A 57671-nucleotide genomic window follows, 5' to 3' on the forward strand; every position below is an offset into this window, starting at 1 on the left:
GCAGCAGGCGGCCTTCGGCGTCGTAACCGTAGTGCACTTCGCCGCGCAGCGCGTCGCTCACTCCGGCCAGCTCGCCGCGGCCGGTGTAGCGATAAGCGCGCCACAGCACGCCGTCTTCCGGCCGGGTCAGTTTGTCGTGGCCAAAGGCGCTGCTCTGCCAGCTGCGGCGGCCCATGGCGTCGTAACGCCGCTGCTGCTGCAGCGCGCCCTGGCTGCGGCCGGTTTCCCGGTGCAGGCGATCGCGGGTGAATTCGCTCACCACCTGCTGGTTGAATTTAATGGCGCTGGCGTGGCCGGAGCCGTAATACAGCCACTGCAGGCGATCGCCCTGCGGCAGCGTCAGCGCCTGCAGGTTGGCCAGCTCATCCCATTGGTATTGCAGCTCGCCGTTCACGCCCTGCTCGCCAAGCAGCCGCCCGGCGGCGTCATAGCGCATCTGCACGCTGTCCGGCTCGATGCCCAGCGCCGCGCCGCTCGCCGTCGGCAGGCGGTTCAGCTCGCGCAGCCGTCCCATGGCGTCGAAGCGGTAATGCCATTCCGCGCTGGCGTTGCCGCGCCAGACCAACTGCCCGGCCTCGTCGAAGCGGAAGCGCTGTTCGCGCTGCGTCAGCTCACCCGCGCTGCCCGGCAGGCCGACCTCGCGGTGCTCCTCCAGCAGCCCGGCTGCGCCGTAGCGATAATAGTGGCGGGTGTCGTCCGGGCGCTCTTCGGCCAGCACGCGGCCCACCGCATCATAGCTGAAGCGGTAGTCGCCGCCGTTACCGTTCTCCAGCCGCGTCAGCCAGCCCTGCGGGCTGTAGTGATAGCGTCGGGTGCGGTTAATGCGGTCGGTGATGCTGACCGGCAGCCCCAGGGCGTTGTACTGCCAGCGGGTCAGGCTGCCCAGCGCGTCCTGATGTTCTGCCAGCTGGCCGTGCGCATTCCAGTTAAAGCGCTCTTCGCCGCCGTCCGGGTGGATCAGGGTGTGCAGGCGCCCGCCGTTATCCCACCGGTAGCGCGTCTGGTGGCCTTCGGCATCGGTCTGCGCCGTCAGTTGCCCCAGCGCATCGTAGGTATAAGCCGTGACGCTGCCGGAACAGTCGGTGTAGCGCGTCAGCTGGCCGCGGGCGTCCCACTCCAGCTTCACCTCCCCGCCCAGCGCGTCGATCACACTAGCGGGCAGGCTCTCTTCGTCATCCGGATAGCGGTACAGCGTGGCATTGCCCAGGGCATCGACATAGCGCGTCGGGCGCCCCAGCGTGTCCCAATGCTGCGCCTCGCTGCTGCCGTCCGGGTACGCGACGGCGAACAACCGGCCGCTGTTGCGCGAATATTGATAGCGCGTCACGCGGCCGAGCGGATCGGTCTCCGACAGCAGGCGGCCGTAAGGATCCCATTCGCTCTGGCGCTGCGCGCCGCCGGGCAGCAGCACGCTGCACAGCTCGCCGCGTTGGTAGATAAAACCGTAGCGGCGCTGGTCGAAATCGGTGTACTGCGCCACGTTGTCGTCGTCGTCCAGCCGCCACTCCGCCCGCTTGCCGTCGCCGCGCACCGCGCTGCGGCGCCCGCCGGCGAAGTCATAGCCGAACTCAAGGGATTCCCCGGCGCTGTTGCGGTAGGCCGTCACGCGCGGCACGCCGTCGATCTCTTGCCATTGGTATTCGTTCAGCAACCCGGCGGCGTCCTGGTGGCTGATCATCAGGCCGTCGCGCCAGCCAAAACGGCGCGTTACCTCACCGGCGCGGTTGCTCACCGTCGTCAGTTGGCCCTGCTCATCGTAGCCGTAGCGCGCCAGCGTCCGTTCGCCTTCGGCGGTTTGCAGCGCCACTTCGCGCAGGCGGCCCTGCGCATAGCGGCACATCAGGCGCTGCCCGGCGCTGTCCACCAGTTCGCTCAGCAACCCCTCGTCGTCGTAAAACAGCGAGGTAGCGTTGCCGATGGCGTCGGTGATCATGCTGAGCCGGCTCGGCTGGTCGCCCGCCAGCGGCGGGTAGTGGAAAATCTGTTCGCCGACGTCAAACAGCTGCCAGCTGCCGTCGTCGTTGTGCATCAGCCAGCATTTTTCGGCTTCGCAGTAGGTTTTGTGGCCGCGCGGCACCCTGGGGAAAGCGACGAAGTCGCCGGAAGGGGCGCGCCACACCAGGCCGTCCTGATACGGCTGCAGGCTGCTCTCCCAGAACAGGTTCCAGCCGCGGCCCAGTACGCCGTCGCCGGGGTTGCCGCTGCGCCAATAGCGCTGCCAGGCGACCGGCAGGCGCGAAGGCAGCACGAAATCGAGATCGTCTTCGCCGTCGAGGAATTTCTGGCCGCTGACGATATCCACCGGCCGGGCGATAATGCCGACGGCGGCGGTGGCGGTCATCAGGGTGCCGGCGCGGCAGGCGATGCGCGCCAGCTTGTTGATGCCGGGCAGCTTGCCCAACAGTTTGCCGAGCGCCCCCAGCTTGCCGGCGGCGCCGCCCACGCCACCCACCAGGCCGGCGAACAGCAGCGTCAGGTCAGAGACCTTGTACAGCCAATCCGGCACTTCGGGCTTGATCGGCAAGGTGGTGACGGTGCCGCCGCCGATAAACACGTTGGGCGAGCCTTCCATTACCTGCGCGTCGCAGTTGGTTTTGTCCCCCACGCGCGAGGCGGGCTGGCCGTTGATGCTGACCTTGTCGGAACCCTGCGCCATCTGCATGCTCGGGCCGTCGTCGCTGCAGGCCACCTGGCTGTTGGTGGCGAGCGCGGCGGGTTTGCCGTTGATGAAGACGTTGGGGGAGCCAGTGACGATATTGCCTTTGGGGGTCAGGCTACCGGCACCGGCGTCGGCAATGCCGTCGCGCGCCGCGGTGGCCGCCTCCCCGGTGAGATACCCCACCGCCAGGCTGGCGCCGATGAGCAACACGCCAACGCCAATACAGGAAGCCGCCAGGCCGGCGACGAACAGCGCACCCGCCGCCACCGCGCCTGCGGCGGCGATCAGGCCGCCGACAAGGGTGCCGGCAATCATGCCGGCCAGGGCATGGGAATGCCCGATGGTATCGCCGACGCGGGCCGCTTCGGTCATCGTAAGGTCCTTTTACGTGAAGGGTTCATCGTTATGCCGCCCGGTAGCTGCTCAGCACCTGCAACAGCAGCGCATCGTCTTGCGGCGTCAGCTTGCGCGCCATCGCCAGGGTGAACACCAGCACCCGGCCCTCCGCCAGCGCGAACACCGCCTGGTTTTGCCAGATGCGCTTGCCGTCGCGCAGGTAGCTGGCGCGCACCCATTCACCGGCGGTTAATCCATCGCCCAGCGTCGCCGGCTCGCGGCTTTTGAACGCCCAGCCTTTCAGCCCCTGCGCCAGCGCATCGAGCTGGCGGGTGACGTAGCCTTCCAGGTTTTCCGCCGGCTGCAGCGCATCGCGGGAAATATTGATTGAGGGGGAAACATCATCGCCGGCCAACAGCACGTTGACGGTGCGATCGGCATAGCCTTCCGGCAAAGCGACGCTGCCTTCGCTGAAAGCGCAGCGGGATAAAGCGGACATGCGAGGATCCTTTTGCATAAATAATGCTTAAGCATCGCATAACTTAGCCTTGAAATAAAACCATCAGGCACCGCCAATGTTGCGCGGCGTGACCGCGTTCACTGTGTGCAAGGCCGTGGCCGGAACCTTGCCCGGGATCGGGCCGTAACATTACAGAATTATCTGAAACCATCGGCGCGCCGACGCCCTGATTATGGCTATACTCGGCTATCGTCCGTTTTTCAGGAGATCAGGATGCTGAGATTCACCCGTAGCGCGCTGCTGTGCGCCACGCTGGCCGCGTTCCCCGCCGCCGCCGAAACGCCGAAGTTCGGCCCGGAGCTGCAGGGTTTTCACTACCCTTATCCGTTGCAGCAGTTCAGTTTCACCTCGCAGGGGCAGGCGTTAAAAATGGGCTATATGGACGTGCCGCCGGAAGGCGCCGCCAACGGCCGCACCGCGCTGTTGCTGCACGGTAAAAACTTCTGCGCCGCCACCTGGCAGGACACCATCAAGGCGCTGAGCAAGGCCGGCTACCGCGTGATCGCGCCGGATCAAATCGGCTTTTGCTCCTCCACCAAACCTGCGCATTACCAGTACAGCTTCCAGCAGCTGGCGCAAAACACCCACGGCCTGCTGCAGAACCTGAAAATCAGCCGGGCCATCGTCATCGGCCACTCCACCGGCGGCATGCTGGCCACGCGCTACAGCCTGATGTATCCGCAGGCAGTGGAGCAATTGGTCATGGTCAACCCGATCGGCCTCGAGGACTGGAAGGCCAAAGGCGTGCCGTGGCGCAGCGTCGATCAATGGTTCGAGCGCGAGCTGAACACCACCGCCGAGGGCATCCGCAACTATGAGCAGCGCACCTACTACGGCGGCAACTGGAAGCCGGAGTACGATCGCTGGGTGGATATGCTGGCCGGGCTGAACAACGGGCCGGGCCATCGCCTGGTGGCGTGGAACTCGGCGCTGATCTACGACATGATCTTCACCCAGCCGGTGTACTACGAGTTCAAGGATCTGCAAACCCCCACTACGCTGATGATCGGCACCGCCGACACCACCGCCATCGGCAGCGATATCGCCGCGCCGGCGGTCAAGGCCAGGATCGGCCACTACGCGGAGCTGGGCAAACAGGCGGCGAAGCTGATCCCGCACGCCACGCTGATCGAGTTCGCCGGGCTGGGCCATGCGCCGCAAATGGAAGAACCGGAGCGTTTCCATCAGGCACTGCTCAAGGCGCTGCAGCCCTGAGCGGCCGGTTGGCGTAGCCGCCGCGCGGCGGCTAAACTTTCAGCTGGCACTCAACGGCAGGAGACAGCCATGCGACAGATTATTGCCAGCGCCTTCGTCAGCCTCGACGGCGTGATGCAGGCGCCGGGCGGGCAGGACGAAGATCGCAGCGGCGGCTTTCAATTCGGCGGCTGGACAGCCCCCTACTGGGATGACGCCATTGCGGAAACGATGGGCGATCTTTTCTCCGCGCCGTTCGATCTGCTGCTGGGGCGGCGCACCTACGACATTTTCGCCGGCTACTGGCCGCAGATCACCGACGAGGCCGATCCGTTTTCCGCCGATATCGCCCGCGTATTCAATCAGGCCACCAAATACGTCGCCACCCACCACGGCGAGACGCTGGCGTGGCAGAACAGCCAGTGGCTGGGGCGGGACATCATCGCCCGGCTGCGCGAGCTGAAGCGCACCCAGGGGCCGGTGCTGCTGGTGCAGGGCAGCAGCACGCTGATTCAACAGCTGCTGGCCAACGATCTGGTGGACGAACTGCGCCTGCTCACCTACCCGGTGCTGCTCGGCGGCGGCAAGCGGCTGTTTGATGATAACGCGGCGCCGGCGGCCTTCACGCTGGCCCAATCGGTGGTCTCGCCCGGCGGCGTGATCGTGGCCCACTACCGCCGCGCCGGCGCGGTGGCGACCGGCTCCTTCGTGGCGGAAAGCGCGGCGGCGGCCCAGCCGTAAAAAAAGGGCCGTTCGGCCCTTTTCTCTTTCCCCTTCATCGCCCTCAGGCAAACAGAATATCGCTCTGCTCCACCTGCCCGACCACATGGATCTTGAAGTCGGCGGCGTAGCTGTTGCTGTGGGTGTTCATCAGCAGATCGGTGGTGCCGTTGAAGGCGTCGAAGTTGAGCTGGATCTCGCCTTTCTGGCCGCTGAAGGCGCTGCCGCTGTCGATAAAGCGCAGCTCGCTCAGGCTGTTGTTGAAGCGCAGGCCGGAGAGATCGATCTTGTCGATGCCGTGCTCGAAGTCTTCAATCACGTCGAACGCCGCCACCGTGGACTCTTTGGCATTGAGATAGACGAAATAGTCGGTGAAGTTGTTGGCGTCTTTGCCGCCCCACAGATGATCCGCCCCCAGGCCGCCGTACAGGATGTCCGAACCGGCGTTGCCCGCCAGCAGGTTGTCCTGATCGTTGCCGATGATCACATCGCGCCCGCTGCCGCCGATGGCGTTCTCGATGATCGCCCCGCGCGCGATGGCGACGTTCTGCGTGCCGCCGCCGACGCTGGAGAACGCGCCGTCGTTCAGGTTGATCATCTGCTGCTGGCTGTAGCCGGAGAAGTCCAGCGTGTCGTTGCCGCCGGCGTCCCACACCGCGAAGTTGACCGGTTTGCCGTTGTCCGCCGTGGCGGTCAGGAAATCGCGCCCGGTGTTGGAGTTGAAGCCGTACACCGTGTCGCCGGTGCGGGTGCTCATGTTGGCGCCGTACAATTTTTGGATCGCGGAGATGTCATCCACCATCGGGCCATAGCCATACACCCCTTTGGTGTCGGCGCCAGTGTAACCGGCGTTGAAATAGCTCATGATCGAGTATTGCAACGAATCCTGGTAATAAGCCGCGTCGTTCTGGTAGCTCGGGTTGCCCAACGAGGCGTCATAAGATCCCGGGTGCGCCAGCCCCAGGGCATGCCCCAGCTCGTGGGTGAAGGTCTGGCTGCTGAAGTCGCCGCTAACCGGCGCCTGATGGGTGGCGAAGTTTTTGTTGAACCACACCGTGCCGGCAAAGGCGTTATCGCTGCCCGGCTTGGAGCTCGGCGGGTAATAGGCGTACGCGTTGATGGCATTCGGGCCGCTGCCGGCGGCGGTGCTGCCGTCGGCGCGCTGGGTGAAGTACGCGAAGGTGATGTCCGTGCGGTGGTTGATATCGGTGGACGCCGCCTCGGTAAAGGTCACATTCGCCACGTCGGCCCAGGCCTGCATCGATTTCAGCGCCTGTGTCTGCGCCGCCTGAGTCAGCGGTTGCAGCCCCTTGTCACCGTCACCGGTCTGGCCGATGCGGTTCAGCGCGCTCTGCGTCAGGAAGGAATAGGTCAGCGCCACCGGCTGGTGATAGACCTGATCGCCGTTGTGCGTCAGGCCCGACCGCGTCAGCTGATCGGCGGCGCGATCGAAGCTGAAGTTATCGCGGATTTTACCCAGGTTGTTGATGGCGGCTCCGCCGCGCTGGTTGCTGTACAGGTTGGCGTTGTCCAGCGTTAACAGCGCGCCGTAGCCTAACCCATCATAGAGGCTGCCGGGCTGGTGATAGTAAAATTGATAGTTATGATCGTTGGGGGATGTGGCGGACAGGCTGGTGAACTCATCGTCATCTTGCAAAATATCGTTGTGGCGACTGCTCATTGCATTCTCCTTTTACACAGTAGGAATCCACTCGCTTTGTAAGACTATTCATCAGTCGTTCTAATCTAAGCCAAGGCTTAGGATTGACCAGTATAGTAATTAACCCCGACGGCGCGACCCGACGCCGCCGTGCATCATCGCGCCGGGCGTTAAGACGGAAATAATCATAACGATTTGTATTAGCGAAGTATTAATGAGAAAGATAAGCGTATCGGCGGGCTAATGACTCGTCTTTATGGGCATGTTATCGCCGGTTAGATCAGAATTATCGAGGATTAAAAAAGCTAATCCTTACCTCATCATCCCGCAGGGAACGTGCTAAGGTGTGAACGGACAGCCGAAAGGAGTGACCCGATGCCAACCCATTTCCTTATGCGCGCCTTGCGCCGCGCCAGCCTGACAGGAGTCGTTATGAGCGTATTGTGCAGCAGTGCCCTGGGCAGTTCACTGCCGTTGCTGGAACCCGCCGCGCTGAAGGGCGACTGGCAGCTCGCCGCCATCGGAGACGGTAAAACCGTCTGCGAGGTGCAGCTGAGCGACGAGGTGGTGGCCAACACCAACGCCTTCCGCTTCAGCGCCTCCGCCCAGTGCCTGCAACCGCTGGCGCTGCAAACGTTGCCGGTCGCCTGGCGGCCGACGCCGGACGGCATGACGCTGACCGACGCCGAAGGCAGCATGGTGGCGTTTCTGGCCCTGACCGCGCCAAAGCGCTATGAGCTGATCGATCGCGGCGGCCCTTCGCGCTTTGTGCTGATCCCGCGCTAATCCCTCAGGCCAACAGCAACCCGAGCAGCGCGCCGCCCGCCAGCACCCACAGCGGATGGAGGCGCTTGCTCATGCTCAATCCCGTCGCCAGCGCCACGATCGCCGCCAGCCGCCAGCTGGGTGCGGAAGCCTCGGCGATCAAGATACCGCTGGCCGCCACCAGCCCCACGGTCAGCGGCACCAGCCCGGCCTGCACGATGCGGCGCCACGGGCGATCCTTAAAGCGCCGCCAGGCGCCCATCACCAGCAGCGTGACGATGGAAGACGGCCCGAACTTGGCGACCGAAGAAACCAACAGCCCCGCCCAGCCGGCCACATGCCAGCCGACCAGCGGCACGATCATCATGTTCGGCCCCGGTGCGGCCTGCGCCATGGCGAACAGCGCGCTGAACTCCTGGGCGCTCATCCATTGATGCACCTCCACCACCTGCCGCTGCATCTCCGGCAGAATGGTCATGCCGCCACCAAACGCCAATAAAGAAAGCTCGGTGAAGATCAGCGCCAGCGCAATCAACACCCCGCTCATGACGGCCACCGCCACATCAGCAGAATGCTCAACGGCGCCAGCACCAGCATGGTCGGCAGCAGCGGCAGGCGCAGCCAGGCGATGGCGATCAAGGCCAGCGCGACGATCGCCAGTGCCGGCCATTTACCGCGCAGCGGCAGCAGCATCTTGATCCCGGTCGAGAGCAGCAGCCCGGCGGCGGCGGCGGCCAGCCCGGCGAACACATGCTGCACATGCGGATCGTTTTGGAAGCGGGCGTAGACCACGCCCAGCCCCACCACGATCGCCGTCGGCGCGCTGATGAGGCCCAGCAAGGCGCACAGCGCGCCGCGCAGCCCGCGAAACTCCATGCCCACCGCCACCGACAGGTTGATCACGTTGCCGCCGGGCAGAAACTGGCACAGCCCGAGCAGCTCGGTAAACTGTTCGCCGCTCAGCCAGCGCCGGCGCTCCACCAACATACTGCGCGCCAGCGGCAGCACGCCGCCGAAGCCGATCAGCCCCAGCCACAGAAAGCCCACAAACAGCTCTGCGTTGCCCGGCGCTGCCGCCGGGTGCGGTTTTAACGTATTGATATCTGACATGACATTGCCATTCCACATCGCTTGTTTTGATGTCTGGTATCATGCGCGCCGCCGTGCCATGATGTCTAATGCATTCCAGAACAACCAAAGATACCTTTGAGGTATGGCAATGATCGAACTGCGTCGCCTGCGGGCGTTCGTCACCGTGGTGGAAGAAGGCAACATCACCCGCGCCGCCGAGCGGCTGTTTATCCAGCAGCCGCCGCTGACCCGCCTGCTACAGGGGCTGGAAGATGAACTGGGCGTCACCTTGTTGCAGCGCCTGCCGCGCGGCGTGCGCGTCACCGAAGCCGGCGGCGTGCTGTTCGAAGAGGCCCGCGCCCTGCTGGCGCGCGCCGAACGCCTGCGCGAAGCGGTGCAGCGCGCCGCTCGCGGCGAGCAGGGGCACATCGCCATCGGCTTCACCAGTTCCGCCGCGCTGCACCCGTTCGTGCCCAACCTGCTGCGCCGCTACCGCGACATCCTGCCGGGCATCACCACCCAGTTGGAAGAAGCCGGCAGCGGCGAACTGATGGAGGCGTTGCTGGAACAGCGCCTCGACGCCGCCTTCGTGCGCTCGCCGGCCAGCGGCATTCCCGGCCTGAGCGTGGAGCCGGTGCTCAGCGAACCGATGATCGTCGCCCTGCCGCTGGGCCACCGGCTGGCGCAAGAAACGCAGCAGCCGCTGCCGCTGGCCGAACTGGCCCACGAGGCGTTTATTCTCTATCGTCGCCCGGCCGGCCAGGGGCTGTACGACGCCATCCTGGCCGCCTGCCACCGTGCCGGCTTCAGCCCGCGCATCGTGCAGGAAGCTCCGCGCCTGCCGGCCACCCTCAGCCTGGTCGGCGCAGGCCTGGGGCTGTCAGTGGTGCCCGGCTCGATGCGGCGGCTGGGCGGCGACGGCATCGTCTACCGCACCCTCGCCGAAGAAGCGCAGCTCAGCGCCCCACTTTACCTGGCGCTGCGCCGCAGCCCGGCTTCGCCGATCGTCGAACGGTTTCGTCAGCTGGTGCTGGAGACCGTGGGGGAGTCATAAAAAGCCCGAACGGCCAATAAAAAATGCCGTTCGTTTATTATTTATTTAAACCGGTCGGCGACTAAAATTAATTCCAATTAATGACTATTCAACTTCCGAGTAATTAATCAAACCCGTTCTCACTTAGTAACAAACGCAAACAAATAAGCGCCTACCCAATAAATTCCAGCCGCTAGGATTTAAGGGTCACAGCCTGTTCCCGCCGATGACAAAAAATCATTTCAATGGCGCTCGCGCCTTCCCTGTCGCCTGCCTCTGCAGGCGCACGGTTTTATATTGGAGAAAATGCTATGCTATCGCGTCGTGATATATTGAAAGTGTCCGCCGTCAGCGCGGCCGCCGCCGGCATGATCGGCGGCATCGCTAAAAATGCCGCTGCCGACGACCACCGCAATATCGTGCCTCCCAGCAGCTACCAGCCGCCTGCTAATGCGCAGCATCTCTATAAGTACAAATTCACCGACAGCAAGAAACGCAGCCTGCCCAGCGGCTGGGCGCGCGAGGCCACCGTCGAGCAGTTTCCAATCTCCGAAGGCGTGGCGGGCGTAGACATGACGCTGGAGCCGGGCGGCGTGCGCGAGCTGCACTGGCACGCCATCGCCGCCGAATGGGCGTTTATGCTGGAAGGCCATGCGCGCATCACCATCCTCGATCCCGAGGGCAAATGCGAAGTGGCGGATTTCGGGCCCGGCGACGTGTGGTATTTCCCGAAAGGCTACGGCCATTCCATTCAGGCGCTGGCGGACGGCGCGCATTTTATTCTGGCGTTCGATAACGGCCATTTCTCCGAATTCGGCACCTTCAGCATCACCGATTGGGTGGCGCATATGCCGAAAGAGGTATTGGAAAAAAGCGTCAACATGCCGGCGGCGGTATTTTCCAAGGCCAAACAGGGTGAGGCCTATATTGTTGGCGGCGCCGTTCCGCCCACCTTGCCATTACCGAAAAACGACGGCGGATTAAATAACGCCCCGCTGACCCACCGCTATGAATTAATGAAGCAAAAGCCGTTCTTTGAAAATGACGCCGGCAGCGTGCATTTGGTGTCATCGAAAGAGTTTCCCATTTCCACCACCATGACCGGCATCATCGAGATCGTGAAACCCGGCGCGATCCGGGAATTGCACTGGCACCCCAATGCCAACGAATGGCAATACTATATTGCCGGTAAGGGCCGCATGACGGTGTTCAGCTCACACGGCCACGCGCAGACGGAAGAGTATGCCCCTTCGGACGTCGGTTACGTGCCGCAGGGCTTCGGCCATTACATCGAGAACATCGGCGATGAGGATTTGAAAGTGCTGATCGTGATGGACAACGGCATCTATCAGGATATTTCGTTGTCCGACTGGCTGGCGAAAACCCCGGCCTACCTGCTGGCGGATAACTTCAACAATCAGGCTGAGGACTGGCAGGATCGGCCGAAAGACAAACGGGTCATGTCACGGCGCAGCCGCTGACGCCACGGCGAGGGAGAAACTCCCTCGCCCTCCGTCACATCGGCCAAAGCGTCATATTTCATATTAAGAACAACACCTTGCTCTCAGTGAGTTAACCGAATTCCTTTTATAAAAAACAGATATTACAGTTGTTTGTTCAGATAGGAGCGTGTTATTTCATTGCCGCAATCCAACTCGCCAATCATTTGAAAACCCTGTTTCAGGTAGAAATTGGGCGCCTGAAAGCTAAACGTGTCCACGGAGACGCTGGCGCATCCCAACTGTCTGGCATGAGCCTCTGCAGCTTCCAGCAGACGGTGGCCTAAACGCCGGCCGCGCTGCGCTTCATCAATCCAAAGATAATGGATGTAAAAAACGGCCCCGTAAGACTCTGCATAAAGTCCCGCGATTATTTTCTCATCGCCGTCTTTATAATAAACACCATACTCGTGAGCATTTAACCCCATGAACTTTGAATTAAATCTATCGAGCTGGCCCTCCAGAAAGGAGCGTGCATCATTGTCATGATGCAACGTTAAATTTTCATTTCCCACAACATGTTCCGCATATATAAAATAAAAAAGGAAGATTGGTTAATACTTTATGGCCCGGATTAATTCGGCAAAACGCATCAATAATCAGACTGCACAGGGGAAACACTGTACTCAACATGCGCTAAACAAATACCAAACGCATCCATCGATTTGGATTCGCACTTCTGCGGATCGATAAATCCAGCCCGATCTCTTTCCCCCTTCTTCAGTGCTCATTCAGAGGCCTCCGGAAAGGCCTCTTATACACTCAGACGTTGTCGATAGAGACGAATTACGCCAACGACAACAGCTTCGCGAGCAGCAACTCCGACATATTAAGCTCGGTGCTTAATACCACATGGCAGTTGGCATCGGGCTGCGGCGGATAGTTCATATATCGTCCCCGCATATCGCACAGGGTTTGCCCGCGGCCTGGCCCGTCGGAATCATCGATCGTCACCTTCACGTTAGGCGCAAGGCAGGCGCCGATGCCCTGCACCGCCAACACCGCAGCCACCGGATCGTGCAGCGCGCAGGCTTTGCGGCCGTAGGTATTGATATAAAACTGGATATACCGCTCCAGCATTTGCCCTATCGCCTGCGCAAACCGGCTCTCGGCCGACAGCAGTTTGAGCCGATCCGCCTCTTCAAAGGTATGCGACATGGTGACATCAAGCGGCACCATCACGATATTCTTCATCGCTTTAAATACCATGGCCGCCGCCTCCGGATCGCAGGCAATATTCGCCTCCGCAACGGGCGTTCGGTTGCCGGGCGCCAGAGCCGCACCGCCCATGATCGTCAGCGTGCCGATAAGCTCTCCTAGCGCGGGCTCAAGCTGCAAGGCTTTGGCGATGTTGGTCAGCGGGCCGGTCGCCAAGATGTCCAGCTCCCCCGGGTGCGCTCTGGCCAGCTTAACCAATAGGTCGGGGGCCGGCAGCGGCGCCAGCTTGGCGTGTGAGGCTTCCAGCGCGATGTCGCCGATGCCGTTGTCACCGTGTATATGCTGCACATCGCAAAGATACGCCTGGCGCAGGTAGTCCCGTTCCCCCACGGCGACGGGGATCGCGGGAAAACCGGCCAGGCGGGCAAGCTCCAGCGTATTTCTGGCTCCGGCATCGGCGGCGACGTTGCCGCAAACCGTGCCGATCGCCAGAATATCCACCTTGTCGCTTTCTGCGAGCAAATAGCCCAGCGCCATCGCATCATCGATGCCGGTATCGCAGTCAAAATATAATTTTATTTTCTTCTCGCTCACCGCTTGTCTCCATTTTCTGTATTAAGAGAGGCAACCCAAAGATCCATTTTCTTCCGATACTCCGTTTTTGCCTCGTCGCCGGCGAAACTGGCGGCAAAAGCATTCAGGGCCACATCGACGATATCCTGGGTGGAAAATGCAAATTCGCTCTGACAGATCAGATATTCATCCACCAACGTGGTGTGCAATAAGACCGGGTCGTCGGTATTGATGGTCGCGATGACCCCGGCATCCCGCAGCCGGCGCAGCGGATGTTCCGCGTAGCCGGGATAGACGCCCAGTTTGATGTTCGAGGTCAGGCATACGCCGATGGGGATACGCCGTTCGGCCAACAGCGCCACGACGGCCGGGTCGTCTATCGCCCGAACGCCGTGATCGATGCGGTCGGCCCCCAGCAGCAAGATGGCGTCGCGCACGCCCTCTGCGCCGCTGGACTCCCCGGCATGCACGGTTCGCTTCAACCCGGCCTTGCCCGCCTGGGCGAAAGCCTGCGCAAAACGCGCACCGCTGCCTTTGGTGACGGCCTCATTGCCATCGACGGACAGCGCGACCACTCTGGGGTGCCGCAGCGCGGTTAAAAAATCCACCAGCTCACTCGCCTCGGCGGCGGTTTGCCGGCGGAGCAAACTGACGCACAGCCCAACGGACGCCAATCCATCTTCTTCGGCCGCGCGCAAACCGGCGTCAATCGCGTCGATCATGTCACCGAGCCTGCCGCGCCACGCTTTCCAATGGGTCGGGTTGAAAATCAGATCGGCGTACAGCCCGCCATCCCGCGACAGCCGTTGTGCATAGGAGTAGCTTAACTGCGCCAGGCGTTCGCGGCTGCTCACCAGGCTGCAGGACCAATCGAGGAAATCGAGAAAGTCGGCAAGCCCGTTAAAATTCAGCAGCTCGTCCTGCTTTCTGGGCATCGGTATCCCCGAGGATAACGCCCAGGCCGAGAGCTGTTCCGGCTCAAAGCAGCCCTCCAGATGCACGTGCACTTCCGCCTTCGGCAGGGAAACCATCTGCGCTCGAGAGAGCGTGGTTTGGTTTACATTCCATTCCATAAAATGGCTCCCAAGGGTTATTTATGCAGGCCAACGAGCACTTTTTCGCGCGACGGCATGGGTGCGAAAGACTCGTTGAAGAGGGAGTGAATGCGGTAAAAAACGCGGTGAAACGAGGAATGATCTAGGGTAAGCATCGCAATATGTTAATCCTGTAATGAGTCAGACGGCAGGCCATCCAAAAATTCATCAACAGGTCAGTAACCTATGCGTGCGGCAACCGGTGAAGGCGGACAGGCCTCTCATCACCGAAGCCGGCACGGCATCACCCCATCCTCACTGCAACGCCCGATTTCTATGGGCGCCGGCAATCATCGATGGGGCCGTTCTCTTACCTGAACCTATGTAAAACATGGCGTGTTAACGCAGAGTCGCCGGGCAGCCGCTGTTATGCGCGGCCATCGCCAGCCATCAGCGCCAAAACACGCCGCCAAGCTTATGAAAGCCAGGGGGGGTTGTAAAGCCCTTCCCCAACGCTGGGAACGTCAGGCCTTTCTCAGCAACAGCGCCCACAGCGCCAGCACGGCAAAGGCGATGTATATCGCCATAAAAAGGACAATGGCGGCGAACAAAGCGCTCACTACCCCTATTTTATCCGCCAGCCAACCTGCGGCCGGCGGCATGATATTGAACAAATAGACGATAAAGTAAAACTTCGACACCGCGTTCCACCCTGGCGCCGCTAGCGAGAGCTTATTGACCAGGATGGCACCGCCCACAAAAACCGCGCCGTACGAGAAGCCGGACAGCGCCAGACTCACCGCCGCGCTGGCCACAGAACCGCTTTCGAGCGCCATGGTCATCATCACCATGGAGAAAACCTGCGCAATCAGCCCTAGCACCAAAGAAAACTCAGGCTTCAGAAAACGCGGGATCGTGAACTGCACCACGCCGGCCACCAGTAAATAACCGGTGGCGATATAGCCAAAGCCCGCGGGTGACTGGAGCCCGAAGACCTGGATCGCGGCCGTCGGCCCCAACGACAGGATCAGCGCGGCGTATGACCAGGAGATAAACACGCACAGCGCAAGCAGATAGAACAGCGGTTGGCTAAAACCGGCGCCCTTTTCTGCCGTTTTCGTGTCCGCAACGCCGAGGGTAGGCAATCCTTTCTTCGGCCAAAGCAGGACGATGGCGATCGCAGAGAGGAAAACCAACGCGGCGATGGTCACCGCCGGCGAAGTGAGCGGGTAAAACGCCAGCTGGGCGTAAACGCTGCTGATCACCGGGCCCAGCGCCAGGCCGGTCACCAAAGCCAGGCTGCCCAACAGCGCGGCACGTTTGGCGCTGTCGCCGCGGCTGACGTTGATCAACAAGATGTTGATGATGGCCGTGGCCGTACCGGCCCCTAACCCGGAAATAAACCTGAACAGGCACAGCGCCTGCAAAGAGCGAGCAAAGGAAAAGCACAGCGTAGGCACCACCACCACCATCAGCGACACCACCACCAGCAGCCGGGCATTTTTATCGGTGATGGTGAGCCTGCGTGATAAAAACAAGGCCAGCAATACGCCAAACCCGTAGGAAGAGAAAATGAAGGTCAGGTCGATATTGCTCAGATCAAGGGTTTCTTGATAGAGGGGATATAACGGCGTAGGAGAGCCGCTGTTCAACAAGATAAAAAATAAAGCGATCGTCAACGCCGCCAATAGGCTCACCTGGCTGCGGTTTGTCTGGTCAGAAGTCATTATGCCACCATCATGGAAAATACCGATCGTAGCACCCGACCGGATCGCGAACTTTCGCGTTCGCACTTTTTTTCTTATCGTTCGGACAGGACGGCGGGATAGCCTGTACACCGGCTGGCGCCTCACCCATAATACGTTCACCTCGCCGCACTGCCGGGATCATGCATAACCCTGGCGCAATAGCGACTATGCTCAACAGTAAACGCATCAGACAAGCAGGTAATAATGGATCCGCTATCCGATATTGTTTCCAGGCTAAAAATCAGCAGCCAGAAAATTGTGACGTTTGACATGAGCGCTAATACCAAAGCGCTGTTTCCCGACTATTCCGGGATGAAAATTTATATCGCCAAGCGCGGATCCTTTTTCATTAAACTGGCGGGCGACGCCAACAGTTACCCGATTGAACAAGGCGATGTGCTGATCTTATCCAGCGGGCGCGAATTCAGCATTTTTGATAACCCTAACGCGCCGGCCATCGATATAACAAAAATTCACGTGATGAAAGACCGCTCATCCTGCTTCAGCAACGGCGGGTGCGATTTCTCCTTTGTGGGTTGCCGCTTCGTATTTCAGATCAACGATACCTTCCGCTTTATCACCAGCCTGCCCGAACCCATCGTGATCAAAACGCAGCGGGAGGAGAACGCCGGCATCAAGGATTTCCTGAGCCGCCTCTCGTCGGAGATAGAGAATCCCGGCCCGGGCAGTGAACTCATCACCGAGCATCTGCTGCAGATCATTTTGACGCAGGCGCTGCGCATGCTGCTCTCTTCCGGCGCGCTCGGCCGCGGCGAGGGCTGGTTTTACGCGATGGCGGACAAACATATTGGCCTCGCGCTGACCCGCATACACGACCAGCCGGGCAGAAAATGGCGCCTGGACGAGCTCGCCGGCGTGGCCGGCATGTCGCGCACCGCCTTCACCACCCGCTTCAGAAAGCTGGCCGGCTACAGCGTCAACGAATACATTCGCATCTGGCGTTTTAGCCTGGCCATCGAGCGAATGGTCGCCAATAAAGAAAAAATATCCCAGATCGCCTTTGACCTGGGATATGAATCGGAAAGCGCCTTCAGTACCGCGTTCAAGAAAAGCATGGGCGCGTCGCCAAGGAGTTATATCGGCAGCCATATTTCCTGAAGCAGCCAACGGCGGCACGTCCCTGTGCCGGTCTTATCCTTATTCTGCAAACCAGGCCGCGGGCAGATCCGTCTGCAGCGTGATGGTTTTTATTTGCGTGTAGGCATTGAGCGTTTCTTTGCAGAACTCGCGGCCGATCCCGCTGTTCTTGTAACCGCCGAACGCGGTGCCATCGGTAATGTTCGAGTAGCGGTTGATCCATACGGACCCGGCTTCCAGCCGGTCTGCGGTCGCCAGGGCGTTTTTCAGGCTGCGGGTGTAGATCCCCGACGCCAGCCCATATTCGCTGTCGTTAGCCTGGGCGATCATCTCGTCGTAGTCTGACCATTTGATCAGCGTCAGCACCGGCCCGAAAATTTCTTCCTGGCAAATGCGCATGCCATTTTCCGCAGCAAAGATCGTCGGCTCAATGAAGTAGCCATGCTCGCAGCCGGCGACGGCGCGGCGTTTGCCGCCGGTCAGCAGGGTGGCACCCTCCTCGAGGCCGGTCCGAATATAAGCCAGCACCCGCTCGCCCTGCTTCTCAGAAACCAGGCAGCTGACCCGGGATTGCTCGGCCAGCGGTGAACCGACGCGCACCCGTTCGAAAGCCGTCACCAGTTTGGCGCTGAAACGGTCGTAAATGTCCGCGTGAACGAACAGCCGGGTGCCCGCCAGACAGGACTGACCGTTATTGTGGATGGCGGCAAAGGTCACGTTGTCCACCACCGCGTCCAGGTCTTCGATGTCCGGGAACACAATATTGGGGCTCTTCCCGCCCAGCTCCAGCGTGACGGGCACCAGCCGCTCCGCGGCGGCCTTGGCCACCCGCTTGCCCACCTCCGTGCTGCCGGTGAACGAAAGCTTGCGCACTTTGCGGTTGCCGGTCAGCGCCGCCCCCGCCACGCTCCCGAGCCCGGTAATGATGTTGACGACGCCAGCAGGGAAAATGTTGGCGATCATCTTGCCCAGTTCCAGCGTGGAGAGCGAGGCGTTTTCATCGGCCTTCAGCACCACCGTGTTGCCGGTCACCAGCGCCGGTGCCAGCTTGAACGCCGCCATGATCGCCGGCGCATTCCAGGGGATAATCTGCCCGCAGACGCCGAGCGGCTCGCGTTTCGCCAGGCTGTAGCCGTCCGCGATGCTTCTGCCGCTGTCTTCGTGCCCCATGACAACCGCGGCGAAATAGCGATAGTGTCTGACCGCCGTTTGATAATCGCGGCGCACTTCGCTGATACAGCGGCCCACATCCCGCGCGTCGATTTGCGCCATTCTTTCCAGATCGCTTTCCAGCACATCCGCCAGCTGCGCCACCAGGCGGGCGCGGGCCTGCTGCCCTAATGCCTTCCAGACGGGGAAAGCCGCTTCCGCCGCCAACACGGCGCGCTCGACGTCCCGTTCGTTGCAGTAGTGCAAATCCGCCAGGCGCTCCCCGGTCGAGGGGGAAATCACGGGATGAATGTCCGTGCCATCCAGCTCGAATACGCCGTTAATCAGTGGCCCGTAGGCTTTATCTAATGTCATTTCTGTTCCATTCTTCGCTAAATTAATGCAAACCGCCGCCGACGATCAGGCTCTCGCCGGTCACCCAACCCGCCTCGTCCGAGGCGAGATAGGCCACGGCCGGGGCGATATCCTCCGGTGTGCCGATGCGCCCCAGCGGGGTGATGGATTCAATGTGCGTTTTGAAATCGGTATCGAAAAAGCCGCTGTCATGCACGCCTTCCGTGATGACCAAGCCAGGATTGACCGCATTGACCCGGATTTTGCGCCCGCCAAGCTCGTTGGCCAGCGTCTTGGTGATCGAATCGACCGCGGCTTTGGAAGCGGTATAAACCAGCGAATTGGCCGGCGTAAACGAGGTCACGCTGGAGCTGATATTGACGATGCTGCCGCCCGATTCAGGCATGGCGGCGACCGCCGCCTTGCAGCAATAAATCAGCCCTTTGACATTTAAATTGAAGTGCCTTTCATATTCCGCGTCGCTGAAGGCTTCCAGGCTATTGGTGGCATAAACCCCGGCGTTATTGACCAGCACGTCCAGGCGACCATACTGCTCGACAATGTTTTGCATCAGCCCGTTGACTTCGGCCTCAATGCCGACATTGGCCTGCAGCGGAAAAGCGACGCCGCCCTGCTCATTGATCTCTTTAACCAACCGGTTAGCATCTTCACGCCCGCGGGAATAGTTAATGAAAACCACGGCGCCTTCCGCCGCCAGGCGTTTAGCAATGGCGGCGCCAATGCCCTTTGAACTGCCCGTCACCAGGGCAACTTTATTTTCAAAGCGTTTCATTCGTCATTCTCCTCAGTGTCTGTGAAACTCGGGAGAAGATTACGGTAAATGCTCGCCGAGCAGCATAGCGGGGCGAACATAAAACCTTATCGAACGAACAACTTTGCCCAAAAGAGAAGTGGCATTTTTAGAGTAAACGCGCGGCCAAAATGGTGCAGGCTAATAACAGAATGACGCCACCGAAGCATTTATTGATATAAATCCCGATGACCGGACGCCGTTTTATACTCAGCGCGATCTTTCCCGCCAGAAATACCAGGGGAACTTCAATCAGAAACATGATGACGATGAGTTCAATGCCTAATATCAGCATCTGCATTCCCGGCCTGCCCGCGTCCACCCGAATAAACTGCGGAATAAACGCCAGCATGAAAATAATGGCCTTGGGGTTAAGCAGGTTGGTCAGCAATCCTTGCGAATAGAGCCTTTTGCGACTTTTGCGCTCGCCGTGGCTTTCCAGGCCAATCGCATTTGCCTGGGTAAAAATGCCCAACCCGACCCACATGATGTACAGCGCGCCGCCGATGACGAAAAGCTGATACAGCAGCGGCGAAGAGGCGATCAGTGCCGTGACGCCGGCAATCGCAAAACAGACGTGGCATATCACCCCGGTGACCGCCCCCAATACGGTAATCAGCCCCGCTTTCGTTCCCTGGCTGACGGCATTGGACAGTGCGCAAAGCATATCGGCGCCGGGAATAAGCGTTAAGACGGCGGCCGAAAGGGCAAATAAACCCAGCGTGGATAATTCGATGACCATGATTTTCTCGCGTCGTAAATAGGCGCATTGTCGGCCTCCGTAAGTCGGCGAGATAGAACGATATTGCTCACAGGCAGCGATCGCGATAGCCGCGCGGCGTCACGCCGTAACTCGACTTGAACGCCCTGCCCAGGTGCGACTGATCGGCGAACCCGCAGGCGACGGCGATTTCCGCGATGTCGCCACCCCGGGATAGCAAAGCCTTCGCCTGCTGCAGCCTAAGCTGCCGCTGATAGCGGCTCGGCGACAAGCCGAATGTTGCCGAGAACTGGCGGCAAAGGTGAAACCTGGACAGACCGGCGGCCTGCGCCAGACTCTCCAGACGCACTTCCCGCGCCGGGTTATCGTGCAGATACTCTTTCGCCCTGCGCAAGCCCGGTGCGATGCCGGCGTCTGCCAATGGCGCGCGCCGCGGGGAACACACCGCCAGCAGATCCGCCACACAGTGGCTCCAGGCCACCTCCCGGTCGAAACGGCTGGATTGCGCCGCGGTCAATACCGTCGCGGCCTCACACAGCCGGTTGGCGAAAGGCGCATGGTCGATATGCTTCCCCTTCACTGCCGCTGGCAGAGGCATCTCCATGTTTTCCGCCGCGTCCAGCAGCATCTCGTGGCTGGGGTAAAACATGAAATAATGGCATCCCTCTTCTCCCAGCACCGTCCCGGCATGCATCTGCCCCGGCGCGATGAGGCTGACTTGCCCACGGCTGACGATACCGTCGGCATCGCCTTTGGCGCTGTTGTTATTGGCGCCGCGCAGGACAACGCCAATCGACCAGGTATCATGCCAATGCACGTCAAACCGATGGTCTGAAAAGTCCGCGACGAGCAGTTCAAGCCCGCCCAATGCGTCAAAACGATGCATAAATGCCGAATTGCCCATCCTCTTTTACCCGATTACCGGTTATCCACAGCGGCCAAAATAACACACAACGTACGGCGTGAAAGCCCTGCGCTCTGCGCGGAAGCGGCTTTCTGAACGTCGGAAAAAAGGGGCCGCCTGGCCCCTTCACATTGTTCGTCTGCCTTCTTGCCTTGCTCTCATGCCGATTAATGTGGATTCATCGCGCCATAGTTCAACGGCTGCCAGTCGTAACCTTTCCCCTGTTTATTGATGTAACCAAGACCCGGGAAAGACAAATGCGCCCCTGCGACCAGCGCCCTTTGCTGCGCGAGGTCATCGAACAGCCGCTTGCGCTGCGCAACCGCGGCGGGGACGTCGATGTCATAGGCGATGGCGACATTCGGATCGGGAAACTGCACCGAGCCGACGTGGATCATATCCCCCAGAATCACCATCTTTTGCCCTTTGCTTTCGACGGCGAACACGCTGTGCCCTGGCGTGTGCCCACGCGTGTCGATAGCCGAAATGCCCGGGGTGAGCGCCTGATTGCCTTCAAACGTTTTGAGTTTCCCCGCCGTGACGTAAGGCTGCAATGAGGCGATGGCGGCATCGAAGAAACGTTTATCTTTCTCTTCCGCCTGCCGTTTTTTCTCTTCGCTCAGCCAAAAAGCGACTTCGTCTTTTTCCACCCAGACGGTGGCGTTCGGGAAGGCGAGACGCTTGTCCGCCATCAACCCGCCCACATGGTCGGGATGCAGGTGCGTTAAATAAATCTCATCCACCTGCTCCGCCTGATAGCCGGAAGCGTTTAGGTTTTTCATCATTTTGCCCAGCGCTTCGCCATGCAGCGCGCCGGTGCCGGCATCGACCAGAACCAGCTTGCTTCCGGTATTGATCAGGTAGGCGTTCACCGAGGTCGGTAACGGCAGCGACAGGTTGTTGGCCGCCATCGCCTTTTCAAGCTGCTGCGGCCGGGTGTTGATCAAGATTTTATCGGCGGGCATCGGGCTGATGCCGTCAGACAGGGCCGTCACTTCCACATCGCCCAGCATGATCCGGTAAAACCCGGGATTGTCTATTGTAGAAAAAGGCGCCGCGGCCATTGCAGCGGCAGAAAAAGCGGCGAAAAAGGCGCCAATAAGCAGATTGCGACGCATAGAAAACCTCATAACGATAAGAAAATACGGCTAAAAGCCCTGGGAATGCCCCCTGGCGATTTAAAACTCCTGCACGGTCGGCCTGATGACAATCTCACTCACGTCCACGTCCGAAGGCTGCTCGATCGCATAGGCGATGGCGCGCGCGATGGCATCGGCGGAAATTGCCTGGCTCTGGTAGAGTTCGCCGACGGCCTGCAAACTTTCCGCGTGCGAACTGCCCTGTTTCAGTTCGGTGTCGATCAGGCCGGGGGCGATCGTCGTGGTTCTGATCTTTCCGCCAACTTCGTGACGCAAACCTTCGGCGATCGCGCTGACCGCGAATTTAGTGCCGCTATAGACCGTGCCGCCGGGGCTGAACACCTTCTTGCCGGCAATGGAGGAAATGGTGATGTAATGACCGAATTGCTGCTTTTCGAACAGCGGCAAGGTTGCCGCGATGCCGTACAGCACGCCTTTCACATTGATATCGATCATCCGTTCCCATTCATCGACCTTCACGGCACTCAGCGGTGCGATCGCCATCAGCCCCGCGTTGTTGACCAGGACATCAATCTTGCCAAACTGCCTGACGGTCTGGGCGATCATCGCTTCGACCTCCTGACGCTTCGTCACATCCACCTGCAGCGCCAACGCGGTGCCGCCGTCGCCAACGATTTGCCGAACCAGCGCATCAAGACGATCTTTCCTGCGCGCCGCCACCACCACCGTCGCCCCTTGCGCGGCCAGATGTAATGCGGTCGCCTCGCCCAGCCCGCTGCTGGCGCCGGTAATCACCACCACTTTGCCTGAAATACGGTTCATCTCTCGTTCCTCTTGTTAGGGTCAGTGCGAATACTTTATCCGCCGTTTCCGCCCGGTAAATGGAAGTGTTATGCTTTGAGAATTCCATTTTTTGGAACAAAGAGGTCAACGTGCAAAACAGACAAGAAGCCTTGCGCATTTTCTGCGCCGCCGCCGAGGAGATGAACTTTAAACACACGGCGACCAGGCTCGGCATTTCCCCGCAAAAAGTCACCCGAGCCATCAAAGAGCTCGAGTCGGTGCTCGGTGAGCAGCTGTTCCACCGCAATACCCGCAGCGTGAGAATCACGGATTTCGGCCTCGGCTTTCTTGAGCAGGCCAAAACGGCGATGGATCAGTTGAACAGGCTGTTTCAGCCGCAGGGGAAAGCGGCGGAAGATCTCGGCGGCGTGGTGCGCCTTACGGCGCCGCATACCTATGGCAGCGAGGTCGTCATGCCGATACTGGCGGAATTCGCGCGCCAGTATCCTGCGATTACGATCGAGTTCCACCTGTCGAATATCCACAGCGATCTGGTCGAAGAAAGAATTGATATCGGCATTCGCATCGGCTTTCTGCACGACCAAACCTGTATCGTTCGCCAGCCCAGAACCATGCCTTTCCATCTGGTTGCCTCGCCGACGCTGCTCGATCGCCTGCCGCCGCCGGAGCAGGTAGACCAACTCGCCCATCTGCCGATTGTCGCGCTGGTGAACCGCAAGACCGGGCGCTACTGGCCCTGGGAATTTAGCCAAAAACGTTATCTCTACCCGAAGTCCGCCGCCTTCGTCACCGACACGCCCGATATAGAGCGTAAAGCGGTGCTCGCCGGTTTAGGCTTTGGCCAACTGGCCGGGTATTTGGTTGAAAAACACCTCGCCGCGGGTGAGCTGGTAGCCGTTCTGCCGGGCGACGCCCCGCCGCCCTGGCCGGTCAACCTCTATCATACGCATCAGCACGCCTGCCCGGCGCGCGTGCGCGTGGTCTTTAACTATCTTTTCAATCAATTAAGCCAGGGCTAACCCCGCCTTGCCCACCCAATATTGCGCACTGCCGCCGGTGGTCATCTGCTCAGCTTTAGCGACACGTGGCAGAGTGCCAAGAGTTAAGCCTGTAGAACCAGCCTGGTGCTCGAGTTTTGATAAGCTGGCCTCTGCCTTTCCTGACTGTTTTTCCATCTCCTCAAGAACAACAGATGCCCTACGGCTCCCGGTGATCATTTTTGCAGTGTCGATATCGACCTGATAGACGAGGCTGCCGCCGTCTTGTTCTGACATTTAGTGTTCTCCGGGCATAAAAAAACCCCGCCGAAGCGAGGTTATAAATAATTTTTTCGAGAGAGATTATTTCTCTAGGTGGTCAGCTAAGCCATTCTTGATATTTTTCAAGATGTCTAACTTTTCGTTTTCTCTTTTTTCCAAAAACTCAGCAATCACCCCAGTCATAGCAACTAAGGTGCCGATAATAGCCGTTGCACTACCTGCAATTGTGTAAATCTCTCGGTTTGCCATCAGCCCACTGTTGTAAACCTTATCAACGTAGCCAACAGTAACTTCCATGCCGATAGCGTAACCAACAGTAATTGCACCAACTAAAATCAGCAGCCCACCAATCAACTTAAGCATTTCGTCCTTTTCCATAGACAAGTAACAAGTCGTTACATGGTAGCAGAGAGCATGAAGTAGGCAACGAAAAGCGGTTTTCGCCCGCGATTTGTCGGGCTTCTCCCTGGAATCAAGTGTGGTCAGCGTGACAACATGGCTTCTGGCTAAATAGCTATGAGGTCACTATGCAAAAGAAAATGTTGATACTGGTCCTGGCGGCAGTCGTGCTCGCGATAGCTTTTAACCCTGAGTTCATAGCGAATTTTGGGAGTGATATACCATTAAAAAAACACTAATGCCAGAAAGCAAAAATCCCACTCAAATGGGCTTTTCTCTGTTAGTAGTTTCTCTCAGCACGCTTCATCAGTCTGTCTTGTGGTGATTGCGTTTTGGTAGACAGAGGAGCAACAAACTCCTTCCACTCTTTGCTGTCTTTCTGAGCAGACGATTGTTTGCTATTCAATTGATAATCATCGTTCTGGCCTGCACATCCTGATAGAACTATCACCCCCATGGCAACCAATAGTGACTTTTGCATCTCTACATCCTTATAGTAACAATCAACCAGGCAAATGATAACGAATCTCACTTGCTGGGTAAAGCACCCCCTAGAAAGCAAAAAACCCACCTCATCGGTGGGTTTGTTTACTGTTATCCTTCAGCATCAAAGACGGCCTGCAGCCCATAGTTAATGCTATCACGCAGATGGTTGGTATCGGCCGTAACGATGAAGAGTAATGCTGCTACAAGACAGGCCAGGTAGTTTTGATTGGTTAACAACGTTACGATTTTTATCACGGTCCCCCCTCTGATTTTTGATTGAGCGTCACACTGCCGCCGGCATGCCGGCAATAAAAAAAGCGGCAATATCCGCGATATCGCCGCCTTTAATCTGCACGCCGCCGTGGCGGCCGCGATGCGCTACTGCTTGCGCTGCTCCGCCACCTGTTTGGCGGTGACGTTGCCCTGCTTATCGCCGAAGTGGCCGACCACGAAGTTGGCGACCGCCGCCACTTCCTCGTCGGAATAGGCGCTGCCGAACGCCGGCATCATTTCATGCCGATCGCCGATGCTGATGCTCGTCCCCTTCAGAATGGCCTGCACCACGCTGCGCCCCTGCGGATCGTTCACCGCCGTGCTGCCCACCAGCGACGCGTACTCGCTCTGGCGGCCCGGCCCGTTCCACTGGTGGCAGCCGCTGCAGTCGTTGGCAAATACCCGGCGCCCGAGCGAACTGTCTTGCCCGCCCGGCAGGATCGGCGTGGAGGCCCCCGCGCCCTTCGGCTGCAGGTTCACCGCCGCCGCGCCGTCGCCGGCGATCGGTTCGATATCGCGCAGGTATTTCACCAGCGCCAGATTGTCTTCCGGCGTCAGGAACTGCAGGCTGTTTTCCACCGCTTCCGCCATCGGGCCGGCGGCGCTGCTGCGCCCCGGGGCATGGCCGGTGGCCAGATATTGCGACAGCTGCTGGTCGCTCCAGCCGCCGATGCCGGTCTGCTTATCCGGCGTGATGTTGGCGGCGAACCAGCCCTGCACCACTTCACCGCTCAGGTGCTTGCTCTGGTTGAGGCCGAACCCCAGATTGCGCGGCGTATGGCACTCGCCGCAGTGGCCGAGCGCCGTCGCCAGATAGGCGCCGCGGTTCCACTGCTCGTCCTTGTTGAGATCCGGCGCAAAGCGCTGCTCATGGAAGAACGCCAGGTTCCAGAATTTCATGCCCCAACGCTGGTTGAACGGGAACGACAAATCGTTTTGCGGGTTGGCCTGCTTCACCGGCGGCAGGCTGAACAGATAATCCTTGATCGCCAGCACGTCGTCGCGGCTCAGTTCGGTGTACGAGGTGTACGGCATCGCCGGATACAGGTTGCCCTGCGGGCCGATGCCCTCACGCACCGCGCGCACGAACTGATCGTCGCTCCAGTTGCCGATGCCGGTCTCCTTGTCGGCGGTGATGTTGGTGCCGTAAATGGTGCCGAACGGCAGTTTGAAGGCGAAGCCGCCCGCATACGGCGTGCCGCCCGGCGCGGTGTGGCACGCCACGCAGTCGGCGGCGCGCGCCAGGTACTCGCCGCGCGCCAGTTTATCGGTGATGCCGGCCGGCGCCCCGGCGATCGGCGCCGCAGGCTCCGCGCCGGTGGGCCGCAGCAGCGTGTACAGCGCGTATCCTCCCGCCAACACCACCACGGCGATAATCAGCCATAACAGCCCTTTCAAGGCATTGCTCATCGCATCTCTCCCTAACCCAACGCCTTGGCGGCCTGGTGGATGGCGGCGCGAATGCGCACATAGGTGGCGCAGCGGCAGACGTTGCCGCCCATCGCCGCGTCGATGTCCGCATCGCTCGGATCCTTGCTTTGCGCCAGCAGCGCGGTGGCGCTCATGATCTGGCCGGACTGGCAGTAGCCGCACTGCACCACATCCAGATCAAGCCAGGCTTCCTGCACCGCCTTGCCTTCCGGCGTGGCGCCCACGGCTTCGATGGTGGTGATTTTTTTGCCGACGGCGGCGGAGACCGGCGTCATGCACGATCGTACCGGCACACCGTCCAGATGCACGGTACAGGCGCCGCACATGGCGATGCCGCAGCCGAACTTGGTGCCGGTCAGGCCGGCTTCGTCACGCAAAAACCACAACAGCGGCATGTGCGGATCGCCCTCGAAGGTCAGCGGCTGCTCGTTTACGGTTAATTGAATCATCAGGTTCTCTCCTTGTCAGACGCCGGGTTCGCGGTAGGATTATGCAGCGGCAGGCTCAGCGAGGTGCGCGGCCGCCCGAGCAGCGCCAGCGCGTTGCCGACCGCCGGGGCGATGGTCGGCACCCCCAGCTCGCCCACGCCGGTCGGTTTCTCACTCGAGGGCACGATGATCACCTCGATCTCCGGCATCTCATCGATGCGCAGCGGACGGAAGTTATTGAAATTGGACTGTTCGACCACGCCGTCTTTCAGCGTGATGTTGCCGTACAGCGCCATGCTCAGGCCGTAGCCGATGCCGCCCTCGATCTGCGCGCGGATCACGTCGGGGTTCACCGCCACGCCGCAGTCCACCGCGCACCACACCTTGTGCACTTTCGGGATGCCGCCTTCGCCGATCGAGACCTCGGCCACCTGCGCCACATAGGTATCGAACGCCTTGGCGACGCCCACGCCGCGCGCGCGTCCGTCCACCACTTTCGCGCCCTGCCAGTCAGCGGCTTTCGCTACCGCGCGCAGCACGCCCGCCGCACGCGGCGCATCGCCCATCAGCGCCAACCGCCCTTCGACCGGATCCTGCCCGGTTTCCTGCAACAGCTGATCGATAAAGCTCTCCACCGCGTGGCCGGTGTGGGTGCTGGCCACCGACCGCAGCGAGGTGGTCGGCACCTTGCCCGGCACAATGTGCGCATCGCAGCGGAAGGCTTCGAAGGTGTATGAGACCTCGCTGGCGCCCTCGACCATCATCTGATCGAGGCCGTTGACCACCAGCGCATCCATCGCGCTGTGGCGCGTCCAGGAGTGGCCGACCACGGTATCGGTCCAGCCCACCACCTTGCCGCCGCGGATGGCCCCGCGCAGGCGGTGCAGGATCATCGGGCGATACCAGCCGTTGCGGATGTCGTCCTCGCGCGTCCATACCACCTTCACGCCGTGGCCGGGGCCGATGCCCTTGGCCGCCGCCGCCATGTCGGCCGCCAGATCCGGCCCCAGCGTCGGGTTGCCTAAATCGATGCGCCGGCCGAAGCTGCCGCCCGCCAGAATGGTTTCAATCTGCACCTTGTCCGGCGGCAACTCGAACAGATCGCACAGCTGCTTGTGATCGAGCGTTTGGATTTGGCAGCCGTAGCGAGCCTTGACGCTCTCACCGTCCCAGAACAGATAGCCGTCCAGCGGCTCCATCGGCGCGTGCGCGACGTACGGGAAGGTGTATTCGGCCTCGATCACCTTGTCGGCCTTGTCGAACACCTCGTCCGGCTTACCGAGACTCTTCGCCACCACGCCGGTTTTCTGCGCCACCTGGCGGAATTCGGCGTAGATCTCCTCGGTGTTGCGCCGTTCGGCCTGCGCGTCGTCCCACGTCACCTTCAGCCGCTCCCGCCCCTGGATCGCCGCCCAGGTGTTTTTGGCGTAAACCGCCACGCCGGTGGCGATTTGCTTCACCGCCACCACCCCCGGCACCGCCAGCGCCCGTTCGGCGTCGAAGGTCGCCACCTTGCCGCCGAAGCGCGGCGGCTTCTTGATGGTGACGGTCAACATGTCCGGCTCATGGATATCCTGCGAGAACTGCGCGCTGCCGTTGGTTTTCGCCAGCGAATCGACGCGGTGCAGGCCGCGCGTTTTGCCGATCAGGGTGAAATTGGCCGGATCCTTCAGCGTCAGGCTGGCGGGATCGGGCGGCAGCAGCGTGGCGGCCAGCGCGGCGAATTCGCCGAAGCCCGCCTCGCGCCCGCTGGCGGCATGGCGGATCTTGCCCGCCTGCACGGTAATTTCCTGCACCGAGGTTTTCCAACTCTGTGCGGCGGCCTGCACCAGCAGCGCACGCGCCATGGCGCCCATGCGCCGCATCTGCTCATAGGCATTGGCCACCGAGCTGGAACCGCCGGTGCCCTGGAATCCGAAGGTCAGGTTTTTGTAGATATTGGTGTCCACCGGCGCGGCGACGACCCGTACCTGCGCCCAATCGGCATCGAGCTCTTCGGCGACCAGCGTCGCCATGCCGGTATAGACCCCCTGGCCCACTTCGGTGTGTTTACTGATCACGGTGACGACGCCGTCGGCGCCGATCTGAACGAAGGCGTTGGCGTCAAACGCCGCCGCGCCGGAGGCGGCCGGGGCAGCCGAACGCGCCAGCGCGCCGGTGGACGGCAGATAGGCGCCGATCACCAACGCCCCGGCGCCGACGATAAACCGCCGCCGCGAAAGCGGAACTTGGGATATGCTCATTGCTCATGACTCCAAAAAAGCCGAAGGCGTCACTGCCTTCGGCGAAACAAATCTTGTTATGGAATGGCTTGTCGCACCCGTCAGGTGATATAGCGCAACAGAGCAATAATTAGCGTAGCCTATTATCCAGCAGGCTTAATATTGATAAGGGATTTTTCGTTGAGGAATCGTGCGCTGCGGGCCATCGGCGCCAGGCGGCCGCTGGGCGCGTCTTTAAATGCATTTGTGCTATAAATGAAACACTTCCAATCTCTATGAGCCTTACCGCTATGTCGGAACACAAGAAATTTCGTCTGTATCGGCCGCTGCAAGGGTTAAGCCATACCTTTGGCGATCAATGGTTTGCCCTGAAAGCCGAAGCGTTCGCCCGCTTCTTCGGCACGCCGACTTTTTTGGTGGGACAAACGGTGGTGGTCGGCGTGTGGATCTATCTCAACCTCGCCGGCTTCACCAAATTTGACCCTTACCCCTTCATTCTGCTGAATCTGGCGTTCAGTCTGCAGGCCGCCTACGCCGCGCCATTGATCCTGCTGGCGCAAACCCGCCAGGCCGAGCGCGACCAGGCGCATGCCTTGGCCGATGCCCGGCACCGGGAAGATCTGGATGAGGCGATGGCACAGCGGCAAACCCTAGCCGAACGGCAGTCCGAACAGCTGCTCGAGCTGCTGAAGCAAAATACGGAATTAACCGCCCTGACGAAGCAGATGGCCGAGCGCATTGAAAACCTCACCCTTCAGCTCGCCAACCGCGAGCGCCTGTAACGGCGTTATCCCTCAGTTCTGCGTCGTCGCCAGATAGGAGAAGACGCTGAGCAGGTTGATTTGCGCCGCCATGTTGTCGCTGTCGAAGGCCACGGTCAGCGCGTCCTGGCGCTGCACGCCGGGCACCAGGCTGAACAGATCCGCCAGCACCGGTTTGGCCGCCATCAACGTCAGCCGATAAGGCGGCATGAAGCGGCGTTCCACCGGCAGCTTCCCGCCCTGGCGCACCTGTTGCATCGCCCGTTCACGGATCTCGGCGCGCGCCCGCTGCGGGCTGAGCGATTCGGCGGCGGTTTGCGAGATGGCGCGCTTCACGCACACATAGCCGGACTGAGGATAACGTTCAGCAATCCAGCGTTGCAGCTCGTCGTCACCGCTCACCAGCCACAGCGGCACGTTCAATTCGGCCGCCGCCGCTGCATACAGATCGCTTTCGCCCACCGCTTCGCCGTTCAGGCTGACGCGGTAAAAGGCCCGGCCGTTGATGGTGTGCGCCAGCACGCCATGTTCACCGGCAGCGCTGTGGTAGCCGATAAACATCAGGCCGTCGTAGCGTTGGTGTTGCAGCCCTTCCACCATCGACAGCCCGCGCGGTTTGCCCTGCACCAGCCGCGCACGCCCATCGATGCGATCGGCGCGCAGGTTCTGCATCATGGCGTGGCTGTCGGCCACCGTCACCTCGGTAGCCCCGCCGGCGAAAGCGCCGTCGATGGCGGCGTTGACCTCCTGCTCCATCAGTTCACGCGCCGCCGCATAGTCGGCGTGGGCCGGGTTGCACTGCTCCGGCCGCATCACGCCGGCAATACCTTCGATATCCGCAGAGATAAAGACCTTCACATCACACTCCCGTTATTTAATTTGCCGCCGCCAGCCGGTCGAGCAGCGGGCCCAGCGCTGCGCGCGCATGCTGCTGGAAGCCGCTGACGCCTTCGGCGCTCAGCAACGCATCCAGCACCGCGTATTCGGTGGCGTCCGCCGCCGCTGCAAACAGCGGCTCCAGCCTTTCGTCCGGTAGCGTGGCTCCCAGCAACCGGGTGGAAAACGCCAGCGCGATATCGCCGGAGCCATGCCCCCAATGGCTACCCACCCGCCCCAGGCCCGCGCCCGCTCTGCGGGCGATGCGGTTCAGCTGGCGACTGTCCAGCGCCCGATCGCAGGCGATGATGATAATGACCGAGCCGGCGTCCACCTGCGGCGGCGGATCCGCCAACAGCTTGCCCAGCGCCGGGCCAACGCGCACGCCGCTCAGCGTCAACGAGTCGAGGGTGCCGAAGTTGGCCAGCACCAGCACGCCGAGCATGGTGCCTAACCCCGGGCAATAGCGCGAGGCTGTGCCGATACCGCCCTTCAGGCCGAAGCTGCTCATGCCGCGCCCGGCGCCGACGCTGCCGCGCGCAAAGCGGGTGGAATGGTTATCCAGCGCGCTGAAGACGTGCTCCTCACGCACCGCCATCGCCTGAATATCGTTGAGGTAGCCGTCGTTGCACTCCAGTACCAGCGGGTTGATAGTGGCACTGCCGCGGCCGATCTGCGGGTAGCGCAGGCAGCTGCGCCGCACCATGGCGTTGAACAGCGTGCCGACGGCGAAGGTGTTGCTCAGCAGAATAGGCGTCTGCAACTCCCCCAGCTCATTCAATTGCACCAATCCCAGCGGCTTGGCGAAGCCGTTGAGCACCGCGCTGCCGCACGGCAGCGGCTGGTTGAACAGATCGCCCGGCGGCACGATGGCGGTGACGCCGGTCTGGCATTCGCCGTCGGTCAGGGTGTGATGCCCAACGCTGACGCCCGGCACGTCGCACAGGCTGTCGGTCGGCCCGGCCGGATAGCGCGCGCCCGGCAGGCGGCGATGGCGCCGCCAATAGCTCAGCAGATTGTCGAGGCTTTGTTGTTCAAACACCTGGCTGTCTGTCATGGTTCCCTCATCTGCCGTTAGCCCATCAGAAAACCAGAATATCGCGCAATGCGCCGCGCCGTAAATTGAAAACCGGAGCGGGCAGAAAAAATAGCCTGGCCCCATCACCGTTCATTGCCTGCACCACTTTTTTGCCGCCTCTACGGCCAGGGCGACGCCGCTATCGAGTGAAACAACGGGTGTTGGAAGCGTGCAAGCGCTGCGACCTCACGCACGGCAAAGGCAGGGTCATCGCCCACGGCGGGTATGAAGAACGGGAGAGCAAAATCGGCGAAGGCCTCCTCTCCGGCATACAGGAGACCAGTTGGAGTGGGCCGCACGCCTGAGCCTTATTGGGGGGTTAGCGGGCAATCGTATAGTATAAAAAATTGAATGATTCAAAACTGGATTATGGCTCATCTGAATAAATAAACCATGACCATAGCAATGACAAAAATAGAACAGAGTAATAAATCACCGGAAAAGTTTCTCAATGAGTCCAAATAGTCATTGCTGTTCTTATTTAGTTTGTTAATGGCATCATTCTCGTTCTCAGCGTCTACTTCAACATGATGCTTTCTGAACCCCTTTTGCTTCATATCTTTAATTATTTCTCGTGTAACCACTTCCTTTCTCAGCACCCTTGACTCATCACTCTTTATAAAAACAACATATTTACTCATCATATCCCCCATAAAAGCACAGAATTTTACTTCTGTGCTAGGATTGCAGCGGTTAATTAGCGTTTGGTTCCGGATTCTCTGGCCTCTCTCGGTCCAGTGCCATTGCCGTCATACCCATTTCCTGTAGAGCTGCCATTCCCCCAGAAACCACTGGCTCCGTAACCGCTGCCACAAGGGCTGTTTTTTGACAAGAATGACTGAAAGTGTATTCTCAATGCTGGAAATAATCATATTAGAATAAAATACAGAATAATATACCTGACCTAATTACACATAAATGCTATCGATTTAATTAATTGAACGCCAAACAATCTCAATTCCCAAGATTAATAACCCGATAAAGAAAAGGCGGCGAAAAATCAGCGGGCTGCTGTGACGACGCACGATCCCGCCCAGCCACATGCCGCCCAGCGCCGGCAGCAGCGCCAGCAGCGAACCGCCGAGCAGCGCGCCGGGCAGCGCCTGATGCCAGGCTAATCCGGCGGCCAGCGCCAGCGTCGAGACGGTGAACGACAGCCCCAGCGCCTGCACCAGATCGTCACGCGCCAGGCCCAAGGCGTTCAGATAGGGCACCGCCGGTATGACGAATACGCCGGTGGCGCCGGTCAGCGCACCGGTCACCAGGCCGCACAGCGGCCCCAGCCAAGGCTCCGCCGTGGCGGAAACGCGCCAATCGAAACGGGTGAATCCCAACAGCGCATAGCCGATCAGGCAAACGCCCAGCGCCACCGGCGCCAGGCGGCCGTCGGTGGCGGTGAGCGCGCCGGCGCTCAGCAACGTGCCCAGCGTGACGCACAGCATCATCGGCCAGAGCCGGCGGCACAGCGCTCCCAGCCGCGGCCCGCACAGCAACTGCCACAGATTGGTGACCAGTGAAGGCAACAGCAGCAGCGCGGCGGCCTGCCCCGGCGGCATCATCAGGCTGAGCAGCCCCATCGACACCGTCGGCAACCCCAGGCCGATCGCCCCCTTGACCGTGCCGGCCAGCGTAAAAATGCCCGTCAGGGCGATAATCTCGAGTAACGTCAGCGACATGCGTCTATCCTTATGGCAATCAACGGCCCGATTGTGGCCGGCGGCGCGGCGCGGCACAATGCGGCAATGGCAGAGCCTGCCTGCGGCAAAGACAGAGGAAGAACGCATGCATTTTGACTTTATCGATCTGCGGCTGTTGGCGGCGGTGCTCGAGACCGGCAGCATCACCGCCGGCGCCGAGCGCGTCGGGCTGTCGCTGGCCGCCGCCAGCGCACGCATGCGCGGGCTGGAGCAACAGGCCGGCGTGGCGCTGCTGACGCGCAATCCGCGCGGCGTCCAGGCGACGTCGGCCGGTGAACGCCTGTTGCAGCACGCGCGCGTGCTGCTGCAACAGCGCGACCGGCTGCGGGGCGACATGGCCGAGTTCGCGCCGGGCCAGCGCAGCCAGCTGCGCATCGTCGCCAATACCGTCGCCGCCGACGCTTTTCTGCCGGAGCTGCTGGCGGATTTTCTGGTGCTGCACCCGCACACCGACATCGCGCTGGAGGAGCTGCCCAGTCCGGTCATCGCGCAGGCGATTGCCGAACAGGCGGCGGATATCGGCATCGTGGCGGATCACGCCGATCTGCGCGGGCTGGCAAGCTATCCTTTTCGGCAGGATCGTCTGGTGCTGGCGCTGCCGCCGGGGCATGCGCTCAGCGGCCGCCGCACGGTCAGCTTCGCAGACACCCTGTCTTTTGAGTTTATCGGCCTGCCGGAAGAGAGCGCGCTGCAACAGCATTTGGAACAGCTGGCGATACGCAGCGGCGGCCCGATGCGGCTACGGGCGCGCGCCGCTAATTTCGACGCCATCTGCCGCATGGTGTGGCGCGGCGCCGGGCTGGCGGTGGTGCCGGAAGAGAGCGCCCAACGCCATCCACAGATCCGACACGGCGCCCTGTCGCTGACGGACGATTGGGCGACCCGGCGCCTGTCGCTGGTGGTGCGCGAATGGGCGCAGCTGCCGCTGCCGGCGCAGCGGCTGGTGGCGTTCCTGTGCCAGGGGGAAGGCGGTATTACAGGTGGTCGTTGAACCAGGCAATCTGACGGCCGATGATGCCGGCAAAATGCGGGCCGGCGTACATGTCATAGTGCTTCGCATTCTGCTCGACATGCAGCGCCTTCTTCGCGCTACCTACCGCCTCATACAGCGCGATGCCCTGCTCCGGCGGATTCACGGTATCGCCGCCCGCCACCACCACCAGTACCGGGCATGTGACTCGCGCCGCATTGTCACGCGGCTGATAGCGCAGCGTTTCGCGCACGGTCAGGAACGGGATCTTGATGTCCATCGCCGGGTAACGCGCCTTGTTCTCCTCGAAGAACGCCTTCGACTCGTCATCGCTCAACACCCGGGTGACGGCAACAAACATCTCTTTGCCGGTGGCCTGTTTCTTCTCCGCCATTTTGTCCAGCGTGGCGATGAACGCCTGTTTTTCGTCGGCGGCCATTTTCCCCGTCACGATGGTTTCCCCGTCGGCGAAGGCCAGCTGGCTAACGACGCACTTGATGGCCGGCTCGGCCGCGGCAGCGCCGAACACGTGGCAGCCGCCAAACGACGTGCCCCACAGGCCGATGCGCTCGCTGTCGATCTGCGGCTGCGTTTGCACCCACCGGCTCACCGCCAGGATATCCTCAATCTGCAGCGCCGGTACCAGCCGCCCGCGTTCGCCCTCGCTGGCGCCGAAGCCGCGATAGTCAAACGTCACCGCCGCAAAACCGGCGTTGACGAAGGCCTCGGCAAAGGCCGGCAGCAACAGCTCCTGAATGCCGCAGAAGCCGTGACACAGAATAATCGCCGGAACCTTGGCCGGGTTATCAGGTAAACGAACTGTTACGGCCAGGCCGCTTTCCATTTTATGCGTGGTTAATGTCATGTTAACTTCCTGTTTTTTATAGGTAAGGTAAAAATCAGGCTAACATTAATCCCCGAATGAGCGCCGCCAGTCAATAACCCAATGTAACAATTTACAATGTTAATGATTCCCCGGCTCCGCGCGCAGCCGCGCCACCTGCGCCTCCACGTCGCGCCAGGCCGGTTTGTCGCCGGCATAGCGTTGGCGCAGATAATTCACCAGCGCCGTCACCTGCCGATCGGAAAAGCTGTCCTTAAAGCCCGGCATAAAGCCCAATTCGGCGGTGGCCGGTTTGGGGATCCCTTGCAGGATCACTTTGATCAGGTTATCAGGGCGATCGCTGAAGATATTGGTGTTATTGGCCAGATCCGGGCTGACGCCGAACAGCTGCGGCCCACCGGCAGCGGCGCTGTGGCAGGCCTGGCAAGCGCCTTGGAACAACCGCTCGCCGGCCAACTGCCCCGCCACCGGCAAGGCGCGGGCCGCCAACTGCGCCTGCGGCTCCACATTCAGCGTCGCCTTGGTGCTCAGCGACATCACATAGTTGGCCATCGCCCGCAGATCGCTCTGCGGCAACGTCGCCAGTTCGCTGACCACCGGCCCCATCGGCCCGGCCGCCACGCCGTGCTCGGCGGAATGCCCGCTGCGGAAGTACTGAAACAGCTGCTCCTCGGTCCAGGGCTTGTCCGCATTGGCCAATTGATTCAGCGCCGGCGCTTCCCACCCGTCCACCATCCCCCCCGCCAGGAAAGCCGCGCCGCCCTTTTCTGCCCCCAGCAGATTGCGCGGCGAATGGCAGGCGGCGCAGTGGCCGAGCCCGTTGACCAGATAGGCGCCGCGATTCCACTGCGCGCTTTGTTGCGGATCGGGTTGAAATTCCCCCTGGCGCAGGAACAGCGCGTTCCAACCCGCCATCAGCGGCCGCAGGTTAAACGGGAAGCGCATCTGATTGGCCGGATTGCTCTGGCGCACCGCCGGTTGCGACATCAGATAAGCGTACAGCGCCTGCATGTCGCCGTCGGTCATTTTACTGAATGCGGTGTAGGGAAATGCCGGATACAGATGGCGGCCGTCGCGGGCGATGCCCTGGCGCATCGCCCGATCGAACGCGGTAAATGACCAGTTGCCGATGCCGGTTGCCACGTCCGGGGTAATGTTGGTGCTGTAGAGCGTGCCGAACGGCGTCGCCATCGCCAGCCCGCCGGCGTTGGTCGCCCCTTCCGACGCGGTATGGCAAACCGCGCAGTCTCCGGCGGCGGCCAACTGGCGACCGCGCTCCAGCGTGGCGGCCGACCAGGTGCCGGCGCCGGGCGTCGCCACCGGTGCGATCTCCGCCCGCCATGGCAGGGCGCTGCCCGCGATGCCCAGCACCGCGCCGAACAGCCCCGCCGCACCGCCGAACCACCATTTTCCGCGCTTCTTTTTCTTGGGCAGTGCGGCCTGCCGCTCGGCGTCCGGCCCGTTCAGCGCCTCTCGCAGCTTATCCGAGGTGATCGGCAGCTCGCGAAAACGAATGCCGGTGGCGTCGAACACCGCGTTGGCGATGGCCGCCGCGCTGGGCACCGACGCCGACTCCCCGGCGCCCATCGGCGGATCGTAAGGGCGCGGCATCATCACCACGTCCACCTCCGGCACCTCCGGGAAGGTCAGGATCGGGTAAGCCCCCCATTCTTTGGCGGAGACCGTCGATTCCTCAAAGGTCACGCGCTCTTTCAACACCCGGCTGGTCGATTGCAACACGTTGCCGTGAATTTGGTGACGCACGCCGTCCGGGTTGACCATCATGCCCGCGTCGTGGCCGACCACGATGCGCGTCACCGCCACTTCGCCGCTGGCTTTGTCGATCGCCACGTCGGCCACCCAGGCGGCCCAGGCCGCGCCAAAGCCGGGAAACTTGCTGTGGATGTAACGGGCGTAGGCAAAGCCGCGCCCGCGCAGCACGCCGTCTTCCGCCGGGGTCTGCATCGGTTCGGTATGCGGCGTCCAGCCGGCGCGCTCTGCGGTGCTGCGCATCAGCTCACTGGCGCGTTCGTCATGGATATAGCGCAGCCGGTATTCCAGCGGATCGACGCCGGCGGCGTGGGCCAGCTCATCGATATAAGATTCGTGGGCGAAGGTGTTCGGCAAGGCGGAAACGCCACGCATCCAGGAGGCGCGCACGATCGGCGCCATGTCTTCGATGCTGACACGCAGCGCCGGATACTCATAAGGCGGCACCGAGGTGCGGTCGCCCATTTCATAGGCCACCGGCAGCGGCTCGACCCGACCGGTCAGCAGTAGCGCCAGCGTCGGCGCGCCGTTGGAAGGATAATAGGTGCGAAAGTCGTAGGCGACCGGGTGCCCGGCGGCGTCCAGCCCGCCGTCCACCTCCATCAGCTGCGCCGTGCCCTTCGGTTCCCACACATGTTCTTGTTCGCGGGTCAGCTGCACCCGCACCGGCCTGCCCACCGCGCGCGACAGCAGCGCCGCGTCGGCGCAGACGTCATCGGCGCAATTGCGGCCATAGCAACCGGCCGCCTCCATGCGAACAATCTCGATCTGCGCTTCCGGGTATTCCAGCAGCCAGGCCAGATCGGCGCGCAGCAGGTGCGGGTTCTGGCTGCCTGACCAGACCTGCAGGCGCTCCGGCCGGTAGTCCGCCAGCGCGCAGGAAGGGCCAATCGAGGCATGCAGCTGATACGGCCACAGGTAGCTGCGGGTGAAACGCCTGTCGGCCGTCGCCAGCGCCGCGTCCACATCGCCGGTATCGTGCACCACCCGGGTCGAGTGCGGGTTGTCGCGCAGCGCCTGCGCCACGTCGGTCATCTGCGGCAAATTGCGCCGCCAGTCTTTCCAGCTGACCTGCAGCGCCTGCGCTGCCTTGATCGCCTGTTCTTCGCGCTCGGCGACAATGCCGATGAAATCGCCGATCACCACCAGTTTGACGATGCCGGGAATATGCGCGATCGAGGTTTCGTCCACCGCCAGCAGGCTGGTGCCGACAAATTCGCCGCTGTCGTAACCGGCATAGGGCGGCCGCACCACCCGGCCGTGCAGCATGTTTGGCAGGCGCATATCGTGTACGTAGGTGGTTTCGCCGGTCGCCTTGGCCGGAATATCGACGCGCGCGGCGCTGGTGCCCACCAGGCGATACTCCGTCTGAGGTTTCAGCGGCGCGTCGCCGGAAATCGACAGCTCGACATGACCGCCGGCCACCAGCTCGGCGTAGCTGAGCGCCTGCCCCTGCGGGCTGCGGATCACGCCCTCCTCCAGCGTCAGCTGTTCCACCGGCGCATCGAAGCGCTGCGCCGCCTGGCGCAACAGCCAACGGCGCGCTTCGGCGGCGGCGTTGCGCAGCGGCACGGCGGAGATCTGCAGCGTGGCGCTGGCGATGGTGGCGCCCTGATTCGGCGCGCGCTCGGTATCGCCCAGCACCATTCGCACCTGATCCATGCGCAGGTACAGCTCTTCGGCGACGATCTGGCCGAGCGCGGTGCGCACGCCGGTGCCGAGATCGACATGGCCGTTAAAGGCATAGATTTCGCCGCTGCCGCACAGGGCGATAAACAGCCCTTGCTCCCTGGGCTTCAGCACCGGCGTTTGCCCTTTGGGCACCGGCCCCGAAGGCGGTTGCACGCTGTCGACGATCAGCAGCACGCCGTCGCGCTGCAGCAATTCGGCCTGGCTCGGCGATGAGGGACGGGAATCAGTCATGAGCGTGGGCGTCCTCATCGCGGCAGAGAATGATGGCGCGCTGAACCGCACGCAGGATTTCGAGATGGGTGCCGCAGCGGCACAGGTTGCCGGACAGCGCCTGACGGATCTCCGCCTCGCTCGGGGTGGGATTGCGATCCAACAGGGCTTTGGTGGTCATGATCATGCCGTTGAGGCAGTAGCCGCATTGCGCCGCCTGCTCTTCGATAAAGGCACGCTGCACCGGGTGCAGGCGCTGGCGATCGCCAAGGCCTTCCAGGGTCACGATCGCCCGGCCGGACACGCCGAGCGCCGGGATCACGCAGGAGCGCGCCGCCACGCCGTCGATCAACACGGTACAGGCGCCGCATTCGCCCAGGCCGCAGCCGTATTTCGGGCCGTTGAGCGCCAGATCGTTGCGCAGTACCAGCAAGAGCGGCGTATCCGCCATCACCTGCGCATGAAGCTGTTCGCCGTTCACCGACAGCATCAGCGGATGCTCCGTCAGCGTGGTGTTCGCGCCTTCCCTGGGCGACTGCACTTCAGATATCGCCATTGTTCGCGTCTCCGCCTGCACTTGATGGTCTTATGGGCTGGCCTCTCGCCACCGACCACCAGGCAACCGACGTTGCGCGGGCGAATCAGCCGGTGGGCGGATTTTCCAGCATTTTATTCAGCAGGAATATCAGCGCTATCCGTTCGGCCGGGTTGAGCGTGCCGAACGTCAGCTCTGTAATTTTCGCCGCCTGCGGCACCGTTTCCGTCAGCAGCACGGCGCCGGCGTCGGTCAGGCCGACCACCACCTTACGCCGATCCACCGGATCCGGCGTCACCGTGATCAGATCGCGCGCCTTTAGCCGCTCGACGATGCCGCGTATGGTGGCCTGATCCACCGCCGTCACCTGCACCAGCTCGGTCAGCGAGCTCGGCCCCATATCGCGCACCGCGCACAGGGTGATGAACTGCACCGCCGTCAGCTGCGAATCGCCGACGTTTTGCTGGAAAATCGCCAGGTGGCGCTGATAAACCTTGCGCAGCAGGTGCCCGACTTGCTCGGTAAAATGATAATTTTCGGGTTGGCCGCTCACGGCTGACGGGTATTCGGGGGGCGTCATTGCGTTACTCTCACCATCTATGGAATCCACGAGAATAGTACAAACCCCCGCCGTTGGCAGCAACGATTAAGCCCGGCGCACGCGCGAGGCCTCCGGCGCCACCACTTCCCCGTCCGCCACCACCGTTTGCCCGTCGAGGCGGATGTCGCAGCGGCGCAGCGCGATGTCCATATGGCAAGGCGTTTTGCGCGTGCCGCCCACTTCGGTATTCGGCCCGGTTGAGAACAGGAAGTTGCCGTAAAACGCACGCGCGTCCATGCACATGCCGTCGTTCTTGTCGTGCAGGCCCATCGCCGTCCACTGGGCGCGCGGCTGCAGGCCCCAGCCGATGTGCGAGATGCCGTACACCTCCGGATCGTCAAAGTATTTCATGTATTCGCGCAGGTATTCCGCCTCGAAACCGCCATGAATGCGGGTAACGAACCCTTGTTCGATCTCCAGCGTGATGCGTTCGCGCGCGTAGCTTTTAAACGGCAGCAAGATATCGCCGACCTCCAGCACCAGCACCCCTTCCGCCTGCTCCTCATTCGGCCAGGTGAACAGGAAGCCGCTCGGCCAGTGATCCCAGCGCCCCGGTTCATCGGCATAGCCGTACTCGGTCACCGTCGGGTATTGCCCGAGCGGCGCGCGGAAATCGCTGCCGGCGGCGGAGGTCACCTGCATCAGCTTCGCCTGCTCCAGTACGGCGGCGGCGGCCAGCACCCGCGCCTTGTCATCCGCGTTGGGCAACATGCGCGCCAGCACCTCCGGCGGCTCCACCGCCAGCAGGATGCGAGTGCCGGTTTTCAGGATCTGCTCCTGCTCCGGCGAATGCAGCAGCATCATGGTATCGACGATCAGATCGGCGGCCTCCAGCGCACGCTGCGCCGCCAGGTTGCCGGTCAGCGCGGTATCGCCGCAATAGGCGGTCATGTCGTTGCCCATCGCCCGCGGATGGTTGAACGCCGGCAGTTCGACGGCATACACCCTGGCGCCCAGCCGCAGCGCCGCGTCGGTCGCGGCGCGCACCGTGCGCGCATCGGAATAATGGCTTTTCAAAATCGCCACGCTCTGCGAAGCATCGACCTTCGACAGCGTAAGCACCTGCTCGAACAGCTGTACCAACTGGGTTTCATTGACCGCCATGGCCTGTCTCCTGTCTCGTCAAGGGGGTCCGACGCCCGCAAGGCGGCGGTGATTTTTCAAACAATTTAAAGTGAACACGCTCGTTTTTATCTAAGTCAAAAAAGCAAAGGAAAGCAAGTCGCGACTGTCCATCATAAGAAAGTCCTATTTCATCCCTCTTCAATCCTGTGATTAACATGAGTTTAACAGTAATGCGCCGTCAATTAGCGTGAGCAAGATCTTATTTAACACTTTTGCAACCTTGCGCTATCTAGTGCATACACTATAAATCGATCGTCCAGCCACGCGTTGGGCCTACGCTGAAAAAAGCCAACAGACAGGGGAAACATGATGAGCAAACAACCACGCATCGCCGTCGTCGGCGCCGGGCTGGGGGGCGCCGCCGCCGCCGGGCTGCTGCAAAAAGCCGGCTTTACCGTCGATCTGTATGAACAGAGCCCGGCGTTCTCGCGCCTCGGCGCCGGCATTCACATGGGGCCGAACGTCCTGAAGATTTTCCGCCGGCTCGGCATTGAGCAGCGGCTGGAGCAGATGGCGTCTCATCCTGATTTCTGGTTCAGCCGCGATGCCGAGAGCGGCGACTATCTGTCGCGCATCGAACTGGGCGCCTTCGCCCGCCGGGAGTACGGCGCCGCCTATGTGACGGTGCACCGCGGCGATCTCCAGGCGTTGCAGCTTTCCGCGCTGCAGCCCGGCACCCTGCACTTCGGCAAATGCCTGAGCAAGATTGAAGATCGCGGGGACGAGGTGGTGCTGAACTTCGTCGACGGCACCTCGGCCCATGCCGACATCGTGATCGGTGCCGACGGCATCAATTCGCGCATCCGCGAACATCTTCTGGGGGCGGAAGCGCCGACCTACAGCGGCTGGGTGGCCCACCGCGCGCTGATCCGCGGCGAGAAGCTGGCGAAATACAACCTGACGTTCGAAGACTGCGTGAAGTGGTGGTCGGCGGATCGCCATCTGATGGTCTACTACACCACCCAACGGCGCGACGAGTATTACTACGTGAGCGGCGTGCCGCACCCGGCCTGGGATTTCCAGGGCAGCTTCATCGACAGCAGCCGCGAAGAGATGTTCGAAACCTTCGCCGGCTACCACCCGATCGTGCAGGCGCTGATCGAATCCAGCGAGCAGGTCACCAAATGGCCATTACTGAACCGCAAACCGCTGCCGCTGTGGAGCGAAGGCCGTCTGGTGCTGCTCGGCGACGCCTGCCATCCGATGAAACCGCACATGGCGCAGGGCGCGGCGATGGCGATCGAAGACGCCGCCATGCTGACCCGCTGCCTGCAGGAAACCGGCCTCGGCGACTACCGCACCGCCTTCCAGCTGTATGAAGCCAACCGCAAAGAGCGCGCCTCCAGGGTGCAGGCGGTGTCCAACGCCAACACCTTCCTGCGCACTCAGGAAGATCCGGCCTGGGTCTACGGCTACGACCTGTACGCTCAAGCGCTGAAATCGGAGAACGCCGCATGAGCACCTTCCTCTACGGCGCCCACGCTCACGCCAATGGCATTCGCCAACATTACCTGCGCTACGGCGGCCACGGCCCGGCGCTGATCCTGATCCCCGGCATCACCAGCCCGGCGATCACCTGGGGCTTCGTCGCCGAGCGGCTGGGGGAAAAATACGACGTCTACGTACTCGACGTGCGCGGCCGCGGTCTGTCGTCCAGCGGCCCGGAACTGGCTTATGACGCAGAGACCTGCGCGCAGGACGTTAACGCCTTCGTCGCCGCGCTGAACCTGACCAGTTACGCCCTGCTCGGCCATTCGATGGGCGCCCGCTTCGCCCTGCGCGCCGCCGTTTTGCAGCCCGCCGGCGTGCGGCGGCTGGTGCTGGTCGATCCGCCGGTTTCCGGCCCCGGCCGCCGCGCCTATCCCGGCCAATGGCCTTGGTACGCCGACTCTATCCGGCAGTCGCTGCCGGGCATGAGCGCCGAGCAGATGCGCGCCTTCTGCCCGACCTGGAGCGAGGAGCAGCGCCGGCTGCGCGCCGAGTGGCTGCATACCTGCTACGAGCCGGCGATCCAACGCGCCTACGACGATTTTCATCAGGTGGACAGCCACCGTGACTACCCGCTGCTGGCCATGCCGACGCTGCTGATGGTCGCGGGCAAAGGCGGCGTCATTCAGCCCGAAGACCGGGCGGAGATCCGCGCGCTGCAGCCGGAGATCGCCATCGTCGAGGTCGAGAACGCCGGACACATGATCCCGTGGGACGATTTCGACGGCTTCTTCCGCGCCCTGGGCGATTTTCTGGATTAACTGAGGAACACCGACATGAGCAACCACTACCGCATCGGCCAGATCGTGCCCAGCTCCAACACCACGATGGAAACCGAGATCCCGGCGATGCTGGGCGCGCGCCAGCTGATACGCCCGGAGCGTTTCACCTTTCACTCCAGCCGCATGCGCATGAAACACGTCAATAAAGAAGAGCTGGCGGCGATGGACGCCGAGTCCGATCGCTGCGCGCTGGAACTCTCCGACGCGCGGGTCGACGTGCTCGGCTACGCCTGCCTGGTGGCCATCATGGCAATGGGGCTGGGCTACCACCGCGAATCGCAGGCCCGGCTGGCGCAGGTGACGAAAGACAATCAGGCCGCCGCGCCGGTTATCAGCAGCGCCGGCGCGCTGGTCAACGGCCTGAAGGTGATCGGCGCCAAACGCATCGCGCTGGTGGCGCCCTATATGAAACCGCTGACCCAGCTGGTGGTGGACTACATCCAGCACGAAGGCATTGAGGTCAAGGTATGGCGCGCGCTGGAGATCCCGGACAACCTCGACGTCGGCCGGCACGATCCGGCCAGGCTGCCGGGGATCGTCGCCGAGATGGATTTACGCGAGGTCGATGCTATCGTGCTGTCCGCCTGCGTGCAGATGCCTTCGCTGCCGGCCGTTCCGACGGTGGAGGCCCAAACCGGCAAACCGGTGATCACCGCCGCCATCGCCACCACTTACGCGATGCTGACCGCGCTGGAGCTGGAGCCGATCGTCCCCGGCGCCGGCGCCCTGCTGTCCGGCGCCTATTGAGGAGGCATGATGAACGACACCCTCAGCGACAATTATCGCGGCGTCTGGGGCCAGCGCCTCGGCTTCGGCCGGCGCCCGGCGCTGCTGGCGATCGACTTTATGCAGGCCTACACCACCGAAGGCGCGCCGCTGTTCGCGCCGGGCGTGGTGAGCGCGGTCGAGGAAAGCCGCGAGCTGCTGGCCTGTGCGCGCCGCACGGGAATTCCTGTGATCCACACCCATATCCGCTATCATGCAGGCCATTTTGCCGATGGCGGCCTGTGGGTCAAAAAAGCGCCGGTGATGAAGGACATGGTGGCGGGCAACCCGCTGGCGGCGTTCTGCCCGCCGGTGGCGCCGCTGGCCGATGAGGTGGTGCTGAGCAAGCAATACGCCAGCGCCTTCTTCGGCACCGCGCTGGCGCCGCTGCTGGTGGCGCAAGGGATCGACACGCTGCTGATGATCGGCTGCTCAACCAGCGGCTGCATCCGCGCCAGCGCGGTGGACGCGGTGCAGCACGGCTTTCGCGCCATGGTGGTGCGCGAGTGCGTCGGCGATCGTCACCCCGGCCCGCACGAAGCCAACCTGTTCGACATCGACAGCAAATACGGCGACGTGGTGCACAAACGGGAGGCGCTCGACTACCTGAACCGGTTATGAATCAACGACTCACCTGCAACGACAATAACGAAGGCGCAGACAGCGCCTCACGCGACCGCCCGAAACAGGGCGGCGCCCCTGCAACGCAAACACAACAGGCGCCTCCTGCGGAGGCCAACACGCACCACCTGGAGACAACATCATGGCCATTGTCGACACCCCGCTGGCGGGGAAAGCGGACGCAGAATCGCTGCTGCTGTACCGCAAAATCACCTGGAAACTGATCCCGTTTCTTTGCCTGTGTTACCTGGCGGCCTACCTCGATCGCATCAACGTCGGGCTGGCCAAGCTGCAGATGGCCGATGCGCTGCAGCTGAGCGAAGCGGCCTTCGGCCTGGGCGCCGGGCTGTTTTTCGTCGGCTATATTCTGTTCGAGGTGCCGAGCAACCTGATCCTGCAGCGCGTCGGCGCCAAGATGTGGATCGCCCGCATCATGATCACCTGGGGGCTGCTGTCCACCGCCACCATGTTCGTCACCACGCCGACCCAGTTCTACGTCATCCGCTTTCTGCTCGGCGTGGCGGAGGCCGGTTTTCTGCCCGGCGTGCTCTTTTACCTGACGCTGTGGTTCCCGACCTATCGCCGCGGCCGCATCATCGCGCTGTTCATGATCGGCCTGCCGCTGTCCAGCGTGATCGGCGGGCCGCTCTCCGGCTGGATCATGGGCCATTTCGACATGCGCCACGGGCTGCACGGCTGGCAGTGGCTGTTTTTGCTGGAGGGCATTCCCAGCGTGCTGTTGGGGGTGCTGACCTTCTGGCTGTTGCCTAACACTTATCAGCAGGCCAAGTGGCTGACGCCCGAGGAAAAACAGCGCATCGCCGACGATTTGGCGCGTGACGACGCCGAGGCCGATCACGGCAAGCACAGCTTCCGCGACGGCTTCTTCAACCTGAAAGTGTGGATGCTCGGCGGCATCGACTTCGCCATTCTGCTCAGCGCCTACGCCATGGGCTTTTGGATGCCGACCTTCATCAAAACCGCCGGCGTCACCGACATCACCACCATCGGCTACCTGACGGCGATCCCCAGCGTCGCCGCCCTGCTCGGTATGCTGCTGATCGGCAGCAGCTCCGACCGGCTGCGCGAACGGCGCTGGCATATCATCGTGCCGTTTATCGTCGGCGCGCTGGCAATGGCCGGCAGCACCTTCTTCACCCACAATGCGCTGGCCACGGTGCTGCTGTTCTCCATCGCCCAGGCGGCGATCATCGGTGCGGTGCCGGTATTCTTCAGCCTGCCGGCCACCTTCCTGCGCGGCACGGCGGCGGCGACCGGCTTCGCGCTGGCCTGTTCGCTGGCCAACATCGCCGGGCTGGTGAGCAATTCGCTGATGGGGCTGGCGCTGGATCTGACCGGCAAGAGCGGCGGCGCGCTCTGGGCCTTCGCCGGCTGCCTGCTGCTCAGCTCGCTGCTGGTGGTGGCCCTGCCGGCCAAGGTGGTGAACCGCTGAATGTCGGCCAAGCCGAAAAAGACGAAGGGCGCATAACGCGCCCTTTTGTTTACTTACCGGGAATGGCCGAACTTACTCGTCCTTCAGCCCGCGGTTGATCAGCATCGGTTCGATGCTCGGCTCTTTGCCGCGCCAGTCGATGTACAGCTTCTCCAGATCCTGGCTGTTGCCGCGCGACAGGATCATGTCGCGGAAGCGCTGGCCGTTTTCGGCGGTCAGGCCACCGTGTTCGGTGAACCACTGGAAGGCGTCGTCCGCCAGCATTTCCGTCCACAGATAGGCGTAGTAGCCCGCGGCGTAGCCGTTACCCCAGATGTGCTGGAAATAGCTGGAACGGTAGCGCGGCGGCACGTAGCTGAGATCGACCTTGTCTTTTTGCAGCGACTCGGCCTCGAACTTGTCCACGTCCTGCTGCGGCTGGTCGGCCGTCAGCATGTGCCAGTGCATATCCAGCAGCGCGGCGGACAGCAGCTCGGTCATGCTGTAGCCCTTGTTGAACTTGTCGGCCTTCTTGATCTTGTCGACCAGTTCCTGCGGCATCGCCTCGCCGGTCTGGTAGTGCTTGGCGAAGTGGCTGAACACTTTCGGATCGCTGACCCAGTGCTCGTTGAACTGCGACGGGAACTCGACGAAGTCGCGCGCGGTGTTGGTGCCCGACAGGCTCGGGTATTCCTGATCGGCGAACATGCCGTGCAGCGCGTGGCCGAACTCGTGGAACATGGTGATTACGTCGTCATACGACAGCAGCGCCGGCTGGCCCGGCGCCGGTTTGGTGAAGTTGGCGACGTTGTAGATCACCGGCTTGGTGCCGTTAAGCTTCGACTGATCGACGAAGTTGCTCATCCAGGCGCCGCCGCCCTTGTTGTCGCGCTTAAAGTAGTCGGTGTAGAACAGCGCCAGCGATTTGCCGTCCTTGTCGAACACTTCATACACCTTGACGTCCGGCTGATAGACCGGAATGTCCTTGCGCTCCTTGAAGCTGATGCCGTACAGCAGGTTGGCGGCGTAGAACACGCCGTTGTTCAGCACGTTGTTCAGCTCGAAGTAAGGCTTAATCTGCGACTCGTCCAGATCGTACTTGGCCTTGCGCACCTGTTCGGCGTAGAACTGCCAGTCCCAGGCCTGCACCTTGAAATCGCCTTTCTGCTGGTCGATCACCGCCTGAATGTCTTTGGCCTCACGCTCGGCGCGCGCGGTGGCCGCCGGCACGATGTTGCGCATAAAGCTCAGCGCGGCATCCGGCGTCTTGGCCATCTGGTTTTGCAGTTTCCAGGCGGCGTAGTTCGGGTAGCCCAGCAGCTTGGCCTGCTCGGCGCGCACCTTGGCCAGACGGGAGATGGTCTGGCGGGTATCGTTGCCGTCGCTCTTCTCCGCACGCGTCCAGGAGGCGTCGAACAGCGCTTGGCGGGTATCGCGATCTTTCAGGCTCTGCAGCAGCGGCTGTTGCGTGGTGTTTTGCAGCACCAGCAGCCACTGTTTCTCCAGCTTGCGTTCGGCGGCCGCCTGCGCCGCCGCAGCCAGCTCGCCTTCCGACAGGCCGTCCAGCTTCGCCGGGTCGGTTATCGCCAGCGCGCCGTTCTTGCTCGCCGCCAGCAGTTTGTTGGTGAACTGGGTGCTCAGCGTCGCCGCTTCCTGGTTCAGCGCCTTCAGCTTGGCCTTGTCGGCGTCCGACAGGTTGGCGCCCGCCAGCTCGAAGTTCTTGTAGGTCACTTCCACCAGCCGGCGCGATTCCGGATCCAGCTTCAGCGCATCGCGATCCTGATAGATGGCCTTGATGCGAGCGAACAGCTTGCCGTTGAGCATGATGTCGTCGTTCAATGCCGCCAGCTTCGGCGAGGTTTCTTCATCCAGTTTCTGCAGCGCGTCGCTGGTGTTGGCCGAGGTCATGGCGCCGAACACGCTCATCACCCGCGTCAGCAGCGAACCGGCCTGCTCCAGCGCCACGAAGGTATTCTTGAAATTAGGCTTGGCCGGGTTGTTGGCGATCTTCTCCACCTCTTCCCGCTTTTGCTTGATGCCCGCCTCGATCGCCGGCGCGTAGTCGCTCTCCTTGATCAGGTTGAACGGCGGCGCCTGGAACGGCAGGCGGCTTTGATAGAAGAACGGATTCTGAGTCTTTTGCTTGTCGTGCTGATTGGCTTCACCGGTCACGGTAGCCTCCTTCGCCTGGCCGCTGGGCAGCGCGCTATGGTCGGCGTGAGGTTGGGTTTCTGCTGCCTGTGCCTGCGAGCCCAGCGCCATGCCGATCGCCAGCACCAATGTGGATAAACGCATCAAATCGAAACTCCTCCATGTTCACGGAATAAGGTCTCGGGGAATCGCTCCCTCTGAGTCATCACCTAGCTTAGGTGCAGTTGGCAGTTTGAGCAAAAACAAGTGATTAGAAGTTGGCCGCCTGGCCAACCTGCTGTATCAGGAACGTCAGCAACGCGCGCGTTTTGGCCGGCAGATAACGCCGGCCGGGGTAAACGGCATACAGCTGCAACGGCGCCGGCGGCAGTGCCAGCGGCACCTCAACCAAACGGCCGTCGGCCAGAAACGGCCGGCAGCCGAGCTCGGAAAGCATGGCGAACCCCACGCCGGCCAAGGCCGCCTTCAGCGCCATCTCCCCGCTGTTGACACGATAGCGCGTATTGACCGGGACGGTAACGAAGGTTCCGTCTGGGCGGATGAACTGCCACGGCATCCCCTTCAGCGCATTCACCGTGCTGATGCAGGGCAATTGCGTGAATTGTTCAATCTCCGACGACGGCGGCCACTGCGCCAACAACGCCGGAGCGGCCACCACGATGCAGGGGAAAGACGCCAGCGGCTGCGCGACATAGTCGCTGTCGTCCAGTATGCCCCGGCTGATCATCACCGCCAGATCGACATCATCGAGCAGCGACGCCATGCCCGCCAGGTTGGTCACGCAGTTGATTTCGATCTGCGGATGCTGCAGGGCGAACGCCGCGAGCGGCTCGCCCAACAGGTATGGCCCCACTTCATTGGGCACGCACAGGCGCAGCGGCCCGCGCAGCTGTTGCTGCCGCTCGCTGAGGGTTTGCGCGGTGTGTTCCAGCGACGCCAGCAGCGGCTGGGTGCGTTCATGCAACAGCTGGCCGTTCGGCGTCAACCGCATCGAACGGGTGCTGCGCTCTATCAATCGCTGCTCGAGCTGGCGCTCCAGCTGAGAGATATAGCGGCTGACGTTGGAGGTCGGCATCGCCAGCGCCCGCGCCGCCCCGACGAAGCTCCCCTGTTCCACCACCGCCACGAAAATGCGTAGCAGGTTTAAATCCAATTTGGCGCGCATGATTATCCCTAATTTGATAACAAACCATGCCATTTCTACCATCTAATCCCGACCAACGCCAAACGCTACACTGCCGGCCTGATTCTGCAACCCATGGATGCTTATGACACCCGCGAGAAAGCTGACGGCGATAGCGCTGGTCATCGCCTTTATTCAGTTCACCAATGCCCTGGAATACATGGTATTCAACCCGATATTCCTCTACATGGCCGCCGATTTTTCCGTGCCCGTCAGCTTCGCCGGCTATGTCAGCGCGGCCTATACGCTGGCGGCGGTGATTTCCGGCATCGGCGCATTTTTCTGGATCGGCGGCGTTGAGAAGCGGCGCTTTCTGCTGCTCAACGTCACGCTGCTGGGCGTGACCACCTTATTGATCGCTGCAACCCAGCAGTTTTACTGGCTGCTGGCACTGCGGCTGTTGGCCGGGCTGTTGGGCGGCACCACGATGGGCGTCGGGATCGGCCTGCTGCTCAACGCCGCACCGGCCGCGCTGCACGGCAGAATGTTGGCGACGGTGATCGCGTCCTTTTCGTTGGTGAGCATTGTCGGCATGCCGGGCATGCTGTACCTGTGCGAAGTGGCGAGCTGGCGCGCCGCGCTGGTGACTATCGGCGGGCTGTGTCTGCTGGCGGCCGTCTTGGTCGCGCTGTTCGTTCCCAGGGATGCGCCGCAGCCACGGGCTACCGCGCCCGTCGCGCTCGATCGCCGGTTGCTGCTGTTCGCCGCCGCCGCCGGCCTGACGCAGTTCAGCCCGATGCTGCTGATCCCGGTGCTGGCGCCGCTGCTCACCCAGCGGCTACAGGTGGCAAACGCGCATTTGCCCTGGCTGTTTCTCATCGGCGGCGTGGCCGGCTATCTGGCGACCGTACTGGCGGGCCGCTGGCTGCAACGCTTTGGCGCCGTGACGCTGACGGTGGGCGCCACGCTGTTGCTGCTGGGCAGCCTGTGGCTGGCGGCGCGCGGTGGCGATCGCGGCGAGCTGTTCATGGTCGCGTTTCTCGCGGCGGCCTATGCGCGGCTGGTGGCGATCTCTTCCCTGAGCATGCGCTGGCCGGACGCTCGGCAGCGCGCCGCCTTTGGCGTACTGCAAACCGCCCTGATACACCTGAGCGCCACGGCGGCCTTCTTGCTCTCCTCCGCGTTGCTGAGCAGCGGCCTCACCCCGCTTAGCCTGCAACGCCTGTTATGGCTGTGCGCGCTGAGCGCGGTCGCCGTCGCGCCGCTCAGCGTTTGGCTGCAGGCGCGGCTGCGTCAGCGCGGCGCCTGATAAACCACCTTGCCGTCCACATAGGTGCGATAAATATTGCGATCGTCTCCCAGCGTCATCAGCACGAACCCTTGTTCCGCCGACGTGGCGCTGTTGGCGTAGCGTAACTGCTGCAGCGGCGTGACCGCCGGATCGAGCACCACGAAATCCGCCTCTTTGCCGACGTTGAAGTTGCCTATTTTGTCGTCCAGCGCCAGCGCGCGGGCGCCGCCCAGGGTGGCGTGATAGAACGCTTCTACGGCGGAGAGCCGGTAATGCTGCAGCTGGCCGACTTTGTACGCCTCGCCCAGCGTGCGCAGCATATTGAAGGTGGTGCCGGCCCCCACGTCAGTGCCGATGCCGAGCTTCACCCGCTTGCGCCAGGCCTGCTGCAGGTCGAACAGCCCGCTGCCGAGGAACAGGTTGGAGGTGGGGCAAAACGCGATCGCCGAGCGGGTCTCGCACAGGCAGTCCCACTCCTGCTCCTCCAGGTGCAGGCAGTGGGCGAACACGCTTTTGCCGCCGGTCATGCCGTAGCGATGGTAAACGTCCAGATAGCTTTGGCTCTGCGGGAACAGCGATTTTACCCAGGCCACTTCCTGCGGATTCTCGCTCAGGTGCGTCTGCAGCCAAACGTCGGGGAATTCTTCGCGCAGCCGCTGCACCTGCGCCAACAGCGCCGGGGTACTGGTGGGCGCAAAGCGCGGCGTAATGGCGTAGCCGAGGCGGCCTTTGCCGTGCCAGCGTTCGATCAACTCACGCGTCTGGCGATAACTTTGCTCCGGCGTTTCCAGCAGCGCCTCCGGCGCATGGCGATCCATCATCACCTTACCGGCGATCAGGCGCATATTCAGCGCTTGCGCCTGGGTGAACAGCGCATCGACCGACTGCGGGTGCACGCTGCCGAACACCAGCGCGGTGGTGGTGCCGTTGCTCAGCAACTCCCGCAGAAAGAAGGCCGACATCTCGTCGGCGTGCTGTTCGCAGCCGTAACGGCTTTCGGTCGGGAAGGTGTAATTGTTTAACCACCCCAGCAACTGGTCGCCATAGGCGCCGATCATTTCGGTTTGTGGGTAGTGGATATGGGTGTCGATAAAGCCCGGCACGATCGGTTTGTCGCGATACTCCGTGACCGCGAAACCCGGCGGCAACAGCGCCTCACCCTGCTGCCAGCTGCCGAACCAGACGATGGTGCCCTCGTTGAGCAGCAACAAACCGTCGGGAATGTGCCGCAGGCGTTCGTCGAGCTGTTGCGCTTTCTCCACGCAGGCGGTGATATCAAAAAAATTGCCACGAATAGCCGTGGTGAATTGCAGTGCCATTATTTTCTTCCTTGTGACGACCGGCCAAGCTCACCCGCGTAATAATCTTCGCTGATGAAACAATGCCTTTTATTACCCAAACTCAAAGACCGGATTAAGCATAGCAAGCCGTGTGCCAATAGGCGGCCATAAAATACATTTACATTTAAAAACAGAGACATATTAATTTAATCAAAGAAAACCAACCGATGAAAAAGAATAAAGCGCGCGGCGATCTTCAACGGTAGACCAATAGCAACCGTTTGCTTGCCGGAATAACGCTGCGCCGCTGCACCTTTACCGGGCAAGCGGATAATTTCGCGGCCGCTGCGGTTATTTTAACGCGATGCAAAGCGGTCTGCCCCATTCCGCAGGCCACCCGACAAACTTGAAACGATAACCATTCTCAATTATCATCCGCGCATCTTTTTGACCAGCAATGCGAAAACCATGTCCGCCACCGCTTCTGCCCCGCACGCCGCGCTGTCGCGCCTTTACGCCACCCACCATGCCTGGTTGCAGGGATGGCTGCGCAGGCGGCTGGGCTGCGCTTTCGACGCGGACGACGTGGCTCAGGACACCTTCATGCGCCTGCTGAAAAGCGACGCCGCGGCGACCCTGCGCGAGCCGAAAGATTTTCTGGTCACCGTCGCCAAGCGGGTGATGGTCGATCTGTTTCGCCGCAGAACGCTGGAGCGCGCCTATCTAGAGATGTTGGCGCTGATCCCGGACGGCTATGCCCCGTCGCCGGAGCAGCGCCAGAGCCTGTTGGAAAGCCTGCAGCAGATCGACGCCATGCTCGACGGCCTGGGGCCGAAGGTGAAACAGGCCTTCCTGCTGTCGCAGCTCGAAGGCCTGGGCTATGCGGACATCGCCGTGCGCCTCGGCGTGTCGGTCAGCTCGGTTAAAAAATACATGGCCAAGGCCACCGAGCATTGCCTGCTGTTCAGCCTGGAAAACGACGTTTTCTCATGAGCAACGCCATCACCCCCGAACAGCGCCAGGCGCTGAAGATGGCCGCACACTGGTATGCCCTGCTGTGCGATGAGCACGTCACCGACCGCCAGCGCCAACAGTGGCAAGTCTGGTACCAGCAGCATGACGATCACCGTTGGGCCTGGCAGCGCGTCGAAGCGTTGCAGAGCCAGCTGCAGGGCGTACCGGGCAAGTTCAGCTACCGCGCGCTCGATCGCGCCGGCCGCCAATCGGCGATCGATCGCCGCACCCTGCTGAAGAGCATGCTGCTGTTGCTCGGCGTGGGTGGCAGCGGCTTCCTTTACCAGTCGCCGCTCGGCCGGGAGCTGCGCGCCGACTACCGCACCGCCACCGGCGAAATCAAACCCATTGTGTTAAGCGACGGCACCCAGCTGGTGCTGAACACCGCCAGCGCGGTGGACGTGCATTACGACGATCGCCAACGGCTGATCCGCCTGCACGCCGGGGAGATCAGCCTGGTTACCGGACGCGACCCCCGGCCGCTGTGGGTGCAAAGCCCGCAGGGAGCGATGCGCGCGCTCGGCACCCGCTTTTTGGTGCGTGAGAACGGCGGCGAGACGCGCCTGACGGTGCTGGAGCATGCGGTCGAAGCGCAGCTGGCGCAGGACGCGCGGCAAACTCGCCGGGTGGAAGCCGGAGAACAGATAAGCTTCAGCGCCGCGGCCTTCAGCGACAAACAACCGGCTGCGGCGGAGGACGGCTGGCTGCGCGGCGTGCTGAGCGTCAGCCAGTGGCGGCTGGACCGGGTGATCGCCGAACTGGCGCGCTACCGGCGCGGCCATCTGAGCTGCGATCCGGCCGTCGCCGGCCTGCGCGTCAGCGGCAGTTTCCCGCTCAACGATACCGATCGCGCCCTTGCCCTGCTCAGCCAGACCCTGCCGGTGCGCCTGCAGAGCTTTACCCGCTATTGGCTGAAAATCGTCCCCGCCTGAATCTTTTTAAATGAAAATGATAAAAAATCGCATTCTTGATTGTCCCTTTTGCTTTGCTCATCCGACTCCCAGGAAAACACTGCAGCAATAAATAAAAAATGATTCAGGAGAAGGTATGAACAACGCTTGGGGAAAGGGAGCGCCGGCTTCGCTTTGGGGAAAACGGGCCACGCCGCTGGCCGTGGCCATTGGCCTGGCCTTCGCCGCACCGCTGACGGCGAGCGCCGCCAGCGCCGCTGCAACCTATCACATTCCGGCCGGTGAGCTGGACGGCGCGCTGAACGCGTTCGCCGCGCGCGCCGGCATCGCGCTCTCGGTGGACGGCACGCTGACCGCCGGTAAGCGTTCGCCGGGCCTGAGCGGCAGCTACGGCGTCGATGACGGCCTGAACGCCCTGCTGGCCGGCAGCGGCCTGCAGGCTAAAGCGCTCGGCAACCACGGTTACACGCTGGCCAAACTGCCGCAGCCGCAGAAGGAAGAAGACATCACCGTGGTCGGTGACTGGCTGGCGGAAGGCCGTCAGGTAGACGTGTTCGAACATCCCGGCGCGCGCGACGTGGTGCGCCGCGAAGAATTCGCCAAAACCGGCACCACCACCGTGCGCGAAGCGTTGAACCGCGTGCCGGGCGTGGTGGCACCTGAGAACAACGGCACCGGCAGCCATGACATGGCGCTGAACTTCGGCATTCGCGGCCTCAACCCACGCCTCGCCAGCCGCTCCACCGTGTTGATGGACGGCATCCCGGTGCCCTTCGCCCCTTACGGCCAGCCGCAGCTGTCGCTGGCGCCGGTCTCGCTCGGCAATATGGATGCGATTGACGTGGTGCGCGGCGGCGGCGCGGTGCGTTACGGGCCACAGAGCGTCGGCGGCGTCGTCAACTTCGTCACCCGTGCCATCCCGAAAACCTTCGGCATGGAGGCCGGCATGCAGGGGCAGCTCAGCCCAACCTCGCGCCAGGATCACCCGAAAGGCACCGGTAACCTGATGATCGGCGGCACCGCCGACAACGGCCTCGGCGCGGCGCTGCTCTACTCCGGCACCCGCGGCAGCGACTGGCGCGAACACAGCGCGACCAAAATTGACGATGTGATGCTGAAAAGCCGTTACGCCCCGAACGAAGTGCACACCTTCAACAGCCTGCTGCAATACTACGAAGGCGAAGCGGACATGCCGGGCGGCCTGAGCCGGGCGGACTACAACGCCAACCCGTTCCAGTCGACGCGCCCGTACGACAAGTTCTGGGGCCGGCGCCAGCTGGCGAACTTCGGCTACCAGTATCAGCCGGATCAGCAGCACAAGTTCGACGTGCAGAGCTTCTACACCTACACCCTGCGCAGCGGCTATCTCGATCAGGGCAAAAACCTGACGCTGTCGCCGCGCGAATACTGGGTGCGCGGCGTGGAACCGCGCTACAGCCAGAGCTTCCGCTGGGGCGATTCAGCCCATGAGGTGGGCGTCGGCTACCGCTACGTCAGCGAATCCACCCACGAGTTGCGCTACACCAGCAAGGCCAGCACCGGCCGGCTGCCGTCCACCGCCAGCCCGTACGATCGCGACACCCAGTCCGGCACCGAGGCGCACGCCTTCTATATTGACGATCGCATCGATATCGGCGACTGGACCATTACGCCGGGCATGCGCTACGAGTACATCAAGTCGTATCAGAACAACTACATCAAGAACAACCGTCTCGACGTCAGCTATAACGCGCCGCTGCCGGCGTTGAACGTGATGTATCACCTGAACGAATACTGGAACCTGTACGCCAACACCGAAGGCTCCTTCGGCACCGTACAGTACAGCCAGATGGGCAAAGCGGTCGACAGCGGCAAGATTGAACCCGAGAAGGCGCGCACCTGGGAGCTGGGCACCCGCTACGCCGGCGATGCGCTGACCGGTGAGATCGGGTTGTTCCTGATCAACTTCAACAACCAGTACGACTCCAACCAGGTGACCGACAGCGTGACCGCGCGCGGCAAAACCCGCCACGCCGGGCTGGAAGGCAGCCTGCGTTACGATCTGTCGCAGCTGACGCCGAAACTGGACGACCTGACCGCCTACGCCAGCTACGCCTACGTCAACGCCACCATCCGTGAAGACGGCGGCTACAAGGGCAATCAGGTGCCGTTCTCGCCGAAGCATAAAGGCACGCTGGGGCTGGACTACACGCCGGGCAACTGGGCGTTTAACCTTAACGGCGAGTTCCAATCCAGCCAGTTCGCCGACAACGCCAACACCGTGGCGGAAAGCGCCGACGGCAGCACCGGCCGCATTCCCGGCTATATGCTGTGGGGCGTGCGCGCCGCCTATGATTTCGGCCCGGAAATGGCCGGTCTGAATCTGGGCGTCGGCGTGAAAAACCTGTTCAACCACGAGTATTTCACCCGCGCCTATGACGACAATAACAAAGGTCTGTACGTCGGCCAGCCGCGCACGATCTATCTGCAAGGCTCAGTGAAGTTCTGACCCCCGGCGGCGGGCGCACCTATCGCGCTCGCCGCCTCACTTATAGCGTGACATTGTCACCAAACCCGTTCTTTCCATCTTGCCCAAGCGACGAAAAATAAGTCGCTTCTGCCGCCAATGCGCGTAATATCGACGATCCGCCCTAATTTATAGGCGCGGATTTTTTGCCGTTCTGGCCTGAAAAGCGAGGGAAAATAAGATGAATCATAATGACCTTTCTCAGTGCCGCGTGGACACCGACCGTTTGTTGATTGCCCCCTTTACCGCAGCAGACGCCGACGATGTTTACCAGGCGATCACCCCCACTCTGACGCGCTTTATGACCTTTGAGCCGGAGGCGTCGCCGGAAGATTTCGCCAACGTCTGGCAAGGCTGGCTGCCGCTGATGCGCGAAGGCGAAGAAGTGATCTTCGTCGCCCGCCGGCGTGAAGACCGGCAGTTCGTCGGCGTCGGCGGCGCGCATAACCTGCGCAGCCACACCCCGGAGCTGGGCATCTGGGTGAAAGAGGGCCTGCACGGCCAGGGCTACGGCCGCGAAATCGTGCAGAGTATCGCGCGCTGGGCCACCGAGCGCTTTCAGCCGCCGCACTTTCTCTACCCGGTGGCCGAACAGAATACCGCCAGCCGCCGCCTGGCCGAATCGCTGGGCGGCGTGCTGGCCGGCAAGCGTGAAAACATCAAGTACGACGCCGTGGTATACCACCTGCCGCCTCAGCGCTAATCAGCATCGGGCCGCCGGCCCGGTGTGACCTTTTTT

General features: G+C 61.8%; 53 protein-coding genes. 19 read left to right on the forward strand and 34 right to left on the reverse strand.

From position 1 onward, the window contains the following. Together WCL58_RS23530 and WCL58_RS23535 are read right to left on the reverse strand one after the other, a co-directional pair. Positions 1-3031 (reverse strand): PAAR domain-containing protein (locus tag WCL58_RS23530; protein WP_336851669.1); only part of this gene is annotated, 3031 nt, incomplete at its 3' end. Positions 3032-3062: 31 nt separating this feature from the next. After that, positions 3063-3494, reverse strand: a complete 432-nt coding sequence (locus WCL58_RS23535; protein WP_033634486.1) for a DcrB-related protein — start codon at positions 3492-3494, stop codon at positions 3063-3065. Between the two features lie 234 nt (positions 3495-3728). Here WCL58_RS23535 and WCL58_RS23540 point away from each other — a divergent pair, with 234 nt between their 5' ends. Then, positions 3729-4730: an alpha/beta fold hydrolase gene (locus tag WCL58_RS23540; protein WP_197756541.1), complete on the forward strand. Its 1002-nt coding sequence runs from the start codon at positions 3729-3731 to the stop codon at positions 4728-4730. Positions 4731-4799: 69 nt separating this feature from the next. Beyond that, on the forward strand, positions 4800-5450 hold the full coding sequence (locus WCL58_RS23545) for a dihydrofolate reductase family protein (RefSeq protein WP_197756540.1): 651 nt from the start codon (positions 4800-4802) through the stop codon (positions 5448-5450). A gap of 43 nt (positions 5451-5493) precedes the next feature. On the opposite strand, the gene WCL58_RS23550 is transcribed toward WCL58_RS23545, so the two are convergent. Further along, positions 5494-7110 carry a serralysin family metalloprotease gene (locus WCL58_RS23550; protein ID WP_336851670.1) on the reverse strand — a complete coding sequence of 539 codons (1617 nt, stop codon included), beginning with the start codon at positions 7108-7110 and terminating at the stop codon, positions 5494-5496. A gap of 411 nt (positions 7111-7521) precedes the next feature. Between WCL58_RS23550 and WCL58_RS23555 the strand changes: the two genes are divergently transcribed. Then, on the forward strand, positions 7522-7875 hold the full coding sequence (locus WCL58_RS23555; RefSeq protein WP_060439993.1) for an AprI/Inh family metalloprotease inhibitor: 354 nt from the start codon (positions 7522-7524) through the stop codon (positions 7873-7875). Between the two features lie 4 nt (positions 7876-7879). Here WCL58_RS23555 and WCL58_RS23560 read toward each other — a convergent pair whose 3' ends face one another. After that, positions 7880-8401: a chromate transporter gene (locus WCL58_RS23560; RefSeq protein WP_060440697.1), complete on the reverse strand. Its 522-nt coding sequence runs from the start codon at positions 8399-8401 to the stop codon at positions 7880-7882. Continuing rightward, positions 8398-8964 (reverse strand): chromate transporter, encoded by a 567-nt coding sequence (locus WCL58_RS23565; protein ID WP_033634481.1) that lies wholly within the window; start codon positions 8962-8964, stop codon positions 8398-8400. Before WCL58_RS23565 ends, WCL58_RS23560 begins: the two co-directional genes overlap by 4 nt. A gap of 103 nt (positions 8965-9067) precedes the next feature. Between WCL58_RS23565 and WCL58_RS23570 the strand changes: the two genes are divergently transcribed. Together WCL58_RS23570 and WCL58_RS23575 are read left to right on the forward strand one after the other, a co-directional pair. Further along, positions 9068-9979 carry a LysR family transcriptional regulator gene (locus tag WCL58_RS23570; protein ID WP_060439994.1) on the forward strand — a complete coding sequence of 304 codons (912 nt, stop codon included), beginning with the start codon at positions 9068-9070 and terminating at the stop codon, positions 9977-9979. Positions 9980-10269: 290 nt separating this feature from the next. Then, on the forward strand, positions 10270-11439 hold the full coding sequence (locus tag WCL58_RS23575) for a cupin domain-containing protein (RefSeq protein ID WP_100395833.1): 1170 nt from the start codon (positions 10270-10272) through the stop codon (positions 11437-11439). Between the two features lie 122 nt (positions 11440-11561). On the opposite strand, the gene WCL58_RS23580 is transcribed toward WCL58_RS23575, so the two are convergent. The 4 genes from WCL58_RS23580 to WCL58_RS23595 form a co-directional block, all read right to left on the reverse strand. Beyond that, positions 11562-11972 (reverse strand): GNAT family N-acetyltransferase, encoded by a 411-nt coding sequence (locus tag WCL58_RS23580; protein ID WP_141959145.1) that lies wholly within the window; start codon positions 11970-11972, stop codon positions 11562-11564. 271 nt (positions 11973-12243) lie between these two features. Then, on the reverse strand, positions 12244-13209 hold the full coding sequence (locus WCL58_RS23585) for a nucleoside hydrolase (protein WP_072271011.1): 966 nt from the start codon (positions 13207-13209) through the stop codon (positions 12244-12246). Next, a complete protein-coding gene (add, locus tag WCL58_RS23590; RefSeq protein ID WP_336851671.1) occupies positions 13206-14261 on the reverse strand; it encodes an adenosine deaminase in 1056 nt (351 codons plus the stop codon). Before add ends, WCL58_RS23585 begins: the two co-directional genes overlap by 4 nt. 485 nt (positions 14262-14746) lie before the next feature. Beyond that, positions 14747-15949: an MFS transporter gene (locus WCL58_RS23595; protein WP_060439998.1), complete on the reverse strand. Its 1203-nt coding sequence runs from the start codon at positions 15947-15949 to the stop codon at positions 14747-14749. A gap of 225 nt (positions 15950-16174) precedes the next feature. Between WCL58_RS23595 and WCL58_RS23600 the strand changes: the two genes are divergently transcribed. Continuing rightward, a complete protein-coding gene (locus tag WCL58_RS23600) occupies positions 16175-17089 on the forward strand; it encodes an AraC family transcriptional regulator (protein WP_084827840.1) in 915 nt (304 codons plus the stop codon). Positions 17090-17128: 39 nt separating this feature from the next. Here the strand turns inward: WCL58_RS23600 and WCL58_RS23605 are convergent, their stop codons facing one another. The 6 genes from WCL58_RS23605 to WCL58_RS23630 form a co-directional block, all read right to left on the reverse strand. Continuing rightward, complete coding sequence (locus WCL58_RS23605; protein WP_193159050.1) at positions 17129-18592, reverse strand: aldehyde dehydrogenase family protein; 1464 nt, start codon at positions 18590-18592, stop codon at positions 17129-17131. Positions 18593-18614: 22 nt separating this feature from the next. Continuing rightward, a complete protein-coding gene (locus WCL58_RS23610; protein WP_033634470.1) occupies positions 18615-19364 on the reverse strand; it encodes an SDR family NAD(P)-dependent oxidoreductase in 750 nt (249 codons plus the stop codon). 127 nt (positions 19365-19491) lie between these two features. Next, positions 19492-20124: a LysE family translocator gene (locus tag WCL58_RS23615; protein ID WP_084827841.1), complete on the reverse strand. Its 633-nt coding sequence runs from the start codon at positions 20122-20124 to the stop codon at positions 19492-19494. A 67-nt stretch (positions 20125-20191) separates the two neighbouring features. After that, positions 20192-20989, reverse strand: coding sequence for an AraC family transcriptional regulator (locus tag WCL58_RS23620; RefSeq protein WP_336851672.1), 798 nt, complete (start codon positions 20987-20989; stop codon positions 20192-20194). A 185-nt stretch (positions 20990-21174) separates the two neighbouring features. Beyond that, positions 21175-22020 carry an MBL fold metallo-hydrolase gene (locus WCL58_RS23625; RefSeq protein WP_259677961.1) on the reverse strand — a complete coding sequence of 282 codons (846 nt, stop codon included), beginning with the start codon at positions 22018-22020 and terminating at the stop codon, positions 21175-21177. Positions 22021-22185: 165 nt separating this feature from the next. Further along, complete coding sequence (locus tag WCL58_RS23630) at positions 22186-22929, reverse strand: SDR family oxidoreductase (RefSeq protein WP_060419041.1); 744 nt, start codon at positions 22927-22929, stop codon at positions 22186-22188. 110 nt (positions 22930-23039) lie between these two features. Between WCL58_RS23630 and WCL58_RS23635 the strand changes: the two genes are divergently transcribed. Continuing rightward, complete coding sequence (locus tag WCL58_RS23635; RefSeq protein ID WP_336851673.1) at positions 23040-23930, forward strand: LysR family transcriptional regulator; 891 nt, start codon at positions 23040-23042, stop codon at positions 23928-23930. On the opposite strand, the gene WCL58_RS23640 is transcribed toward WCL58_RS23635, so the two are convergent. From WCL58_RS23640 to WCL58_RS23670, 7 genes are all read right to left on the reverse strand, one after another. After that, positions 23916-24185, reverse strand: a complete 270-nt coding sequence (locus tag WCL58_RS23640; RefSeq protein ID WP_141959139.1) for a hypothetical protein — start codon at positions 24183-24185, stop codon at positions 23916-23918. The genes WCL58_RS23635 and WCL58_RS23640 overlap by 15 nt on opposite strands. Positions 24186-24251: 66 nt before the next feature. Beyond that, positions 24252-24533, reverse strand: coding sequence for a hypothetical protein (locus tag WCL58_RS23645; RefSeq protein WP_060419045.1), 282 nt, complete (start codon positions 24531-24533; stop codon positions 24252-24254). 316 nt (positions 24534-24849) lie between these two features. Further along, positions 24850-25050 carry a hypothetical protein gene (locus WCL58_RS23650; protein WP_336851674.1) on the reverse strand — a complete coding sequence of 67 codons (201 nt, stop codon included), beginning with the start codon at positions 25048-25050 and terminating at the stop codon, positions 24850-24852. Between the two features lie 113 nt (positions 25051-25163). Next, a complete protein-coding gene (locus WCL58_RS23655) occupies positions 25164-25310 on the reverse strand; it encodes a hypothetical protein (protein ID WP_157800470.1) in 147 nt (48 codons plus the stop codon). A gap of 123 nt (positions 25311-25433) precedes the next feature. Then, positions 25434-26738: a cytochrome c gene (locus tag WCL58_RS23660; protein WP_060419047.1), complete on the reverse strand. Its 1305-nt coding sequence runs from the start codon at positions 26736-26738 to the stop codon at positions 25434-25436. A gap of 11 nt (positions 26739-26749) precedes the next feature. Further along, positions 26750-27208 carry a (2Fe-2S)-binding protein gene (locus WCL58_RS23665; protein ID WP_060419049.1) on the reverse strand — a complete coding sequence of 153 codons (459 nt, stop codon included), beginning with the start codon at positions 27206-27208 and terminating at the stop codon, positions 26750-26752. Next, positions 27208-29430, reverse strand: a complete 2223-nt coding sequence (locus tag WCL58_RS23670) for a xanthine dehydrogenase family protein molybdopterin-binding subunit (protein ID WP_336851675.1) — start codon at positions 29428-29430, stop codon at positions 27208-27210. The genes WCL58_RS23665 and WCL58_RS23670 overlap by 1 nt, the downstream gene beginning before the upstream one ends. 269 nt (positions 29431-29699) lie before the next feature. Here WCL58_RS23670 and WCL58_RS23675 point away from each other — a divergent pair, with 269 nt between their 5' ends. Continuing rightward, positions 29700-30191 (forward strand): DUF1003 domain-containing protein, encoded by a 492-nt coding sequence (locus tag WCL58_RS23675; protein ID WP_171555241.1) that lies wholly within the window; start codon positions 29700-29702, stop codon positions 30189-30191. 12 nt (positions 30192-30203) lie between these two features. Here WCL58_RS23675 and WCL58_RS23680 read toward each other — a convergent pair whose 3' ends face one another. From WCL58_RS23680 to WCL58_RS23695, 4 genes are all read right to left on the reverse strand, one after another. Continuing rightward, positions 30204-31028, reverse strand: coding sequence for a M55 family metallopeptidase (locus WCL58_RS23680; RefSeq protein ID WP_060419052.1), 825 nt, complete (start codon positions 31026-31028; stop codon positions 30204-30206). Positions 31029-31044: 16 nt separating this feature from the next. Next, complete coding sequence (locus tag WCL58_RS23685; RefSeq protein ID WP_049199395.1) at positions 31045-32103, reverse strand: P1 family peptidase; 1059 nt, start codon at positions 32101-32103, stop codon at positions 31045-31047. A gap of 395 nt (positions 32104-32498) precedes the next feature. After that, entirely contained in the window at positions 32499-32765 is a 267-nt protein-coding gene (locus tag WCL58_RS23690) for a hypothetical protein (protein ID WP_049199419.1), read from the reverse strand. 288 nt (positions 32766-33053) lie between these two features. After that, the gene (locus tag WCL58_RS23695; RefSeq protein WP_084827846.1) at positions 33054-33800 is read right to left on the reverse strand and encodes a sulfite exporter TauE/SafE family protein; all 747 of its coding nucleotides are present in this window, start codon (positions 33798-33800) and stop codon (positions 33054-33056) included. 106 nt (positions 33801-33906) lie between these two features. Between WCL58_RS23695 and WCL58_RS23700 the strand changes: the two genes are divergently transcribed. Then, on the forward strand, positions 33907-34812 hold the full coding sequence (locus tag WCL58_RS23700) for a LysR family transcriptional regulator (RefSeq protein ID WP_336851676.1): 906 nt from the start codon (positions 33907-33909) through the stop codon (positions 34810-34812). Here WCL58_RS23700 and uilS read toward each other — a convergent pair. The 5 genes from uilS to WCL58_RS23725 all read right to left on the reverse strand — a co-directional run bounded on the left by uilS (position 34796) and on the right by WCL58_RS23725 (position 41547). Further along, a complete protein-coding gene (gene uilS, locus WCL58_RS23705; RefSeq protein ID WP_197861895.1) occupies positions 34796-35656 on the reverse strand; it encodes a UilS family quorum-quenching N-acyl-homoserine lactonase in 861 nt (286 codons plus the stop codon). The two genes, WCL58_RS23700 and uilS, sit on opposite strands and share 17 nt — an antisense overlap. Positions 35657-35755: 99 nt before the next feature. Then, positions 35756-39328 carry a molybdopterin cofactor-binding domain-containing protein gene (locus WCL58_RS23710; protein WP_336851677.1) on the reverse strand — a complete coding sequence of 1191 codons (3573 nt, stop codon included), beginning with the start codon at positions 39326-39328 and terminating at the stop codon, positions 35756-35758. Then, positions 39321-39863: a (2Fe-2S)-binding protein gene (locus tag WCL58_RS23715; RefSeq protein ID WP_336851678.1), complete on the reverse strand. Its 543-nt coding sequence runs from the start codon at positions 39861-39863 to the stop codon at positions 39321-39323. Before WCL58_RS23715 ends, WCL58_RS23710 begins: the two co-directional genes overlap by 8 nt. Before the next feature lie 85 nt (positions 39864-39948). Then, positions 39949-40422 carry a MarR family winged helix-turn-helix transcriptional regulator gene (locus tag WCL58_RS23720; protein ID WP_336851679.1) on the reverse strand — a complete coding sequence of 158 codons (474 nt, stop codon included), beginning with the start codon at positions 40420-40422 and terminating at the stop codon, positions 39949-39951. Positions 40423-40488: 66 nt separating this feature from the next. After that, positions 40489-41547, reverse strand: a complete 1059-nt coding sequence (locus WCL58_RS23725; RefSeq protein ID WP_060440010.1) for a 2,5-dihydroxypyridine 5,6-dioxygenase — start codon at positions 41545-41547, stop codon at positions 40489-40491. A gap of 327 nt (positions 41548-41874) precedes the next feature. Here WCL58_RS23725 and WCL58_RS23730 point away from each other — a divergent pair, with 327 nt between their 5' ends. The 5 genes from WCL58_RS23730 (at position 41875) to WCL58_RS23750 (ending at position 46677) form a co-directional block, all read left to right on the forward strand. After that, positions 41875-43026 carry an FAD-dependent monooxygenase gene (locus tag WCL58_RS23730; protein ID WP_033645813.1) on the forward strand — a complete coding sequence of 384 codons (1152 nt, stop codon included), beginning with the start codon at positions 41875-41877 and terminating at the stop codon, positions 43024-43026. Beyond that, positions 43023-43817, forward strand: a complete 795-nt coding sequence (locus tag WCL58_RS23735) for an alpha/beta hydrolase (protein ID WP_336851680.1) — start codon at positions 43023-43025, stop codon at positions 43815-43817. The genes WCL58_RS23730 and WCL58_RS23735 overlap by 4 nt, the downstream gene beginning before the upstream one ends. A 15-nt stretch (positions 43818-43832) precedes the next feature. Next, positions 43833-44585, forward strand: coding sequence for a maleate cis-trans isomerase family protein (locus tag WCL58_RS23740; protein ID WP_016927838.1), 753 nt, complete (start codon positions 43833-43835; stop codon positions 44583-44585). Positions 44586-44594: 9 nt separating this feature from the next. Next, positions 44595-45224, forward strand: a complete 630-nt coding sequence (locus tag WCL58_RS23745; RefSeq protein WP_055312376.1) for an N-carbamoylsarcosine amidohydrolase — start codon at positions 44595-44597, stop codon at positions 45222-45224. A gap of 142 nt (positions 45225-45366) precedes the next feature. Then, positions 45367-46677, forward strand: coding sequence for an MFS transporter (locus WCL58_RS23750; protein ID WP_004938595.1), 1311 nt, complete (start codon positions 45367-45369; stop codon positions 46675-46677). 72 nt (positions 46678-46749) lie between these two features. Here WCL58_RS23750 and dcp read toward each other — a convergent pair whose 3' ends face one another. Both dcp and WCL58_RS23760 read right to left on the reverse strand, forming a co-directional pair. Continuing rightward, a complete protein-coding gene (gene dcp / locus WCL58_RS23755; protein ID WP_336851681.1) occupies positions 46750-48951 on the reverse strand; it encodes a peptidyl-dipeptidase Dcp in 2202 nt (733 codons plus the stop codon). 106 nt (positions 48952-49057) lie between these two features. Next, positions 49058-49972: a LysR family transcriptional regulator gene (locus WCL58_RS23760; protein WP_336851682.1), complete on the reverse strand. Its 915-nt coding sequence runs from the start codon at positions 49970-49972 to the stop codon at positions 49058-49060. A gap of 103 nt (positions 49973-50075) precedes the next feature. On the opposite strand from WCL58_RS23760, the gene WCL58_RS23765 reads away from it, so the two are divergent. Further along, positions 50076-51239, forward strand: a complete 1164-nt coding sequence (locus WCL58_RS23765; protein WP_102984740.1) for an MFS transporter — start codon at positions 50076-50078, stop codon at positions 51237-51239. Here WCL58_RS23765 and guaD read toward each other — a convergent pair. Then, positions 51224-52540, reverse strand: a complete 1317-nt coding sequence (gene guaD / locus WCL58_RS23770) for a guanine deaminase (RefSeq protein WP_102984741.1) — start codon at positions 52538-52540, stop codon at positions 51224-51226. The two genes, WCL58_RS23765 and guaD, sit on opposite strands and share 16 nt — an antisense overlap. A 429-nt stretch (positions 52541-52969) precedes the next feature. On the opposite strand from guaD, the gene fecI reads away from it, so the two are divergent. The 4 genes from fecI (at position 52970) to WCL58_RS23790 (ending at position 57635) form a co-directional block, all read left to right on the forward strand. Next, positions 52970-53494: a ferric citrate uptake sigma factor FecI gene (fecI, locus tag WCL58_RS23775; protein WP_164058054.1), complete on the forward strand. Its 525-nt coding sequence runs from the start codon at positions 52970-52972 to the stop codon at positions 53492-53494. Beyond that, positions 53491-54447 (forward strand): ferric citrate uptake sigma factor regulator FecR, encoded by a 957-nt coding sequence (fecR, locus tag WCL58_RS23780; RefSeq protein WP_336851683.1) that lies wholly within the window; start codon positions 53491-53493, stop codon positions 54445-54447. The genes fecI and fecR overlap by 4 nt, the downstream gene beginning before the upstream one ends. A 115-nt stretch (positions 54448-54562) precedes the next feature. After that, positions 54563-56914 carry a TonB-dependent Fe(3+) dicitrate receptor FecA gene (gene fecA / locus WCL58_RS23785; RefSeq protein ID WP_070914942.1) on the forward strand — a complete coding sequence of 784 codons (2352 nt, stop codon included), beginning with the start codon at positions 54563-54565 and terminating at the stop codon, positions 56912-56914. Positions 56915-57113: 199 nt separating this feature from the next. After that, positions 57114-57635 (forward strand): GNAT family N-acetyltransferase, encoded by a 522-nt coding sequence (locus tag WCL58_RS23790; protein WP_197785382.1) that lies wholly within the window; start codon positions 57114-57116, stop codon positions 57633-57635. Positions 57636-57671 lie beyond the last annotated feature (36 nt).

Source organism: Serratia sp. TMDUHS_CL (assembly GCF_037137105.1).
Taxonomy (GTDB): domain Bacteria; phylum Pseudomonadota; class Gammaproteobacteria; order Enterobacterales; family Enterobacteriaceae; genus Serratia; species Serratia nevei.

Coding starts and splice junctions, on each gene's coding strand:
- WCL58_RS23535 (WP_033634486.1), bottom strand. CDS start 3,494: ATGTCCGCTTTATCCCGCTGCGCTTTCAGCGAAGGCAGCGTCGCTTTG.
- WCL58_RS23540 (WP_197756541.1), top strand. CDS start 3,729: ATGCTGAGATTCACCCGTAGCGCGCTGCTGTGCGCCACGCTGGCCGCG.
- WCL58_RS23545 (WP_197756540.1), top strand. CDS start 4,800: ATGCGACAGATTATTGCCAGCGCCTTCGTCAGCCTCGACGGCGTGATG.
- WCL58_RS23550 (WP_336851670.1), bottom strand. CDS start 7,110: ATGAGCAGTCGCCACAACGATATTTTGCAAGATGACGATGAGTTCACC.
- WCL58_RS23555 (WP_060439993.1), top strand. CDS start 7,522: ATGAGCGTATTGTGCAGCAGTGCCCTGGGCAGTTCACTGCCGTTGCTG.
- WCL58_RS23560 (WP_060440697.1), bottom strand. CDS start 8,401: ATGAGCGGGGTGTTGATTGCGCTGGCGCTGATCTTCACCGAGCTTTCT.
- WCL58_RS23565 (WP_033634481.1), bottom strand. CDS start 8,964: ATGTCAGATATCAATACGTTAAAACCGCACCCGGCGGCAGCGCCGGGC.
- WCL58_RS23570 (WP_060439994.1), top strand. CDS start 9,068: ATGGCAATGATCGAACTGCGTCGCCTGCGGGCGTTCGTCACCGTGGTG.
- WCL58_RS23575 (WP_100395833.1), top strand. CDS start 10,270: ATGCTATCGCGTCGTGATATATTGAAAGTGTCCGCCGTCAGCGCGGCC.
- add (WP_336851671.1), bottom strand. CDS start 14,261: ATGGAATGGAATGTAAACCAAACCACGCTCTCTCGAGCGCAGATGGTT.
- WCL58_RS23595 (WP_060439998.1), bottom strand. CDS start 15,949: ATGACTTCTGACCAGACAAACCGCAGCCAGGTGAGCCTATTGGCGGCG.
- WCL58_RS23600 (WP_084827840.1), top strand. CDS start 16,175: ATGGATCCGCTATCCGATATTGTTTCCAGGCTAAAAATCAGCAGCCAG.
- WCL58_RS23605 (WP_193159050.1), bottom strand. CDS start 18,592: ATGACATTAGATAAAGCCTACGGGCCACTGATTAACGGCGTATTCGAG.
- WCL58_RS23610 (WP_033634470.1), bottom strand. CDS start 19,364: ATGAAACGCTTTGAAAATAAAGTTGCCCTGGTGACGGGCAGTTCAAAG.
- WCL58_RS23615 (WP_084827841.1), bottom strand. CDS start 20,124: ATGGTCATCGAATTATCCACGCTGGGTTTATTTGCCCTTTCGGCCGCC.
- WCL58_RS23620 (WP_336851672.1), bottom strand. CDS start 20,989: ATGCATCGTTTTGACGCATTGGGCGGGCTTGAACTGCTCGTCGCGGAC.
- WCL58_RS23625 (WP_259677961.1), bottom strand. CDS start 22,020: ATGCTGGGCGATGTGGAAGTGACGGCCCTGTCTGACGGCATCAGCCCG.
- WCL58_RS23630 (WP_060419041.1), bottom strand. CDS start 22,929: ATGAACCGTATTTCAGGCAAAGTGGTGGTGATTACCGGCGCCAGCAGC.
- WCL58_RS23640 (WP_141959139.1), bottom strand. CDS start 24,185: ATGTCAGAACAAGACGGCGGCAGCCTCGTCTATCAGGTCGATATCGAC.
- WCL58_RS23645 (WP_060419045.1), bottom strand. CDS start 24,533: ATGCTTAAGTTGATTGGTGGGCTGCTGATTTTAGTTGGTGCAATTACT.
- WCL58_RS23650 (WP_336851674.1), bottom strand. CDS start 25,050: ATGCAAAAGTCACTATTGGTTGCCATGGGGGTGATAGTTCTATCAGGA.
- WCL58_RS23660 (WP_060419047.1), bottom strand. CDS start 26,738: ATGAGCAATGCCTTGAAAGGGCTGTTATGGCTGATTATCGCCGTGGTG.
- WCL58_RS23665 (WP_060419049.1), bottom strand. CDS start 27,208: ATGATTCAATTAACCGTAAACGAGCAGCCGCTGACCTTCGAGGGCGAT.
- WCL58_RS23670 (WP_336851675.1), bottom strand. CDS start 29,430: ATGAGCATATCCCAAGTTCCGCTTTCGCGGCGGCGGTTTATCGTCGGC.
- WCL58_RS23675 (WP_171555241.1), top strand. CDS start 29,700: ATGTCGGAACACAAGAAATTTCGTCTGTATCGGCCGCTGCAAGGGTTA.
- WCL58_RS23685 (WP_049199395.1), bottom strand. CDS start 32,103: ATGACAGACAGCCAGGTGTTTGAACAACAAAGCCTCGACAATCTGCTG.
- WCL58_RS23690 (WP_049199419.1), bottom strand. CDS start 32,765: ATGAGTAAATATGTTGTTTTTATAAAGAGTGATGAGTCAAGGGTGCTG.
- WCL58_RS23695 (WP_084827846.1), bottom strand. CDS start 33,800: ATGTCGCTGACGTTACTCGAGATTATCGCCCTGACGGGCATTTTTACG.
- WCL58_RS23700 (WP_336851676.1), top strand. CDS start 33,907: ATGCATTTTGACTTTATCGATCTGCGGCTGTTGGCGGCGGTGCTCGAG.
- uilS (WP_197861895.1), bottom strand. CDS start 35,656: ATGACATTAACCACGCATAAAATGGAAAGCGGCCTGGCCGTAACAGTT.
- WCL58_RS23710 (WP_336851677.1), bottom strand. CDS start 39,328: ATGACTGATTCCCGTCCCTCATCGCCGAGCCAGGCCGAATTGCTGCAG.
- WCL58_RS23715 (WP_336851678.1), bottom strand. CDS start 39,863: ATGGCGATATCTGAAGTGCAGTCGCCCAGGGAAGGCGCGAACACCACG.
- WCL58_RS23720 (WP_336851679.1), bottom strand. CDS start 40,422: ATGACGCCCCCCGAATACCCGTCAGCCGTGAGCGGCCAACCCGAAAAT.
- WCL58_RS23725 (WP_060440010.1), bottom strand. CDS start 41,547: ATGGCGGTCAATGAAACCCAGTTGGTACAGCTGTTCGAGCAGGTGCTT.
- WCL58_RS23730 (WP_033645813.1), top strand. CDS start 41,875: ATGATGAGCAAACAACCACGCATCGCCGTCGTCGGCGCCGGGCTGGGG.
- WCL58_RS23735 (WP_336851680.1), top strand. CDS start 43,023: ATGAGCACCTTCCTCTACGGCGCCCACGCTCACGCCAATGGCATTCGC.
- WCL58_RS23740 (WP_016927838.1), top strand. CDS start 43,833: ATGAGCAACCACTACCGCATCGGCCAGATCGTGCCCAGCTCCAACACC.
- WCL58_RS23745 (WP_055312376.1), top strand. CDS start 44,595: ATGAACGACACCCTCAGCGACAATTATCGCGGCGTCTGGGGCCAGCGC.
- WCL58_RS23750 (WP_004938595.1), top strand. CDS start 45,367: ATGGCCATTGTCGACACCCCGCTGGCGGGGAAAGCGGACGCAGAATCG.
- dcp (WP_336851681.1), bottom strand. CDS start 48,951: ATGCGTTTATCCACATTGGTGCTGGCGATCGGCATGGCGCTGGGCTCG.
- WCL58_RS23760 (WP_336851682.1), bottom strand. CDS start 49,972: ATGCGCGCCAAATTGGATTTAAACCTGCTACGCATTTTCGTGGCGGTG.
- WCL58_RS23765 (WP_102984740.1), top strand. CDS start 50,076: ATGACACCCGCGAGAAAGCTGACGGCGATAGCGCTGGTCATCGCCTTT.
- guaD (WP_102984741.1), bottom strand. CDS start 52,540: ATGGCACTGCAATTCACCACGGCTATTCGTGGCAATTTTTTTGATATC.
- fecI (WP_164058054.1), top strand. CDS start 52,970: ATGTCCGCCACCGCTTCTGCCCCGCACGCCGCGCTGTCGCGCCTTTAC.
- fecR (WP_336851683.1), top strand. CDS start 53,491: ATGAGCAACGCCATCACCCCCGAACAGCGCCAGGCGCTGAAGATGGCC.
- fecA (WP_070914942.1), top strand. CDS start 54,563: ATGAACAACGCTTGGGGAAAGGGAGCGCCGGCTTCGCTTTGGGGAAAA.
- WCL58_RS23790 (WP_197785382.1), top strand. CDS start 57,114: ATGAATCATAATGACCTTTCTCAGTGCCGCGTGGACACCGACCGTTTG.